We start from the raw sequence: 57,671 nt of genomic DNA, 5'->3' as shown, positions 1-57,671 counted from the left end.
CAAGCTCATGCGGGCCTTCGGCAAGTTGCTCGCGCGGGGACATTCGCTGATCGTCATCGAGCACAACCTCGATGTGATACGCGCGGCCGATTGGATCATCGATCTAGGCCCGGAGGGCGGCGACGAGGGTGGCCTCATCGTTGCCGTCGGCACGCCGGACGATATCAAGGCGTGCGAGGCCTCGCATACCGGCCATGCGTTGAAGCAATACGACGAGACGTTGGTCGAGGGCGATGCCGAGGCCTTCGCGGCCGGTGTGCCGTTGCAATCGGCGCTGGCGGCCGCGCGTGCGCGCCGGGCGGTCGAGGGCGACGATGTGGTGCGTATCGTCAATGCGCGCGAGCACAACTTGAAGAGCCTGAACGTCGATATCCCGCATGGCAAGTTCAACGTCGTGACGGGCGTGTCGGGCTCGGGCAAATCGACGCTCGCGTTCGATATCTTGTTCCACGAGGGCCAGCGCCGCTACCTCGAATCGCTCAATGCCTATGCGCGCTCGATCGTTCAGCCCGCGGGACGGCCCGAGGTCGACGCGGTCTACGGCATCCCGCCGACCGTTGCGATCGAGCAGCGTTTGTCGCGCGGGGGCCGTAAGAGTACCGTTGCGACGACGTCCGAAGTCTGGCATTTCTTGCGCTTGCTCTACGTGAAGCTCGGCATTCAGCATTGCGTGCACGACGGTACGCCCGTGAAGCCGCAAAGCGCCGAATCGATCGCCGCGCAATTGCTGCGTGACTACGCGGGCGAACACGTGGGTTTTTTCGCGCCGCTCGTCGTCAACCGCAAGGGTATCTACACCGATCTGGCGAAGTGGGCGAAGGCGCGCGGCCATACGCATCTGCGCGTCGACGGCGAGTTCTTGCCCGTCGATCCGTGGCCGAAGCTCGAACGCTTCCGCGAGCATACGATCGAGTTGCCCGTTGCCGATCTCGTGATCTCGGCCGACAACGAAGCCGAGTTGCGCCGCGCGCTCGATGCGGCGCTCGAGGTGGGCAAGGGCGTCGTGCACTTGCTCGCGCCGCTCGACGGCTTGGCCGACGCGCTGGCCGGGAAGCGCTCGACCGTCGGCATCGGCGAAATGGAAGTGCTGTCGGTCAAGCGCGCGTGCCCCGTGTGCGCGACCAGCTATCCCGAACTCGATCCGCGCATGTTCTCCTACAACAGCAAGCACGGCTGGTGCATGAGCTGCGTGGGGACGGGCCTTGCACTTACGCGCGAACAGCGCGCTGCATACGACGACACGGTACTTGGCGCCGACGACGGCCGTGGCCGCGAGCAGACGCTGCCTTCGGAGGAGCAGGAAATCGAAGGCGTGGTCGATACGCCTTGTCCCGATTGCGGCGGCACGCGGTTGAATGAAACGGCACGCGCGGTGCGCTTCGATGGCCGCTCGATCGTGGACGTGGGACGCTGGACCGTGTCGGACACGCGTGCGTGGATCGATGCGATCGCGCTGTCCGGGCGCGATGCGCAGATCGCGCGTGACGTCGTCAGTGAAATCGCGAGCCGCTTGCGCTTCCTCGAAGAAGTGGGGCTGGGCTACTTGAGCCTCGACCGTGCGGCGCCTAGCTTGTCGGGTGGCGAAGCGCAACGCATCCGGCTCGCGGCGCAACTCGGCAGCAACTTGCAAGGGGTGTGCTATGTCCTCGACGAACCGACGATCGGCTTGCACCCGCGCGACAACCGCATCTTGCTCGATGCGCTGCATCAGCTCGGCGAGAAGGGCAATACGCTCGTGGTCGTCGAGCACGACGAAGACACGATCCGGCGAGCCGACCACATCATCGACATCGGACCGGGCGCCGGCAAGCGCGGCGGCCGGCTCGTGGCCGAAGGCAGCGTGAAAGACTTGGCCGAGCACGCCGATTCGCTGACCGGCCAATTTCTCGCTCGGCCGATCGTGCATCCGCTGCAGCCGCGCCGCGAAGTGCGCGATGCGGCGAAGGCGGCCGTGCCCGACCAATGGCTGACCGTGCACGGGGCATCGCTGCACAACTTGCGCGACGTGACCGCGCGCATCCCGCTGGCGCGGTTGGTCGCCGTGACCGGCGTCTCGGGTTCGGGTAAATCGACGCTCGCGCGCGATGTGCTGATGACGAACCTGCTCGATGCCGTCGGCCGTTCCGTGCTGTCATCGCCGGCCACGCGCCGCGCCCGCAAGGCGGCGCAAGAAGGCGAACGCGCCGCGGCGAAGCCGCGTACCCAGCCTAGCCGCTACGCAAACGCGAGCGCGACGCGCGCGCCCTTGAACGTGACGCACAATTGGCAGGGATGCGCCTCGGTCACGGGATTCGAAGCGATAGACCGCGTGCTCGAAGTCGATCAGACGCCGATCGGCAAAACGCCGCGCTCGTGCCCGGCGACCTACATCGGCGTCTGGGACACGATCCGCAAACTGTTTGCCGATACGCTCGAGGCGAGAGCGCGCGGCTATGCCGCTTCGCGCTTCTCGTTCAATACCGGCGAGGGACGGTGCCCGGCATGCGAGGGACAAGGCGTGCGCACGATCGGCATGAGCTTCTTGCCCGACGTCAAAGTACCGTGCGACGTCTGTCATGGACAGCGCTTCAACCCCGAGACCCTCGCGGTAACCTGGCGCGGCAAGAACATCGGCGACGTGTTGACGATGGAGATCGACGAAGCGGTGGAGTTCTTCGCGTCGATGCCGAGCATCGCCCATCCGCTGCAGTTGATGAAAGACGTGGGTTTGGGCTACTTGACGCTGGGGCAGCCCTCGCCGACGTTATCGGGCGGCGAGGCGCAGCGGATCAAGCTCGTGACGGAACTCGCGAAGGTGAGAGACGACGTCACGCGCCGCGGGCAAAAGGCGCCGCATACGTTCTACGTGCTCGACGAACCCACCGTGGGCCTGCATATGGCCGACGTCGCGCGCCTGATCCGTGTCATGCACCGGCTCGTCGATGCGGGACATAGCGTCATCGTGATCGAACACGACCTCGATGTGATCGCCGAGGCCGATTGGATCATCGACCTCGGACCCGAGGGTGGAGCGGGCGGCGGGACGATCGTCGCCGCCGCCGATCCCGAAACGCTGTCGCGCGTGCGAGATAGCCATACGGGGCAAGCGCTCGCGCCCGTGTTGGCGCGTGGTGCTAAAGAGCGGGGCAAAGAGCCGTCCGGCGAGGGGCGGCGCAGCGCTTGAATATGGGCGGGGTCCGTCTCGCGGCGGGCCCCGCTTGTTCGATGCCGAGCGTTAGACTTCCCCGGCCAACTCCGGTACTGGGGAAGGTGCCTTGGGTCCAGCCGCGGGAGCGCTGGGCGTGGAGCCGCCTCGTATGTATCCTACCCAGACGAGTGCAAGCGCCGCGAGTACGACCGACACCCACCCGTTGATCCCATAACCGACCAGGTGCCCGGCCGTATCGGTCGAGAGCATGACTCCACCGAGCCACGCGCCGCAGCCGGTGCCGAGCGATTGCACGGCGCCGTTCGCGCTGAGGAACGCGCCGCGGTGCTGTGCGTCGGGCACCATCGTCAAAATCGCCTGCATCGGCACGATGCGTCCCGACGAGATGATCATAAACAACGCGAACCCCGGCACCATGATCGAGAATGGCAGATCGGGAAGATGCGTCATGGCGAGGACGAGCGGTAGTGCCAGCACGCCGAAGATCCTAAACACAGCGCGATGTCCGATCCGATCGGCGAGCCGGCCGATCGCGCGCGAGGTGAAGAACGTTGCCGCGCCGCCCGCCATGTAAAGCCACGAGATACGGCTGGGGGCTATACCGTGGTTCGCGACGAGCATCGGCGAGATGAACGGAATCACGAGCATGTGGCCAAGCATGACGACAAACGTCAGTGCGAAGGCCCTCAGATGGCGCGCGTCGGTTAGCAACCGCGTGAGTGCGGGGAGCGTTTGGGCGAGCGTTGGCTGTGCGTTTTTCAGGTGCTCGTCGAGCGAGGGCAGGATGCGCGAAGTGACGATCGCGATCGTGACCGTGAGGACGCCGAGCAGCCAGAACGGCGCCGACCAATGAAAGTATGCGCCCAGCATGACGCCGGCCGGGACGCCCGCGATCGCCGCCATCGAAAACCCGGTCATGATGATGCCGGTGGCGCTGCCGCGCCGCTCGAACGGGACGATATCGGCCACGATGGCCATCACACCCGCGCCAAGGACGCCGCCCGTGAGGCCGGCGAATGCGCGACTCGCGAGCAGCAGCGGATAGCTCGTCGCGCACGCGCAACCGACGTTCGACACCGCGAACAGCAAGTACGCGGCAAGGAGCAGCTTGCGCCGATCGAAGCGATCGATATAAGTGGCGGCGAGCAACGCGGAGAGTCCCGAGCACCACGAGTATGCCGAGACGGCCGCCGCGAACCTCGACGGCGAGATGTCGAAGGCCGGCATGATTTGCGGGCCGAGCGGCATCATCACCATGAAGTCCATGATGAGCGTGAATTGAACGAGCGCGAGGAGCCAGATGAGACTTCGCTCGCGCTTTTGAGGCAGGGCATACATTGTTATTGAAATCCTTGTCGAGGTGCCGGTGGCGGGACGGCGACTGAGATTAGCCGTCGTCACCTCATCTAGACGCGCGAGCGAGGCCCCGCGTTACAGGTTGCTGCCTTCGGGGGCCGGACCGGCGGCCGGCTGACCTTCGATTTGCGCCGCGGCGCGCAGCAAGATCTCCGCGACGCGCAGTTGTTCAGCCTCGTCGGCGTCCAGGCGCCGAAGCAACGCGAGTTTCAGCGCGTACTTCGCTTGGCGCAGCTTCGGGTGCCAACGCGCGTCGCGGCCGCCGTCGTCATCGTCTTCGGCTGCGTAGGCGCGCCGCATCGATTCCATCTTGTGCGCGACGAAGCTGAGCTTGGCGAGCAGCATATCGACCTGATCTTGATTCGCCGCCAAGTGAGCGCGCCCGGCATCCGCGATCTCGTAGCGCTTGCGGTTGCCTTCCTGCTGAACCGTGACGAATCCCAGTTCCTCGAGATACGTCAGCGCAGGGTAGACCATTCCGGGACTGGGCGTATAGAAACCGTTCGAACGCGTTTCCAGCGCCTTGATGAGTTCATAGCCGTGGCGCGGCGTCTCGGCGATCAACGCCAGCAGCATCAACTGCAGGTCCTCGCCGCTGAATTTGCGGCCGCGCGTGAAACTGTCGTCGTCGCCGAAGCCGCGCTCGCCGCGGCCACCCCAAAATCCACCGCCGCCGCCGTGGCCATGGCGATGCCGCCCGATCGCGTGCCATAGCTCGTGCATGAACGAACGCTCGCCGTGGCGCCCATGACGAGCGTGGCTCCGTTCGTGGCCGTGGTCCGAGCGACCATGATGGTGCTCCGGCCTCTCGCTGCGGCGGCCATACCAATGACCGAAGTCAGGGCCGGATTCGGCGGAATGCGAATGGCCATCGGTCCGGTCGCGTCGGCTGTGATGGGCGAGCGGCTCGAAGGCACGCTCGAAGTCGTGAAAGCGATGTCGCATGGGAGGGTCCCCCGTGTCGGTGAATGTGTATCTAAAGATATATATCTAAAGATAGAAAGTCAAGGCGATCGAATGCAGTCCGCGTGGCGGCTGGATGGAGTGGCGGGAATGGTCGTTGCGGACGAAAGCGAGCGGCATATCGTTCAACCACGATCACAAAGGGGGTCCCATGTTCGTGCACAACAAACGGTTGCAGTACACGGTTCGAGTCGGTAGGACCGACCCTGGGCTGGCGAATTTACTGCTGGAGCAATTCGGCGGACCGCAAGGGGAGTTGGCTGCGGCAATGCGCTACTTTACGCAAGCCATTACCGAAGAGGATCCGGGGCGCAAGGATATGCTCTTCGACATTGCAACCGAGGAATTGAGCCATTTGGAGATCATCGGCTCGATCGTGGCGATGCTCAATCGCGGCGCGAAGGGCGAGCTTGCGGAGGCCGTGGATGCGCAGGCCGAGCTTTACCGGAAGCTGAACGGCGCAGGCAACGACAGTCATGTGACGCAGGTGCTATACGGCGCGGGGAGCCCGCTGACGAATTCGGCCGGCGTGCCGTGGACCGCGGCCTATATCGACACGATCGGCGAGCCGACCGCCGATTTGCGTTCGAATATCGCCGCCGAGGCGCGTGCGAAGATTATTTACGAGCGCCTGATCAATGTTTCCGATGATCCGGGCGTGCGCGACGCGTTGGGCTTTTTGATGACGCGCGAGGTTTCGCATCAGAAGTCGTTCGAGAAGGCTTTGTATTCGATTACGGCCAACTTCCCGCCGGGCAAATTGGCACCGGTGCCCGAGTATGCGGATGCGTACTTCAAGATGTCGGTCGGTGCGCCGCCTGAGCGCGGACCGTGGAATGAGGGGCGTGGATTGGAGCTCGTGGAAGATCCGCCGATTCCGGTGGACGGCGGCGATGGTTCGGCAGCCGTTCAGTTGAGCGAGAAGGAGCGCATGACGCTCGACGAGATGAAGGCGCGGCTCAAGTCCGATCGGACGCATGATCCGGAGACGGGGGCCGAGTTAGGGGAAAGCGAACCTGGGGCGGATGGGCTCGTGGAGTGATTGACAGTTAAGCCGTATCCGGGAAGGGCGGTGGCGATGCTTTATGGCCGCCATCGCTTGGCGGGTTCGGTCCGCTTGCGGCGTTCGATGGCTAAGTAGGCTAGGACCGCGTGGGGACGGTGCTTTCCGAACGATGCTCTGGCTTAGTTAGCTACCGCTGCGGCTTTGCTTTTTGCCTTTTTCTGCTTCACGTGTCTGAGATTTCTTTATGAAGGTCTTGCCGGCCCGGAACTCAGCGACGGATCGGCGCAGTCGGTCCGCATTGGCCGGAGTGCCCAATAGGTACAGGGTCGCGTGAAGACCGTTGTAGTCCTCGAGCGAAATCATGACGACATGTTTTCCATGCTTACGGGTAATCACCGTCGGCTCGTGGTCTTCGCACACCGCATCAACAACCTGCTTAAGGTCTGTTCGTGCCTGACTGAAAGTCAGAATGTTCATATCTCGTTTTCTCACTTGTTGCCTAGTGTCCGGGTGGGGGCCGCCTGGGTTTATGCCCGAACCGAAATGACCAGAGCCCCTTTTCCCGCAATCTGCATATGATGGGGACGACAGCGTTTTGGGAACGACGGCAATTGTCCGGTACTTATCTCAGGTGGCCGATAGGCTAGCCTGCCCTATGTCGGCAGGCCACTGAAAGCATCAAGCGACGCGACGATGGCTGCGGGAACATGGTTCGCGACCGAGCGGTCTTTGAGCTGACGCAACGCATTCTTCCGGCTTCCTACGTACCCATGAATCTGGTGGGTAGTACTGGGATCGAACCGTTGATCCCTGCCATGTCAAGGCAACGAAAGACCGGGAGCCGCGCGATATTTGCGTGTGAGCCATAGGCACCGTATTCGGCATCGAATGATGCTATTATCCATGCATGCAAAGAGGAGATTCCTGTGCGTACTACCATTGCGCTTGACGATGACTTGATCGCCAAGGCCCAGGCCTATACAGGCGTGGAAGAAAAATCTGCCCTCGTACGCGAAGCACTGAAGGCCTTGATCCAGCGTGAGGCCGCGAAGCGCCTCGCCAATCTGGGAGGAAGCCAGCCGGGCATCAAGAGCGTACCGCGTCGCCGGCAAGACGTTAAATGATCCTCGTTGACACGTCGGTCTGGATCGACCACCTCAATGCGGCCGATCCCGTGCTGGTTGCGCTCCTTTCTGAGGAGCGCGTCCTGATTCATCCGTACGTCGTAGGGGAGATTTCCCTCGGAAGTTTGCGTGACCGTAAGTTCGTGCTTAGCGCACTGCTTGATTTGCCTGCAGTGCCAGTGGCGACTCCGGAGGAAACGTTCTATCTCATTGAGCGTGAAGGCTTGTTCAATCGGGGAATCGGATATGTGGACACATCGTTGTTGGCATCGGCGCGCTTGGAGCCCGGTGTCACCATCTGGACTCGGGACAAACGCTTGAAGAACGTCGCTAATGAACTTCACCTGGGTGCAGTGCTCGGACACTAGGCCAACGGAAACCATTAGGGCTTGTGCTCAGCATCGTGGACGACCGTAGCCACTTGCGAAAAGTTGTCGGGCACGGAGTAGCCATATGTCTCCTCGCCGGGGCGGCTGCATAAAAAGCCGCACCGAGGGCAAGCAAGCCGCAAAAGAAAAAGGCCCTCGGCTAACGCCAGAGGGCCTTTGTTCTTCGGGCTTCCTACGTACCCATGAATCTGGTGGGTAGTACTGGGATCGAACCAGTGACCCCTGCCGTGTGAAGGCAGTGCTCTACCGCTGAGCTAACCACCCGAAGAGAGTCGAATTATGTCAGATGCTTTTGCGCTCGTAAAGCGTTTTTTACGCAGCGTGTGCATCGGCGGCATCGGCCGCAGTCTCGGGCACCGGTTCACGCCGCCATACGCTCGTGCCTTTCATCGCCTTATCGAGGTCGTTGAGCACCGCCTCATGCGCTTGCAGTTCCGCCTCGTCGGCGGCCAGCACCGGCAATGCGAGCCCCGCGAGCGAGATCGTCTTGCCCGCGGCCGCCGATGAAGTTTGCTGCGTCGCCGCTTCGCCGAGCATGTCGATGACGAGGCTTTCCTGCCCGCGCGTCATCGCTAGATACACTTCGGCCAGCAATTCCGAGTCGAGCAACGCGCCGTGCAGCGTCCGATGCGCATTGCTGATCCCAAAGCGGTCGCATAGCGCGTCGAGCGAATTGCGCTTGCCGGGGAACATCGCCTTGGCCTGCACGAGCGTATCGATCACGCTCGAATAGTGTTCGCGAAACGGCGGCAATCCAAGCAGCGAGAACTCCGCTTCGAGAAACCCCAAGTCGAACGGCGCGTTATGAATGATGAGTTCCGCATCGCGCAGATAATCGCGCAGCGTATCGACGATCTCGGCGAACTTCGGCTTGTCGCTCAAGAACTCCGTCGTCAGCCCGTGGACCGCAAGCGCGCCCGGATCGCTGTCGCGCTCCGGGTTGATGTAAAAGTGCAGGTTGTTACCCGTCAGCCGGCGGTTGATGAGCTCTACGCCGCCGATTTCGATGATGCGGTCGCCCGTTCGTGCGTTAAGACCGGTGGTTTCCGTGTCGAGAACGATTTGACGCATGTTCGTATGTCTCGTCTATAAGCAGTGCAAAGCGGCGCGGCAGCCATCCCGCCACGCCTCGAAAACGTAGCGAAAGCTCAGCTTTCCGCAAGCGCGCTCACGCCGCGATTCGCGAGCGCATCGGCGCGTTCGTTTTCCGGGTGGCCCGCATGGCCCTTAACCCAGCGCCATTCGATCTGATGGAGCTGCGCGAGTTCATCGAGCCGCTTCCAAAGATCGGCGTTTTTCACAGGCGTCTTGGCCGCCGTCATCCAATTCTTCTTCTTCCAGCCGTGAATCCACTCGCTGATGCCTTTTTGCACGTATTGCGAGTCGGTATGGACGATCGCTTTGCACGGCCGCTTCAACGCCTCCAGCGCCGCGATGACCGCCATGATCTCCATGCGGTTGTTCGTCGTATTCGCCTCGCCGCCGAAGAGCTCTTTTTCCTGCGTGCCGTAACGCAGCAGGGCGCCCCAGCCGCCGGGGCCGGGATTGCCTTTGCAGGCACCGTCGGTAAAGATTTCGATGAACTCGGGCGTTGCTTCAGTCACGTCATATTCTCGGGTTAGGGGTTTTGTGCGTCGCGGCCGGCGCTAGACCCGGCGCCAACACAGGCTTTTTCGCCTTGATCGCGCCGACGAGCCGCATCCCGCGCACGCGCTTGACCGCCGTCACCATATAAGCCGCGCCGAAAATGGGCCACCATCGATCGCCGGCTTCTTCCATGAAGGCAAACCGCATGAGCCAGTTATCGCGATCGAGGGGCGGACGATAGCAGCCGAAGCGTCCGCGTTCAAGTTCGAAACCGAGCAACTTCAGCCAATCCTTGATCCGCGTAAAGGCGATCAGGTCTTGCGCGGCCGGTACGAACGGCCGCCCCGTCATTTTGCCGAACGCCTGGCGCGCGCCCCACAAGCTCAGCGAATTGAATCCCAGAATGACGAGCTGTCCCTCGGGCATCAGCACGCGTTCGGCCTCGCGCAGCAGCCGGTGCGGATCGCGTGTGAATTCGAGCGTGTGCGGCATGACGAGCAGATCGACGCTTTGCGCCTCGAACGGCAAGTCGAGCAAATCGCACCAAAGCGTCGTGCGAGCGGCCGGCCCATAGCGCTCGCCGAAGGTGCCCGATCCGCCCGATCCGCCCACACCGGCGGGCCCGGGCGCGCCATTCTCCCGTCGCCCAGGCGGGTAGGTGAACGGTGCGCTCGCACCGCTGGCCGCGTCCAGCACGAGCGCGCGCGAGGGCATGCGGTTTTCACGCAGGGCGTCCAGTTGCGGCAGGCCCAATTGCAGCGCGTGGTAGCCGAACACGTCCGACACGACGCTGTCGAGCTGCGCCTGTTCCCAGTCGAGCACGTAACGTCCGGGCGGCGATGCCGCCCAAGCAGGCCAGTCTATAATCGGTCGATCTGACATCGTGGTGGGTGCGTCGCCTATGAATACGCTCGAATACGTGCCGGTGCCGGCGTTTGCGGACAACTACATCTGGCTCGTATCGGACGGGCGCGATGCAGTCGCCGTCGACCCGGGCGAGGCAGCCCCCGTTAGGGCCTATCTCGCGAAGCGGGGCTGGCGACTCGCCGCTATTTTACTCACGCACCACCACGCCGACCATGTCGGCGGCGTCGCCGAACTCGTAGGCGATACCCCTATTCCCGTCTACGGCCCCGCCGCGGAAGCGATTCCCGTCGTCACGCACGCCGTGGCCGGCGGCGATCGGGTGCGCATCCCGGCGCCGCATCTCGAATTGAACGTCCTCGACGTACCCGGGCATACGCGCGGGCATATCGCTTACTTCCAAGCAGGGCAGGCGCCCGCCGTGCCGCACGTCTTTTGTGGCGATACGCTCTTCGCATGCGGCTGCGGGCGTTTGTTCGAGGGGACGCCGGCGCAGATGCTCGCATCGCTCGACGCATTGGCGGCCCTGCCGGGGGAGGCGCAAGTGCATTGCGCACACGAATACACGCTGTCGAATATCCGCTTCGCGCTTGCCTGCGATCCGGATAACGCGCGGTTACGCGCCTGGCATGACGAAGCCACGGCAATGCGGGCGCGCGGCGTACCGACCCTTCCTACGACGATTGAGCATGAACGCGAGGTCAATCCATTCCTCAGATCCGACGATCCGGCTGTGATGCGCACGCTCGCCGAGCAATTGCATGAAACGGTTCCGGATCGGCTCGCGTCCTTTACCTTGATGCGAGAGTGGAAAAATCGTTTTCGTTAGATGCGTTGCATGGGGCGCAAATTTCGTTCGATGCTTCGAAAAAATGCGGCAAGTTCCGGATTTGACTGGATTTTTTATCAGTTTTTGTTGACGCGGACGATCTGCTTTCGTACTATCGCTTGCAATTTCCAGCTTTGGAAGAGCAGACGTTCATGCGATTTTTATTCAGCGCCCTGTTGGTTTTGACGCTTGCCGCGTGCGCAAGCCAAGGACCGACGGCGCCCTCAGCCTCCGACCCAACCAGTCCGACGGCCGCCACCGACACCCTCCGCGTTACCGCAGCCAAACAAACTATCGACGTCGATAAAGCCTCCGTCGAGCAGTTGACGACGGCGGACTCGGATCTGTGGGCGCGCATCCGTCGCGGTTTTCAGATGCCCGACCTGCACAACGATCTGGTCGACATGCAGGCCAATTGGTATGCGCAGCGTCCCGATTACGTGCAGCGCATGACCGAGCGCTCGCAAAAGTATCTCTACTACATCGTCGAGGAGCTCGAGTCGCGGCACATGCCGACCGAACTGGCGCTGCTGCCGTTCATCGAGTCGGCCTACAACCCGCAGGCGCTCTCGGTGGCGAAGGCCGCCGGCATGTGGCAGTTCGTCCCCGGTACGGGCCGGACCTACAATCTGAAGCAGAACATGTGGCTGGACGAGCGCCGCGACGTGATGGCTTCCACCGGTGCCGCGCTCGACTATCTCTCGCGTCTGCACGATATGTTCGGCGATTGGTATCTGGCGCTGGCGGCGTATAACTGGGGCGAAGGCAACGTGCAGCGGGCCATCGCGCGCAACCAGGCGGCCGGCTTGCCGACGGACTACGAAAGCCTGCGCATGCCGAACGAAACGCGCAACTATGTGCCGAAGCTGCAGGCCGTCAAGAACATCGTGATCAATCCGCAGACCTATGGTCTGACGTTGCCCTCGATTCCGAACCACCCGTATTTCGTGACGGTAACGACCTCGCGCGATATGGATGTCGACGTGGCCGCGAAACTCGCGAATATGACGTCGGATGAATTCCGCGCACTGAATCCTTCGTTCAAAAAGCCCGTCATCGTGGGCGCGACACAGCCGCAGATCCTGCTGCCGTTCGATAACGCCAGTGCATTCGAGCACAACTTGAAGAGCTACGACGGCCAGCTTTCGTCCTGGACCACTTACACGGTGACCGAGCGCACGCGTCCGCAAGCGCTGGCCGAGAAGATCGGCGTCGATCCGCAAACGCTGATGGCGGTCAACAAGATTCCCGCGGGGATGCGGCTCAAGCCCGGTTCGACGCTCGTCGTGCCGCGCGGCGACGACGATGACGAGGACATCAGCGCCGATGTGGTCGAGAGCTCGGTCCTCGCGATGGAGCCCGATGTGCCGGACACGCGCAAGATGCTCATTCGCGTGCGCCGCAAGCAAACGATGGCTGCGATCGCCGAGCGCTATCACGTGTCGCTCGGCCAACTGAAGGCATGGAACAAGACGCATCGCTCGACGGCGATGCCGGGGCAAGTCATCGTGCTGCACGTGCCGGTGGGCGCCGCCGTGCCGGCCGAGCCCGGTCCGCAAAAGATCGCCACGGCGATTCCCGAAGGCGCGAAGGTCGAACGAGTCGATGCGCGCGCGGACGACGTGAAGCCCAAATCGCGGCACGAGAAGGCGGCCAAGGGCCGCGTCCGGGCCACGATCGGCAAGACGGCCGCACACAGCGCAAAACCGGCGCGACAGACTGCCGACTCGGCCAAGTCCGCGCAGAAGACGTCGAAAGTCGCCGACTCCCACGACAAGAGCGAACGCAAGAGCAAGCAAAAGTCATAAGCGCACGCTTCAATCGCACGTGTCGTTCGATCGCGCCGTCGCCCGCAAAGCGACGGCGTTTTCATTGCGGAACAGCGTAGCGCTTCGGTCGCAAACGGCCGCCGGCTCGAGCGGTCGCGCATGGGGGTTGCGGCGCGCATCGGCGGGTGTAGGATCGTCGCTGTGCCCATCGGCAACTTGCACGCGCGGTCTGTGCGGCGCCCTTTTTCATCGCGTGTAGGCGACTGCCAATTGTGGGGAAGGGGTATTTCCGACTATAATTCGAAAGTTTGCACTATCCAACCCGCACCCTAGCGCCTACCTCCTCCATACCGTTCATCCGCCGCGCGCCGTCATCGCGAGCACGTGCCGCCGAGCCCGTCCGGTCAACGGATCGAAGCCTCGAGCATCGTTCGCGTCGTCGCAGCAGCATGCGAACTCGCGCCACGCCGCCTGCTTTCGCCTAGCCGAAAGCGAGTGCGGCGATAGCCATCAGAGTTCGCGTGGTCGGATAAACAGGTCGGTACCAGGGTGTTCCTGAAGGAGCTTCCCCGTGTTGCCGTCTTTTCCTCCCGCTCTGCTTGCACTCGCCGACGGCACGATCTTTCGCGGCTATGCCATCGGCGCGGCTGGTCATACCATCGGCGAAGTCGTGTTCAATACCGCGATCACCGGTTACCAAGAGATCCTGACCGACCCGAGCTACGCGCGCCAGATCGTCACGCTGACCTATCCTCACATCGGCAACGTCGGCGTGAACGCCGAGGACGTCGAATCGACGAAGGTCCACGCAGCCGGCTTGATCGTGCGGGATTTGCCCGCGCGCGCATCGAACTTCCGCATGCAGCGCACGCTCGGCGAATATCTGCAGGCCGAAAACGTCGTGGCCATCGCCGGCATCGATACGCGCCGTCTCACGCGCATCTTGCGCGACAAGGGTGCACAAAACGGTTGTATCTTGGCCGGCAGCGTCGACGAAGCCAAGGCCGTCGAGTTGGCTCGTTCGTTCCCCGGCTTGGCCGGCATGGACCTCGCCAAGGTGGTCAGCACGGCCAAGCCGTACGAATGGACCCAGACCGAATGGCGCTTGGGCACGGGCTTCGGCTCGCAACGCACGCCGAAATACCGCGTCGTCGCATTCGATTACGGCGTCAAATACAACATCTTGCGCATGCTCGCCGAGCGCGGCTGCCACGTGACGGTGCTGCCCGCGCAAGCAAGCGCGGCCGAGGCCCTCGCGCTCAATCCCGATGGCGTCTTTCTGTCGAACGGTCCGGGCGACCCCGAGCCTTGCGATTACGCCATCGCGGCCACGAAGGAATTCATCGAGCGCGGTATCCCGACGTTCGGTATCTGTCTCGGCCATCAGATCATGGGTCTCGCCGTGGGCGGCAAGACGGTCAAGATGAAGACGGGCCACCATGGCGCGAATCACCCCGTCAAGGATTTGGCCGACGGCCGCGTCGTGATCACCTCGCAGAATCACGGGTTCGCCGTCGACGCGAACACGCTGCCCGCGAACGCGCGCGTCACGCACATCTCGCTATTCGACGGCACGCTGCAAGGCTTCGAACTGACGGACAAGCCGGCGTTTTGCTTCCAGGGTCACCCCGAGGCGTCGCCCGGGCCGCACGATATCGGCTACCTGTTCGACCGGTTCACGGCGCTGATGGACGCCAAGCGCGGCAACGCGGCTGCGTGATTATCAGGCGCCGGCGCCCATAGAAAGACATCAGAAAGACGAAAGACATTAGCGAGAGCGTTATGCCCAAGCGGACAGACATCAAAAGCATCCTCATCATCGGCGCGGGGCCGATCATCATCGGCCAGGCCTGCGAGTTCGACTACTCGGGGGCGCAAGCTTGCAAGGCGCTGCGTGAGGAAGGCTACAAGGTTATCCTCGTCAACAGCAATCCGGCGACGATCATGACCGACCCGAACACGGCCGACGTCACCTATATCGAGCCGATCACGTGGGAAGTCGTCGAACGCATCATCGACAAGGAGCGCCCCGACGCGATCTTGCCGACGATGGGCGGCCAAACGGCGCTCAACTGCGCGCTCGATCTGCATCACCACGGCGTGCTCGAGAAATACGGCGTCGAGCTCATCGGCGCATCGCCCGAGGCCATCGACAAGGCCGAGGATCGCCAAAAGTTCAAGGACGCGATGACCAAGATCGGGCTCGGTTCGGCCAAGTCGGGCACCGCGCACTCGATGGAAGAAGCACTGAAGGTGCACGCCGAGATCATGGCGCAAACGGGTGGCCCCGGTTATCCCGTCGTCATCCGTCCGTCGTTCACGCTCGGCGGCTCGGGCGGCGGTATCGCCTACAACCGCCAAGAATTCGAGGAAATCTGCCGCCGCGGGCTCGATCTGTCGCCCACGCGCGAGTTGCTCATCGAAGAGTCGTTGCTCGGTTGGAAAGAGTACGAGATGGAGGTCGTGCGCGATCGCGCCGATAACTGCATCATCGTCTGCTCGATCGAAAATCTCGACCCGATGGGGATCCATACGGGCGATTCCATCACGGTCGCGCCGGCGCAGACGCTGACGGACAAGGAATACCAGTTGTTGCGGAACGCTTCGCTGGCCGTGCTGCGCGAGATCGGCGTCGATACGGGCGGCTCGAACGTGCAGTTCGCGATCAACCCGCGCGACGGCCGCATCATCGTCATCGAAATGAATCCGCGCGTCTCGCGCTCGTCGGCATTGGCGTCGAAGGCGACGGGTTTCCCGATCGCGAAGGTCGCGGCCAAGCTTGCTTGCGGCTACACGCTCGACGAACTGAAGAACGAAATCACGGGCGGGCAAACGCCGGCTTCGTTCGAACCGACGATCGATTACGTGGTCACCAAGATTCCGCGCTTCGCCTTCGAGAAGTTCCGCGAAGCCGATCCGCGCCTGACGACGCAGATGAAGTCGGTGGGTGAGGTCATGGCGATCGGCCGCACGTTCAAGGAATCGTTCCAAAAGGCGCTGCGCGGTCTCGAAGTCGGCGTGGACGGCCTCGATGAAAAGACGACCGATCGCGACGAAGTCGTGCGCGAAATCGGCGAGGCCGGTCCCGAGCGTATCTGGTATGTCGGCGATGCGTTCCGCCTCGGCATGTCGCTCGAGGAAGTATTCGAGGAGACGGCCATCGATCCGTGGTTCCTCGCACAGATCGAAGAGATCGTGAACACGGAGAAGGAGTTGACGGGCCGCACGCTCGCCAGCTTGTCCACGGAAGAGCTCTTGTTCCTGAAGCGCGGCGGCTTCTCCGATCGCCGTCTTGCCAAGCTGCTCGGCGCGAGCGCGGCCGACGTTCGCCGCCGCCGCATCGAGTTGAACGTGCGCCCGGTCTACAAGCGCGTCGATACGTGCGCGGCCGAATTCGCGACGAAAACGGCGTACATGTACTCGACGTACGAGGAAGAGTGCGAGGCGCAGCCCACGTCGAACAAGAAAATCATGGTCCTCGGCGGCGGTCCGAACCGGATCGGCCAAGGCATTGAGTTCGATTACTGCTGCGTGCATGCGGCGCTCGCGATGCGCGAGGACGGCTATGAGACGATCATGGTCAACTGCAACCCGGAAACGGTCTCGACCGACTACGACACGTCCGATCGTCTCTATTTCGAGCCGTTGACGCTCGAAGACGTGCTCGAGATCGTGGACAAGGAAAAACCGCTCGGCGTGATCGTGCAGTACGGCGGCCAAACGCCGCTGAAGCTCGCGCTCGATTTGGAAGCCAACGGGGTGCCCATCATCGGGACGTCGCCCGACATGATCGATGCGGCCGAGGATCGCGAGCGCTTCCAGAAGCTCTTGCAAGACTTGGGGCTGCGTCAGCCGCCGAACCGGACGGCGCGCGCGGAAAGCGAAGCGCTCTCGCTGGCCGATGAAATCGGCTATCCGCTCGTCGTCCGTCCTTCGTACGTGCTGGGCGGCCGCGCGATGGAAATCGTGCACGAGCCGCGCGATCTCGAACGCTATATGCGTGAAGCCGTGAAGGTGTCGAACGATTCGCCCGTGCTGCTCGATCGCTTCTTGAACGATGCGATCGAATGCGACGTCGATTGCATCTCCGACGGCAAGGACGTGTTCATCGGCGGCGTGATGGAGCACATCGAGCAAGCGGGCGTCCACTCGGGCGATTCCGCCTGCTCGCTGCCGCCGTACTCGCTGTCTAAATCGACGGTGGCCGAACTCAAGCGTCAAACGGCGGCGATGGCCAAGGCCCTGAACGTGGTCGGTTTGATGAACGTCCAATTTGCGATTCAGCAAGTGCGCAGCGAGGGCGGCAAGGTCGACGACATCATCTACGTGCTCGAAGTGAATCCGCGCGCGTCGCGCACGGTGCCGTACGTCTCGAAGGCGACGGGCCTGCCGCTCGCGAAGATCGCGGCGCGCGCGATGGTCGGCCAATCGCTTGCCGAGCAGCAAGTGACGAAGGAAGTCGAGCCGCCGTACTTCAGCGTCAAGGAAGCCGTGTTCCCGTTCGTGAAGTTCCCGAGCGTCGATCCGGTGCTGGGACCCGAGATGCGCTCGACCGGCGAAGTCATGGGTGTCGGCAAGTCGTTCGGCGAGGCGCTGTTCAAGTCGCAACTCGCCGCCGGCTCGCGCTTGCCCGAAACGGGTACCGTGTTGTTGACGGTGATGGACGCCGACAAGCCCAAGGCTGTCGAAGTGGCCGCGATGCTGCACGAACTCGGTTATCCGATCGTCGCAACGAAGGGTACGGCGGCCGCGATCGCCGCGGCCGGCGTGCCCGTGAAGATCGTCAACAAGGTGAAGGACGGGCGTCCGCACATCGTCGACATGATCAAGAATGGCGAGATCGCGCTCGTGTTCACGACGGTCGACGAGACGCGCGCCGCGATCGCCGATTCGCGCTCGATCCGCATGAGCGCGCAGGCGAACAAGGTGACCTACTACACGACGATGTCGGGCGCGCGTGCGGCCGTCGAAGGTCTGCGCTACCTGAAGAACTTGGAAGTCTATGATTTACAAGGCCTTCATGCTCGCCTAAACTAATCGTTCGATTACACACATCCAAGCTGGGGTCGCATCATAACCCCACCATGCCGCGGTTAAGCGGCGTCCTGTCGAAGTCGTTCTTGAGGCGGGATGCACTTAACCGCGGTGCTTTTTTATTGCCGTTTTTTGTTTACTGATCTGTCTATGAGCACGATTCCCTTGACGAAGCGGGGCGCCGATCAACTGCGCGACGAACTCCAGCGCTTGAAGTCGGTCGAGCGTCCGTCCGTCATCAATTCGATCGCCGAGGCGCGGGCGCAGGGCGATTTGTCGGAAAACGCCGAATACGATGCCGCGAAGGAAAAACAGGGCTTTATCGAAGGGCGTATCGCCGAAATCGAATCGAAGCTGGCGGCCGCGCAAGTGATCGATCCGGCCGCGCTCGACGCGGAAGGCCGCGTGGTGTTCGCGGCAACGGTCGATCTCGAAGATCTCGACTCGGGCAAAAAGGTGACGTACCAAATCGTGGGCGATGACGAAGCGGATCTCGACCACGGCCTCATCTCGGTCAGCTCGCCGATCGCGCGCGCCTTGATCGGCAAATTCGAAGGCGATGTAGCCGCCGTGCAAGCACCCGGTGGCGTACGCGAGTACGAAATCATTTCGGTGCGTTACGTCTGACCGGCGAGATTGCCCCTCGTGTCCCCGGTTCCCCATCGCATATTCCGGCTGCTCGCTTTGGTTTGGGTGGGCAGCGCGCTGACGATCGGCTATCTCGTTGCGCCGACGCTCTTCGCCACGCTCGCGCGCTCGGTCGCCGGCGACGTCGCGGCGCGGCTGTTTCGAATCGAGGCTTTTATCGGCGTGGCATGCGGCGTATTGTCGCTCACGCTCGGCAATGTCTTGGTTCGGCGCGGTGCGCTCGAGTATCGCAGGCTGCGTTGGCTCGTCGCAGGCATGCTCGTATGCGTGCTGATCGGCTATTTCGGGCTGCAGCCGTTCATGGACGTATTGCGCAATCAAGCGCGCGCGGACGGGCTCGACCTTGCGCTTTCGCCTTACGCCGCGCGATTCGGGCTGCTGCACGGCATTTCGACGCTGTTTTACGTCGTCGAGACGTTGCTGGGCTTGGTGCTGGTATGGATGCTGCCGGCCGGTGCGGCGCCCCTACGAGGTGCTGGCCGACCGGCGTGAAGACCCACGAGGGCGGGTGAGCCGACGCGGTGCGCCGGCGATAAGCGGCGTTCCGCGGCTTATTTCACCGTTTGGTGCTGGCGCTTGGCGCCCGTTTGACGCTTCTTCGCGCGCTTGATCGAACCGCCCGCGGTCACGCGCTCGTTGCCGAGCACGCGAACCTTCTGCGGCTTCGGCCGCCGTACGGTGTCCGTGGGCGATTGCTTGACCACCTTGACGACGCGCGGCGCGGCGCCGCGCTTGCCTGTATCGGCCGCGGCTTCGCGCGCCGTCGGCATCGCGGTCCGGCCTTTCGTGCCGACGGTCTTGCGGGCGGGGGCGGGGGCTTCAGCGGCTTCCGGTTTCCAAATGACGAGCAGCTTGCCGATATGCTGGATCGGCGCGGCGTTCAACTGGTCGCAAATCGCTTCATAAATGGCAACGCGCTCCTCGCGCTCGTCACCGAAAACGCGGATCTTGATCAGTTCGTGCGCGGCGAGGTGGACCTTGATTTCGGCCAGCACGGCGTCTGTCAGCCCTTCGGCCCCGATCAGAACGACCGGTTTGAGCGCATGGGCTTGGGAGCGCAAGTCGGCGCGCTGGGCAGGGGAGACTTTGAGGGCAGGCATAGGACGGAGAAACGACTCGACTAAAATAGGGACGGCTGCGCCAACGATGCGTGGCCCAAATCCGGCCGAACCGCGACCGAGCCGAGCGGCCGGGTGGGTGGCCGGCGACACCGGACGGCGCGCCGGCAAAACGCGTATTATCCGCTAAAAGTGCGGCCCGACGTAGTAATAGATTCCTTTTCGATGGCAAAAAACCGCTTCAACCAATCGTGGTTGCACGATCACATCAACGATCCTTACGTCAAGCTTGCGCAGCGTGAGGGTTATCGCGCGCGCGCCGCGTACAAGCTCAAGGAAATCGACGAGCAAGACAAGCTCATTCGGCCGGGGCAAGTCATCGTCGACTTGGGCTCCGCGCCCGGTAGTTGGAGCCAGTACGCGCGCAACAAGCTCGCGCAAGGCGCGCGGCGCGGCGCCGAGCGCGAGGGCGGGATCGACGGCACGATTATCGCGCTCGACATTCTTCCGATGGAGCCGATCGCGGACGTCCATTTCATCCAGGGCGATTTCCGGGAAGAGAGCGTGCTTACGCAATTGGAGGAAGTCGTCGGCGACCGGCGCGTCGACCTTGTAATTTCCGATATGGCGCCCAATCTGTCGGGTGTGGCGGTGGCCGATGCGGCGCGGATCGAACATATTTGCGATCTCGCACTCGAATTTTCACAGGCGCATCTGAAGCCGGAAGGCGCCTTGCTAGTGAAATGTTTTCACGGCAGCGGCTACAGTCAGATCGTCGAGAAGTTCAAGCGTCAATTCAAAACGGTGGCCGCGCGCAAACCCAAGGCGTCGCGGGACAAATCGGCGGAAACGTTCATCTTGGGCAAATTTTTGAAGCGGCCCGCATAAGGGGCCCGATCGATTCGTCTCGACCCCGCCGTCGCGTCAAAAGCGCCGACGGCCGCCTCGGAACGCTATTTTGCCGGTAGCGAAACCTTATGGCAGGGGCTTGCCGACTGGATTAGAATGCTTTGGTGGTGCCGCAAGGTAAATGTAGGCACCCGTCTATGAGGAAGGAGTGGGCTTTGAACAACAATATGTTTTCGAAGGTAGCAGTGTGGCTGGTCATCGCACTGGTACTGTTTACGGTGTTCAAGCAGTTCGACAAGCCCCGAGTCCAGGAAGGCGTTTCGTACTCGCAATTCATGGACGACGCCAAGCTGGGCAAGATCAAGAGCGTCGTGGTGCAGGGGCGTAATCTGACGGTCACTCCCGCAGACGGTCAAAAATATCAGATCGTATCGCCGGGCGACATTTGGATGGTCGGCGATTTGATGAAGTACGGCGTTCAGGTGAGCGGCAAGGCGGATGAGGAACCGAGCGCGCTGATGTCGGCGCTCTACTACCTCGGGCCAACGGTGCTCATCATCGCGTTCTGGTTCTACATGATGAGGCAGATGCAAGGCGGCGGCAAAGGCGGCGCCTTCTCGTTCGGCAAATCGCGCGCGCGCCTCATCGACGAAAACAACAACGCCATCAATTTCACCGATGTCGCCGGGTGCGACGAAGCGAAGGAGGAAGTCTCCGAACTCGTCGATTTTCTGCGCGATCCTCAGAAATTCCAGAAACTCGGCGGGCGCATTCCGCGCGGCGTGCTGCTCGTCGGCCCTCCGGGTACCGGTAAGACGCTGCTTGCCCGCGCGATCGCCGGCGAGGCGAAGGTGCCGTTCTTCAGCATTTCCGGCTCCGACTTCGTGGAAATGTTCGTCGGCGTCGGTGCGGCGCGCGTGCGCGACATGTTCGAACAGGCGAAAAAGCATGCCCCGTGTATCGTCTTCATCGACGAAATCGATGCGGTCGGCCGTCACCGCGGCGCCGGGATGGGCGGCGGCAACGACGAACGCGAGCAGACGCTGAACCAAATGCTCGTCGAGATGGACGGTTTCGAGGCCAACTCGGGCGTCATCGTCATCGCGGCGACGAACCGTTCGGACGTGCTCGACAAAGCGCTCTTGCGTCCGGGCCGTTTCGACCGGCAGGTTTATGTCGGGCTGCCCGATATTCGCGGTCGCGAACAAATTCTGAAGGTGCACTTGCGCAAGGTGCCGATCGCGAACGACGTCGATGCGTCGGTGATCGCACGCGGCACGCCGGGCTTTTCGGGTGCCGATTTGGCGAACCTCGTGAACGAGGCGGCGTTGTTCGCGGCTCGCCGCGGCAAGCGTATCGTCGAGATGCTCGATTTCGAAGATGCGAAGGACAAGATCTTCATGGGTCCCGAGCGCAAGTCGGCCGTCATTCGCGAAGACGCGAAGCGTGCGACGGCTTATCACGAATCGGGTCACGCGGTCGTCGCGAAGCTGCTGCCGAAGGCCGATCCCGTGCACAAGGTCACGATCATTCCGCGCGGCCGCGCGCTCGGCGTCACGTGGCAGTTGCCCGAGCATGACAACGAGACGTATTCGAAGGAATACCTGCTCGATCGTCTGGCGATTCTGTTCGGCGGCCGCGTCGCCGAAGAGTTGTTCCTGAATCTCGTCAGCACGGGCGCGTCGGACGACTTCAACAAGGCGACGCAAACGGCGCGCGCCATGGTGGCACGCTTCGGCATGACCGACGCCTTGGGGCCGATGGTCTATGTCGACGATGAAAACGATTCGTCGCCGTTCGGCCGCGGGTTCACGCGCACGATCTCGGAGGCGACGCAGCAAAAGGTCGATGCCGAGATTCGCCGCCTGCTCGACGATCAGTACAACCTCGCGCGCCGTCTGCTCGAGGAAAACCGCGACAAGGTGGAGGCTATGACGGCCGCGTTGATGGAGTGGGAGACGATCGACGCCGACCAAATCAACGACATCATGGAAGGGCGCCCGCCGCGCTCGCCGAAGAGCGTGCCGGGCACCGACGTGTCGTCGGGCGGCAGCGGCAGTTCCGGCGCGGAAGTACGGCCGGGCAGCGCAACCGCTCCGGCGTGACGTTGCGCGAATAGAGATGACGGGCCGGTGCGTGCCCCGCACCGGCCCGTTTTTTTGGTTTACCGGTTTCGCGACTCGCGCGTTACCGTCTCGTTTTTCTTGGTCTCGTGTCCTCTACCGATCTCTCGCGTGATGCGCTGCCCGAACCGCTCATCTGCGGGCGCTTCACATTGCGGTTCGAGCGTCCGCTCGTGATGGGCATTCTCAACGTCACACCCGATTCCTTTTCCGACGGCGGGCGCTATATCGTTCGCGATGTTGCCATGCGGCAAGCGCAGAAGATGCTGGCCGACGGTGTGGACATCATCGATATCGGCGGCGAATCGACGCGGCCCGGTGCGCCTCCCGTCCCGCTCGAGGAGGAACTCGAGCGCGTGCTGCCCGTGGTCGAAGCGCTGGCGGGCGTCGGCGTCCCGCTCTCGATCGATACCTACAAGCCGGAGGTCATGCGCGCGGCGCTCGCCGCCGGGGCCGATCTCATCAACGACATCTGGGGTTTCCGTCGTCCCGGCGCGCTCGAGGCCGTGCGCGACAGCGATTGCGGCCTTTGCGTCATGCATATGCTCGGAGAGCCGCAGACGATGCAGCGGTCCGAGATCGATTATGCGGATGTGGTCGGTGACGTTCGCGCGTTTCTGCAAGAGCGCGTTCAAGCGTTGCAGCAGGCCGGGATCGCTCGGTCGCGTATCAGCGTCGATCCGGGATTCGGTTTCGGCAAGGCGGCGCGTGAGCACAACTATGCGCTGCTTGCGCGCCTGCGCGAGACGGCTCCGCGGCCGGCGGTGGGCCAGGCGCCTTATCCGATCCTGGCGGGCATGTCGCGCAAATCGATGCTCGGTGCGGTGACGGGACGCGCGCAGCCGGCCGAGCGCGTGGCCGCGAGCGTGGCGGCGGCTGTCTGCGCGGTCGAGCGCGGCGCCGCGATCGTGCGCGTGCACGATGTCGCGGAAACCGTCGATGCGCTCAAAATTTGGGCGGCCGTGCGCGACGCGGAAAACGCCGCGCGCCGATAAGCGGCCGAGAGGCGCGGCCGATCAATCAATACGTTTGAAAGCGGGGGAAGTAGACAATGGCACGTCGTTATTTCGGCACGGATGGCATTCGGGGCAAGGTGGGCGAGAGTCCGATCACGCCCGATTTCGTGCTCCGGCTCGGCTATGCGGCCGGGAAGGTGTTGGCTCAGGCGGATCGATGGGCTAAGGCCGGTTCGCGGCCGACGGTCTTGATCGGTAAAGACACGCGCGTCTCCGGCTATATGCTCGAAGCTGCGCTCGAATCGGGTTTTTCGGCCGCCGGCGTGGACGTGATGCTGGCCGGTCCGATGCCCACGCCCGGAGTCGCCTATCTGACGCGCGCGTTGCGGCTGGCGGCGGGCGTCGTGATCAGCGCATCGCACAATCCCTATTACGATAACGGCATCAAGTTTTTCAGCGCCGACGGCAACAAGCTGCCGGACGAAGTCGAATTGGAGATCGAGGCGCAACTCGAACAACCGCTGGCTTGCGCGGCTTCCGAGCAATTGGGCAAGGCGCGCCGGCTCGACGATGCGGCCGGCCGGTATATCGAATTTTGCAAAAGCACCTTTCCGGCGGCTTTCGATTTGCACGGACTCAAGCTCGTCGTCGATTGCGCGCATGGCGCCGCGTATGACATTGCGCCGCACGTATTTCACGAGTTGGGCGCCGACGTGGTGCCGATCGGCGTGGCGCCGAACGGTTTCAACATCAACGACGGAGTCGGTGCGACGGCGCCCGACGCTCTGATCCGCGCGGTTCGCGCCAATCGGGCGGACCTCGGCATTGCGCTCGACGGCGATGCCGATCGTTTGCAGGTCGTCGATTCGTCGGGCCGGTTGTTCAATGGCGACGAACTGCTTTACGTGCTCGTCAGAGACCGCATGGCGACCGACGGCAAGGTGCCGGGCGCCGTCGGGACGTTGATGACGAACATGGCCGTCGAAGTGGCGCTCGGCCGCGAAGGGGTGCCGTTCGTGCGCGCGGCCGTCGGCGATCGCTACGTCCTCGAACAACTGCGTGAGCGTGGTTGGCAACTGGGCGCCGAAGGCTCGGGCCATATTTTGTCGCTGGACCGCCATACGACGGGCGACGGCATCGTCTCGGCGCTCCTCGTGCTCGCGGCAATCAAGCGCAGTGGGCGCTCGCTCGCGCAACTGCTCGAAGGCGTGTCCCTGTTCCCGCAAAAGCTCATCAATGTGCGCATGCGCGCCGGCGCCGATTGGAAGGGCAGCGCCGCGATCAAGCAGGCGGTTGCCGACGCGGAGCGCGCGCTCGACGGCAGCGGCCGCGTTTTGATCCGCGCCTCGGGCACCGAGCCCGTCCTGCGCGTCATGGTCGAGGCGAGTCAACATGACGCAGCCGTGCGTCATGCGCAAGAGATTGCCCGGGTCGTCGAACAGGCTACCTCCTGACCGATCCGACCGAAAAGCGCTGCATCCGCGGCGCTTTTCTTCTACGCTAGTTTTTGGTGGCGCAAGGGGCGCCGTGCTCTTATCTTCCCCTAATTCCTCACATCTAATGCTATCTGCATGACGAATGCTTTCATCGAGTAAGGAAGCTGTCACGCTACGTTCATCGATCGTCATATTACTGTCACAGTTCGGACCTAATCTTCGCGGTGTCGAGTTTTCCACGACCACACCACTAGGGGTTAAATTCATGAAATTGATGCAAACCGCGTTCGCTGGCCTGGCCGGCGTGCTTTTCGCCGTTTCCGCGCAAGCCGCCGACATCACCGGCGCGGGCAGCACGTTCGCCGCTCCGCTCTACACGAAGTGGGCGGACTCGTATGCGAAGTCGGGCGGCGGCAAGGTCAACTATCAGGGCATCGGCTCTGCTGGCGGCATCAAGCAAATCGAAGCGAAGACGGTCGATTTCGCCGGCTCGGACATGCCGCTGAAGGACGACGAACTCGCCAAGCAAGGCCTCTTCCAGTTTCCGACGGTCGTCGGCGGCGTCGTGCCGGCGATCAATCTGCCGGGCGTGAAGGCCGGTGAGCTGACGCTCTCGGGCGAAGTGCTGGCCGACATCTATCTGAACAAGATCACGAAGTGGGACGATCCCGCGATCGCCAAGCTGAACCCGGGCGTGAAGCTGCCCGATACGCCGATCGCCGTGGTGCGCCGCGCCGACGGTTCGGGCACGACGTTCATTTGGTCGAACTACCTGTCCAAGGTCAGCTCGGACTGGAAGTCGAAGGTCGGCGAAGGCACGACGGTGAATTGGCCGACGGGTACGGGCGGCAAGGGTAACGACGGCGTTGCCGCGTTCATCCAACGTCTGCCGGGCGCGATCGGCTACCTCGAGTGGGCCTATGTGAAGCAAAACCACATGGTCTACACGAAGTTGACGAACCACGACGGCAAGGTCGTGACGCCGGATACGGCCACGTTCGCCGCCGCCGCGAAGGGCGCCGAGTGGAACAAGTCGTTCTACCAGATCCTGACGGACGAGCCGGGCGCCAACGCATGGCCGATCGTCGGCGCGACGTTCGTGCTCGTGCATAAGACGCAAGAGAAGCCGGCGGAAGGCGCGGAAACGCTGAAGTTCTTCGGCTGGGGCTTCAAGAACGGCTCGGACGCCGTGAATTCGCTCGACTACATCCCGCTGCCCTCGTCGGTGACGGCTGAAATCGAAAAGCAGTGGAAGGCGAATGTGAAGGATGCTTCGGGCAAGTCGGTCGCTGAATAAGCGCCGTAGGTAGGAACGGCCCGGCAAGGCGCGCGCTTTGCCGGGCATCGCCATCGCTTGCGCTCATCCCGGGCGCGGCAAAAGTATACGGGTTCACATGTCCGACACTCGACTCATGTCGACGGCCCCTGCCGAACACGCGCAACGCGCGCCGAGCCAACTCGGCGACTTGATCTTCGGCAATCTGGCACGTCTCGCAGCCATCGTCACACTGCTGCTGCTGGGCGGCATCATCGTGTCGCTGATCGTCGAATCGCTGCCGTCGATCCAGAAATTCGGTCTTCATTTCCTCTGGTCATCCGACTGGGATCCCCCCAACGATGTTTACGGCGCGCTGGTGCCTGTCTACGGCACACTCGCGACGTCCATCATCGCACTCGTCATCGCGGTGCCTGTGAGCTTCGGCATCGCGCTCTTTCTGACCGAGCTTTCGCCCGCTTGGCTGCGCCGGCCGCTTGGCATCGCCATCGAATTGCTGGCCGCCATCCCGTCGATCGTGTACGGCATGTGGGGCTTGCTGGTGTTCTCGCCGATTTTCGCGACCTACTTCGAACAGCCGATCGGCAAGGTGCTCGGTTCGATGCCGATCATCGGCGCGCTGTTCCAGGGGCCGCCGATCGGCATCGGTATTTTGTGCGCCGGCGTGATCCTCGCGATCATGATCATTCCGTACATTGCCTCGGTCATGCGCGACGTGTTCGAAGTCACGCCCGTGCTGCTCAAGGAATCGGCCTACGGGATCGGCTGCACCACGTGGGAAGTCATGTGGAAGATCGTGCTGCCGTTCACCAAGAGCGGTGTCATCGGCGGCGTCATGCTGGGCCTCGGCCGCGCGCTCGGCGAAACGATGGCGGTCACGTTCGTCATCGGCAACACCAACTTGCTCAGTAACGTGTCGTTGTTTTCGCCGGGCAACAGCATCACGTCCGCGCTTGCGAACGAATTCGCCGAAGCCGGCCCCGGCTTGCATACGGCCGCGCTGATGGAGCTCGGTTTGATTCTGTTCGTCATCACGTTCATCGTGCTCGCGATCTCGAAGATCATGCTGCTGCGCCTCGAAAAGGCGGAGGGAGCGAAATGAGCGGTCCTACGACGCAAATCCCGGGCTCCGCGAGCCCCGAAGTCTTCGCCGCGACGCGCGACCGCTTGCAAAGCCGCCGGCGTGTCGTCAATGCCATCGCGCTGACGATGTCGCTCGCCGCGATGGCCTTCGGGCTGCTGTGGCTCGTTTGGATTCTCTATACGACGCTCAGCCTCGGTGTCGGCGGTCTGTCGACGTCGCTGTTCACGCAATCGACGCCGCCCCCGAACACCGACGGCGGCGGTTTGGCGAACGCGATCGTCGGTACGTTGATGCTGGTCGGTGTGGCGACCGTCGTCGGCACGCCGATCGGCGTGCTCGCGGGCGTCTATCTGGCTGAGTACGGCCGCAAGGGCTGGCTCGCGAGCGTGACGCGCTTCATCAACGATATCTTGCTGTCGGCGCCGTCGATCGTCGTTGGCTTGTTCGTCTATGCGATCGTCGTCGAAAAGATGGGGCATTTCTCGGGCTGGGCCGGCGTCGTCTCGCTCGCCTTGCTGCAGATTCCGATCGTGATCCGAACGACCGAGAATATGCTCAACCTCGTGCCCAATGCGTTGCGCGAAGCGGCCTTCGCACTCGGCGTGCCGAAATGGAAGATGGTGTTGTCGATCACGCTGAAGGCGTCGATGGCCGGGGTAGTGACGGGCGTGTTGCTCGCCATCGCGCGGATCGCGGGCGAAACGGCGCCGCTGCTGTTCACGGCCCTGTCGAATCAGTTCTTCTCGCTCGACATGAACCAGCCTATGTCGAATCTGCCCGTCACGATCTACAAGTTCGCAATGAGTCCGTTCCCGCAGTGGCAATCGCTTGCGTGGGCCGGTGTGTTCCTGATTACCCTCGGCGTGCTCGGACTGAACATCCTCGCGCGTGCGATGTTCGGCAAGAAATAAGCCACGGAGCGTCTTATGAATATGGCTGAAAGTCACCTGTCCCAAGTCGAGCGTCCCGCCGCGCCCGCCGGTTTCGAACCGGCCCAGGGCGATCGTCCGCTGGCCCCCGTCACGCCGAAGATCGAAGTGAAGGACCTGAACTTCTTCTACGGCAAGTACCACGCGCTCAAGAACATCAACTTGAACATCCCGGAAGGCAAGGTGACCGCGTTCATCGGTCCGTCCGGTTGCGGCAAGTCGACGCTCTTGCGCACGTTCAACAAGATGTTCGCCCTCTATCCGGAGCAGCGTGCCGAAGGGGCGATCATGATGGACGGCGAAAACCTGCTGACGACGAAGCGCGACATTTCGCTGCTGCGCGCGCGCGTCGGCATGGTGTTCCAAAAGCCGACGCCATTCCCGATGTCGATCTACGACAACATCGCATTCGGCGTGAAGATGTTCGAGTCGCTGTCACGCTCGGAGATGGACGACCGCGTGGAATGGGCGCTCACGAAGGCGGCGCTCTGGACGGAAGTCAAGGATAAGCTCAACCAGAGCGGCTATGGCTTATCCGGCGGCCAGCAGCAGCGGCTTTGCATTGCGCGCGGCATCGCGATCCGCCCCGAAGTGCTGCTGCTCGACGAGCCGTGTTCGGCGCTCGACCCGATTTCGACGGGCCGGGTGGAGGAACTCATCGCGGAGCTCAAGAACGATTACACGGTCGTGATCGTCACTCACAATATGCAGCAGGCGGCGCGCTGCTCCGACTATACGGGCTATATGTACCTCGGCGAGTTGATTGAATTCGGCGATACCGAGAAAATCTTCATCAAGCCGGTCCGCAAGGAAACCGAGGATTACATCACTGGCCGCTTCGGCTGATGAATTAAGGAGGCAGCGATGTCGGACAAGCATTTGTCGAGCCAATTCGACGCGGATCTCAACCTCGTCTCGTCGAAGGTTTTGGAAATGGGGGGGCTGGTCGAGGCCCAGATCACGCGTGCGATGCAGGCGCTGAACGATTTCGACGTCGAGGTGGCCGATCAGGTCATCGCCGCCGAAGAGGTCGTCAACACGATGGAAGTCGAGATCGACGAGGAGTGCAGCAACGTGATCGCGCGCCGCCAGCCGGCCGCGCGCGACTTGCGCCTGCTGCTCGCGATCTCGAAGACGATCACGAATCTCGAGCGCGCCGGCGACGAGGCCGAGAAGATCGCCAAGCGCGTCAAACGGCTGATGGAAGACGGGACCTCGCGCACGGTCAACATCGCCGAGATCAAGCTCTCGGGCGAGATGGCCGTCTCGATCCTGCGCCGCGCGCTCGATGCGTTCGCGCGCCTCGATACGGTCGCTGCCGCGCAAATCGTGCGCGACGACAAGGCGATCGACGAGGAATTTCGCGCGTTCGTGCGCAAGCTCGTCACGTACATGATGGAAGACCCGCGCACGATTTCGGCGGGCCTCGAGTTCTTGTTCATCGCCAAGGCCATCGAGCGCATCGGCGACCACGCGAAGAACGTCGCCGAGTTCATCATCTACATCGTGAAAGGGACGGACGTACGCCACAAGTCGCGCGACGCCCTCGAACGCGAAGCCCTTAGTTAATCGTTTGAACGTATTAAGAGGTAGGTCACGATGCCGAGCAGCATTCTCATCATTGAAGATGAGCCCGCGATTTCCGAACTGATTTCCGTCAACCTGCAGCACGCGGGGCATTGCCCCATCCGCGCGTACAACGCGGAGCAGGCGCAGGCGCTGATCAGCGACGTGCTGCCCGATCTCGTGTTGTTGGACTGGATGTTGCCGGGCAAGTCGGGGATCGCGTTCGCGCGCGATCTGCGCAACAACGAGCGCACGAAGCATATCCCGATCATCATGCTGACCGCGCGCGGCGACGAGCAAGACAAGGTGCTCGGCCTCGAGATCGGCGCGGACGATTACGTCACCAAGCCGTTTTCGCCGAAAGAGTTGATGGCTCGCATCAAGGCCGTGCTGCGCCGGCGCGCGCCGCAGTTGACCGAGGACGTCGTCGCGATCAACGGTCTCAAGCTCGATCCGGCCACGCACCGGGTCGCCGCGCACGCTTCCGGCAATGAGATCAAGCTCGATCTGGGTCCGACCGAGTTCAGGCTGCTGCACTTTTTCATGACCCATCCCGAGCGCGTGCATAGCCGCACGCAATTGCTCGACCAGGTCTGGGGCGATCACGTCTTCGTCGAGGAGCGCACGGTCGACGTCCATATCAAGCGCCTGCGTGCCGCGCTCAAGCCGGCAGGGTGCGATGCTATGATCGAAACGGTGCGCGGTAGCGGCTACCGTCTCGCCAAGAGCGCTTAAACCGCGAGAGGCGCCGCGCTCCTCGGCGTCGCGGGCGGGGACGGCGAGATGACGCCCCGCGCGGCCGCCTTTTCGTTATTCGGCTGACCTTGACTTCATGAACATCATTTGGGCGCGCTCGATCGTATCGCTGCTGCTGCTCGCGCTCATCTGCGCGGCCATCGCCGCGTTGACGAGCGTGCGCGCCGCGCTGATCTTCGCGGTGGCGGCACTCGTGGCGCAGAGCCTGTTTTCGACGTATCACACGCAGCGATTGTGGCGCCTGCTCGATGCCCCCGTGTACGGCGAGGTGCCGAGCGCCCCGGGCATTTGGGGCGAAATCTATTACCGTCTGCATAAGCTCGCCAAGCGTTGGCATGCCCAGGTGCGCCAGGTCGAACAGCAGCACTCGCGCTTCATTCAGGCCATCCAAGCGTCGCCCAACGGCGTCGCGATGCTCGACGATCACGACCAGATCGAATGGTGCAATGCCATCGCCGAACAGCACTTCGGCCTCGATGCGAAGCGTGACTTGCGACAACACATTACGCATCTCGTGCGGCATCCCGATTTCGTCCGGTATCTGAACTCGCACCACTACGAGCAGATGCTGATCATGCGCGGAATGGGCGAGAAACGGCAAAACGTCCTGTCCGTCCAAGCGTTTCCGTACGGCGAGAATCGCAAGCTCGTGCTCACGGCGGACATCACGGAACTGGAGCGCACCGACGCGATGCGGCGCGACTTCGTCGCCAACGTCTCGCACGAACTGAAGACGCCCCTTACGGTGCTGTCCGGTTTTCTGGAGACGGTGCGCGAATTGCCGCTCGAGCGCGCCGACCAAGAGCGTTATCTGGAATTGATGGACCAGCAAGCGTCGCGCATGCGTAACATCGTCGACGATTTGCTCGTGCTTGCCAAGCTCGAAGGCAACGTGAAGCCGCCGAGCGATCAAGCCATCGACATGCGCGCGGTGCTCTCCCATATTCGCGACGACGCCGCGACGCTCTCCGGCGGGCGGCATAGCATCGAGTTCGAGACGGACGACGGCTTGACGGTGACCGGCGCCGAGACGGAAGTGCTCAGCGCGCTCGGCAACCTCGTGACGAATGCGATTCGCTATACGCCCGACGGCGGATCGATCAACGTCGTCTGGAGGCAGGTCGGCAAAGAGGCGGTATTCTCCGTGACCGACACGGGTTACGGCATTCCCGCGGCCGACATTCCCCGCTTGACGGAACGCTTTTACCGCGTCGATCGCAGCCGCTCGCGCGACACGGGTGGAACGGGGCTTGGTCTTGCGATCGTCAAGCACGTGCTGCAGCGGCACGATGCGACGCTCGACGTCAAGAGCGAGGAGGGCAAGGGCAGTACGTTCAGCGTGCGCTTTCCCGCTCAACGAACGACGCACCGTCAGTCAGCCCACGCTTAACGCGGGCGCTGACGCCGGTTGACGCCATGCCCGGCGCCTCGTCGGGCGCCGGCGTTTCCGTCTCTCAGCAGCCGAATTTGACGAGCAGACTCGCTTGCGCGTTGCGCGACGTTTTGCCGGGGCGGCTGCGTCGATAATGGCCGTCGCTTTGCATGACCCACGCGGATTGATTATCGCCGAGGAAAGCCGACAATCCTTCCGCCACGACGCGCCGCTTCAGGCGGCGATCCTTGATCGGGAAGGCGACTTCGACGCGCCGGAAGAAGTTGCGGTCCATCCAATCGGCGCTCGATAGGTAGACGCGCTCTTCGCCGTTCGAGAAGAAATAAAAGATGCGGTGGTGCTCGAGAAAGCGCCCGACGATGGAGCGAACCGAGATGTTTTCCGACAGGCCTTTCACGCCCGGCTGCAACGAGCACACGCCGCGCACGATCAAGTCGATCTTCACCCCGGCCTGCGACGCCTCGTAAAGCTCCGCGATGACGGTCGGTTCGAGCAGGGCGTTCATCTTCGCGACGATGCGCGCCTTCTTGCCGGCGCGCGCGTTCTCGGCTTCCTTGCGAATCGCTTCGACGAGCTTCGGGTGCAGCGTGAACGGCGATTGCCAGAGCTCGTGCAGTTTGAGCTCCCCGCCGATACCGGTCAGTTGCTGGAACACGTGATGTACGTCTTCGCAGATTCGCTGGTCCGCCGTCATCAACCCGAAGTCGGAGTACAAGCGAGCCGTGCGCGGATGGTAGTTGCCGGTGCCCAAATGCGCGTAGCGTTTGAGCGAGGATTTGCCGTTGTGCGTCGTGCGCCGCACGATCAGCATCATTTTGGCATGGCATTTATGACCGACGACGCCGTAGACGACATGCGCGCCCACCGCTTCGAGTTGCGACGCCCAGTTGATGTTCGTTTCCTCGTCGAAGCGGGCGAGCAGCTCCACGACAACCGTGACTTCCTTGCCGTTGCGCGCAGCTTGCATGAGCGCATCCATCAGCGGCGAGTCGGTGCCCGTGCGGTAGATGGTCTGCTTGATCGCGACGACGTTCGGATCCTGCGCCGCTTGCAGCAGAAGCTCCAGTACGGGTTGGAAGCTTTCGTACGGATGATGCAGCAGCACGTCGCCTTGATCGAGCGTGTCGAATAGACTCGTGGCGTTCGCGAGCACTGGGGGCGTCGCGGGAACGTGCGGCACGAACTTCAGATCGGGGCGATCGACGAGCTCGGGCAACTGCATGAGCCGCACCAGATTGACCGAGCCGCCCACCCGGTAGCAGTCTTTTTCGTTCAAGCCGCTTTCGTCGAGGAGACGCCGCACGAGATGCGCGGGCGTATCGGCCGACACCTCGAGACGCACCGCGTTGCCGAGGTGCCGCGCCGGCAACTCGCCTTGCAGGGCGACGCGCAGATTCGTGATTTCGTCCTCATCGACGAACAGTTCGCTGTTGCGCGTAATGCGGAATTGATTGCAACTGCGGATCACGAGGTTCGGAAACAGCTCTTGGACGAAGCGCTGCATGAAAGAGCTCAGCAGCACGAAGCCGTACGCGAAGCCCGATATCTCCTGCGGCATGTGCACGAGCCGCGGCAGCGCCCGCGGTGCTTGCACGATCCCCATGACCGCTTGGCGCCCGAAGGCGTCCTTGCCTTCGAGTTCGACGACGAAGTTCAAGCTCTTGTTGAGCACGCGCGGAAAGGGATGCGCGGGATCGAGGCCGATCGGCGTAAGCACGGGCAGCAACTCGTCCAGGAAGTACCGGCGAGCCCACTCGGTTTGGGCCTCGGTCCAGGTATCCCAGCTATGGAAATAGATGCCTTCTTGCTCGAGCGCGGGCAAGACCGTTTCGTGCAGCATCGCGTATTGCCGGTCGACCAGTTTATGTGCCCGCTCCACGACGAGGTCGTAGACGTGTTGCAGCGACATGCCGTCGGGAGCCAGCGTGCCCGGGTTGTCGCGCATCTGCTCTTGCAGCCCCGCCATGCGAATCTCGAAGAATTCGTCGAGATTGCTGCTCGTGATGCAGATGAAGCGCAGCCGCTCGAGCAGGGGCACGGAAGGATCCGCCGCCTGCGCGAGTACGCGCTCGTTGAAACCCAGGATACCTAGCTCGCGATTCAGAAGGGGGTAGCGCAGCGACATCGGCAACGAAAGATGAGAGGGGTCGGATGAGGGAATGAACGGGCGCTCGGACATTCTCATAATTCGATGTCATTTCGATGAAAAGTCATACTGTCACTCATTCTACGGATATTTGGTATGACTTTGACCGTCCCGATGCGTTCGATGGGCGTTCGCCGCGAAGCCGCGGACCGCTCGATAGCGGTATGTGCCGTATCGGTCGCCGCGCGGCGCGTGGACGAAGCCACATTCATCCACCGGTGGGAAATACTATGCGCTTAAAATGGCGTCTTTGAACAGTGACGCGCGTGCCGGGCGAGTCGCCCCCGGCTTGTGGTACGCGAAAACGGGAGCCTTCTTTCCTAATGCCCAATACCCCGCACCTTCTCGCATCGGTCGATCTCGGCTCGAACAGCTTTCGGCTGATCGTCGGCCGCGTCGAGGAAACGCCCGCCGGCGCGCAGATCTACCAGGTCGATGCGCTGCGCGAGGCCGTGCGCCTTGCCGCCGGGCTCTCCGCCGACAAGATGCTCGATCGCGCTTCGCAGGTGCGCGCGTGGGATGCGCTCAAGCGCTTCGGCGAGCGGCTGCGCGATTTTCATCCGGATCACGTGCGCGCCGTCGCGACCAACACATTGCGCGTGGCCAAAAACGCGCCTGAATTTCTGGTCGAAGCGCAAAGCGCACTCGGTTTTCCGATCGAAGTCATCGCGGGGCGCGAGGAGGCTCGGCTGATTTACGCGGGCGCGGCGCATTCGGTACCGGCTATTTCAGGCAAGCGGCTCGTCGTGGACATCGGCGGCGGCTCCACCGAGTTCATCATCGGCCAGCATTACACGCCGCTCGTCATGGAGAGTTTGTACATCGGCTGCGTGAGCCATAGCCGTGCGTTCTTTCCGGCCGGCAACGTCGACGATTACACGATGCGTCAGGCTGAACTCGCGGCCAAGCGCGAGATTCAAATCATCTCGCGTGAGTACAAGCAGGCGGGCTGGGATCAAGCGATCGGCTCCTCGGGAACCGCGCGCGCGCTCGCCGAACTCGTCGAGGCGAACGGTTTCAACGACCCGGGCGTTACGCACGGGATTTCGCGCGGCGGGCTGGAGCGACTCAAGCGCGCTCTGATCAAGGCCGAGAACGTCAATCGGCTCAAGCTCGTCGCGCTCAAGCCCGATCGCGTGCCCGTGCTGGCCGGGGGCTTGTCGATCATGCTGGCCGTGTTCGAAGAGCTCGGCATCGATTACGTCGATACGACCGACGGTGCGCTGCGCCTAGGCGTGCTATACGACCTGCTGGGCCGGACCCAGCATGAGGACATGCGCGCCGTGACGGTCGAGGGGTTCATGCGCCGGTACGGCGTGGACCGAGCCCAGGCGGAGCGCATCGCCGATTTGGCCGTGGGCTTTTACGACCAGCTCGGCGAGCCCGATGCGGAACGCGCGAGCGAGGGGCGCATGTTCTTGGGCTGGGCGGCCGCGTTGCACGAGATCGGCTTGTCGATCTCGCACAGCGCCTACCACAAGCACTCGGCGTATATCGCGAGCAACGCCGACATGCCGGGTTTTTCTCGCACCGATCAAGCTCGGCTCGCCGTGCTTGTGCTGGGCCACGCGGGCAAGCTCGGCAAACTCGCGCAAACGCGCGAAGTCGAATGGCCGTTGCTGTTCTGTTTGCGGCTCGCGGCGCTGCTCTGCCGCCGGCGTACCGATGCGGGGTTGCCCGGCATTCGCGTGGCGAAATCGAACGGCGGGTACGAAGTGCGTTTGCCCAACGAGTGGGTGGCCGGCAATCCGCTGACCGATTACAGCTTGATCCAGGAAGCGGCCGAGTGGGAAAAGGTCGGCATTCGCTATCGCGTCATCTACACCGACGAATGAGCAACCGTGCGGCGTTCGCTACCGGTTGGCCGTGAACGCCTCGGCCCGCGCGCTGCGAAGCGGGCGGGCCGATTGTTTAGGGGCGCTGTTTTTAACCGAGGAAGTGACGGGCGTAGCGGGCGTTGATGTCCGACAAACGGAACAGCGTCAAGAAATCGGCGCAGTTGAAATCGGGATCCCATGCCGGTGCGCCGCAGATCTTGGCGCCCAGGCGCAGATAGCCCTTGACGAGCGGCGGCGGCGCGACGCGGGCGCCCGTGCGCAATTCCTCGACGGGCAGCGGCGTATGGGGGAACGCGCGATACTCGGGGCTCGTCAGCGCGTTTTCGCGCAGCGATTCGTACAAGTTCGCCGCGAAATGGCCGCCGTCGGCCATCGGTACGCTGGCGCAGCCGAGCATCGTCTCGTAGCCGTTTTGCAGCATGTAGGTGCCGAGGCCGCCCCAGAGCGACATGATCACCGAACCGCTGCGGTAATCGACATGCACGCAAGAGCGGCCCACCTCGACCATCTTCGAGCGCAGGTGCGCGAGGCGCGACAAGTCGAATTCGCCTTCGGCGTACAGGCGCCCGATACGAGCGGCTTGATGCGGCGGCAGGATACGGTAGGTACCGACGACTTTTAGCGTTTCGAGGTCGCGTACCAGCAGATGGTCGCAATAGGCATCGAAGGCATCGACGTCGAGGCCGGCCGGCCCCGAGACGCTTGCACCCATTTCCTCGGCGAAGACTCGGTAGCGTAAGCGCTGCGCCTCGCGCAGCTCCTCGTCGGTACGCGCCCAAGCCACTTGAAGCCGATGCTCTTGCGTGATGGTTTCTTTCTCGCGCGGGAGGCGGCGGCGCGAATCGAGAGGAATCGAAGCGAGGGGCAGGGTGGGCGTCGGCAGATCTCGCATGGGGGTTCCTGGTTCCGAATGACTATGAAAGGAATACTGGGGTCCTTGCCAATGTAGTAATGGGGCATGACGGTTGCGTGGCAAACGCGTGTCGCTATGATGACATGTCGCGCGCTGGACACACGGCTTTCATCATCATTAATCGTCATTAGGTTAGATCGGGCGATAAGACGGCCCGTACGACCACGTGGCCGGGGCCGTGGTGCCGCGCATCCGGCCGTCCCCGGCCCGACAACCACCACAGTCCGCCTTTCTTGATCGTCCATTCGGCCGCTTCTCCCGCCACGAGTTGCGCGGCGACGAGCCCCAGCGTCGGCTGGTGTCCCACGATCACGACGGTGGATGCTATCCCGTCCGGCCATTGCGCGGCGGCCAGGACCGACTCGAGGCTCGCGCCGGGCCCGATACTGTCGATCGTGCGGTATTGATCGGTCAGCGATTCCACGGTTTGGACCGTGCGAGCGGCAGGGCTCGCGAGGATCACCGCATCGGGGGGAAGCCGCGCGCGCAGCCATTTCGCGACCGCCTGCGCTTGCTTGCGCCCGCGTGTCGTCAGTTGGCGGGCGGCGTCGCTTTGAGCGGTTTCCTCGGCTTCGGCGTGGCGCCAAAGAATCAAATCCATGCTGCTGTCTCCTAATGTTTGGGGCGCTAGAGCGCGCCTGGATCTGCCGTGATTGACTATGTGGTACCGGGGACGCTAGAATCCCTGATTCGTCGGAGCGTAGCGCAGCCTGGTAGCGCATCTGATTTGGGATCAGAGGGTCGAAGGTTCGAATCCTTTCGCTCCGACCAATCGTTTTAAGCATTGAGCCGCCGGTCTATCATGAACGAGCTCGATGAAGTGATCTGTTGGACCGAACAGCCCGATCAATTTACGTTGATCGGGCTGTTCGTTTCTTGCAAGCGCTTCATGCGTCGAACCGATCGGCGCAAGGATTGTGCGCATTCGCGTATGAAATTCGGCAGCTTGTCTCGACCTGCGTTCGATCTTATCGCCTACTTGCCGATCCCGGCGGCGGCAACCCGTTGCTCGACGTATTTTGCAAGCAGCCCATGCAGCTTAGCGCTTGGGTGTATGCCGTCCGCGAACATGTACGTTTGATCGGCTCCTGCCGTCGTGAACATTGCCGGCGAGCAGAACAAGGACGCGGCAATGGATGTGCCGAATTGGGTTGGCGTCATGCCGTTGAGCGTGTCCGGATGACCTTGACCGTACGCAGTGGCCGCCGCTTGCATGCGCGCGACGTCGCAGGCCGTTCCTCCGTTGGTAACCGTGAAGCCTGCCGCCGCCGCCGCATTATTCCCCACGAGTAAGTTGTCGATGAAAGAGTAGGCATCGACGTAAATCACTCGGTTCGATATGCCGGCTTGTGCCAGGGCTTGGGTCAGCGTCGAGTTGAACAAGTTGCTCAACTGGGTCAAAAAGGACGAGCAGCATCCTCCACCCAACGCCAGTCCTCCCGGGGTCATGCCGAGGTCAGGTACGTTCACGAGGACGACTTGTGTCGCGCCGTTTTGCACGACCGTCTCGACCGCGGCGGCAAGCGCATTGGCGGCGCCTTGCACAGCCACCCCGGCCTGGTTGATAAACGACGCATTGTTACCGTTCGCAATGTATGTATTTATTGCAACCCACAGGTCGCTGACGCCGCCCTCGATGAATACGAGCTGGTTCGAGTTGAAGCTCTTGTACCGGGCTAGATAATTGGCGATCTGGGCAGCGATGGGCGTCGCGCTTAGCGCTGGGCTGCCTAGTCCGGGTTGAAGCGTGACTCGCGCACCGCCTTGCGCGAACCCCAGCCCGCCGATAGCGATTTCCTGCCTTTCGGTAAAACCGCCGTTGCTCGCGGGCGTCAGTGAGCTGCCGTAGTAGGCGGCCACATCGGCCACCCATACCGGTCCCGGATTCGTCGTAAATTCGCCACCGCCGAAATTCGGTTGGGCATACCACGCGTAGGTACCTACGTCCGAGAGGCTGTCGCCGAAAGAGACGACTTGGAAGGCGACGCCGCCGGGAGGGGCAACGCTCCCCGACGAGGAATGGTTGCCGCCGCCACAAGCCGTCAGTACCGCCAGCACGATGGCTACGAGCCAGGTTCGCGTCGCGCGCGGGGGCACTCCGTGTCTCCGGCCGAGGTGCCGTCGAATGAAACGTTGGATCGATCGGGCAGCTCGCGCTTCATGGCTGGTGCGCCACTCGCTAGTCCCACACTTTCCAGGGTGCATGGCCCGCGGCCCAAAGCTCGTCAAGATAGGTCTTATCGCGCAGCGTATCCATCGGCTGCCAGAAGTCGCGATGGAACCAAGTCTGCAGTTCGCCTTCGGCAGCGAGCTTTTCGAGCGGCTCTCCTTCCCAAAGTGTTTCGTCGCCGTCGATATAGTCGATCACCTTCGGATTGAGCACGAAAAAACCGCCATTGATCCATGAGCCGTCTCCGCGCGGCTTCTCGCGAAAGCTACGCACGACATGTCCTTCTAGATCGAGGGCTCCGAATCGCCCCGGCTGCTGAGTGGCCGTCAACGTAGCGAGCTTGCGGCTGGATCGATGAAACTCGATTGTTGCTGTGATATCCACGTTGCCGACGCCGTCTCCATAGGTGAAGCAGAAATCTCCGTCACCAAGATAGGCGCGCACGCGCTTGAGCCGGCCTCCGGTCATGGTTTTTTCACCGGTGTCGATCAGCGTGACGCGCCACGATTCCGCGCCGTTTTGAAGCACTTCCATCTTATTGTTGCGCATGTCGAACGTGATATCCGACATATGTAGGAAGTAGTTTGCAAAATACTCCTTGATTACGTATCCCTTGTGGCCGCAGCAGATGATGAAATCATTTATTCCGTGTTTGGAATAAATCTTCATGATGTGCCAGAGAATCGGCTTGCCGCCGATTTCGATCATCGGCTTAGGCTTCAAATGCGTTTCCTCGGATATCCTGGTACCCAAACCGCCGGCAAGCAAGACTGCTTTCATGTCTTTAAGTATCCGCGGAAGTTGCTAGCCTGATACCATAGCTCAGAATGCGGCGATGGGCTAGGATAATTCGATGCTGCTATTTACTGAGATTAGATCGTGAAAAGAGAGGGTCGTGTAATCAGTAATTTTGATCTGGCCGTTTGTTTGTTTCACCCATTGGGAATGCGAAGGCTAGAATTTTTGCCGAACAAGCGCTTGAAACGGTTCTGATCTAATCCCGCGAATACCTTGGCGATGCCGCGCTTGTGCCACGGGATTCTTGGCGCCCCGTGGTTTCCCGCTTTTCTCCTACTTGGTCGCCTCCCATAATATAAATTCATACCTATCAGCGGACGGCGAACGCGCGAGCCGGGGGGACAGTTGAGCGAGTCGGCGGGCGAGACACGAATTTTTCTTTCGACGTTGCGGCCGGGGCGCCGAGAGCGGCAACTGGCGCTCGGCGCCGTCGCGGTATCTGTCGTGGCTTTCGCAGTGCTTGCGCCATTCGCCAAGACGCCCCTCGCGGCGGTTTGGGCGTTCGTGCCGATCTATCAATCCGCCCTTACCGTATGCGATTTGCTGACGGCAGCCCTGTTTATCGGCCAATACAACATTCTATTTTCCCGGCCGCTCCTGACCCTTGCCGGCGGCTATCTCGTGAGCGCGTGCATGGCGATCGCCCACACGCTGTCTTTTCCCGGCTTATTTGCGCCGACGGGACTGCTCGGCTCGGGCCCGCAAACGACAGCATGGCTCTATATGATGTGGCACGCGGCGTTTCCGCTGGCGGTCATGGCCTATGCGCGGGGGAGGCCGATCGCCGAATCAGTTCGCCCCGCCGCGCCTTGGCGCGATACCGCGCTGTGCATCATCGCGGCGGTGGCGGCGGCTTGCCTGATGACGGCCGTCGCGACCATCGGTCACCCATGGCTGCCGCCGCTCATGCGCGGCTCGCGCGAAGCGGGCGTCACCGGCATCGTCGTTTCGATCGTCTGGCTGCTGAACTTCGGCGCACTGGCGATTCTGGTCGCGCGGCGCGCGCGGACCATCCTCGATTTATGGCTCATCGTCGTGCTTTTCGCGTGGGTCCTCGATGTCGCGCTGGCCGCCGTGCTCAACCACGCACGCTTCGACTTGGGTTTTTACGCCGGACGCATCTACGGCCTTATCGCATCGAGTTTCGTGCTCGTGGCCCTGACGTTCGACAACATTCAGCTCTACGCGCGCGTGGTGCAAGCACTCGGGCGCGAGCGTGCCGAGCGTCAACTCGTGCAGCATCGAACGATGCAACTGAACGAGGCAAAGGCGCTGTTGGAGCAGCGCGTGCAGGCACGCACGGCCGCGTTGGCGGCCTCCAATCGCGATCTGTTGCGCGAGGTGACCGAGCGCCAACGTGCTCAAGCCGCGCTTGTCCATTCGCAGAAGGAATTGCGCGAGCTTGCCGCCATCAGCAGCTCCGCGCGAGAGCAGGAGATGCGCCGGATCTCGCGCGAGTTGCACGATGAGCTTGCGCAGATCTTGGCCACCTTGAGGATCGAGACGGATCGATTGCGGGAAGCCGCAGCCGACACGCCTGCGGGCGCGGCCAGCGAATCGAGGCTCATGGCTATGCGCTCGTTGCTCGACGAGGCGGTTACATCCACCCGGCGCATCGCCTCCGATTTACGGCCGCTCGTGCTCGACGACCTCGGCCTCGTCGCCGCCGTGCAGTGGCTCGTTCAAAACTTTACGCAGCGCACGGGTGTGGCGTGCGAATTGACGCTCGATCCGCCCGATATCGAACTCGACGAGCCTTACGCGACCGCCACGTTTCGGATGTTGCAGGAGTCGCTGACGAATATCTCTCGTCATGCGCATGCCTCGCATGTCGAAGTCAGCCTCGCGCGCGAGCACGATTGGGTCGTTCTAACGGTACGCGACGACGGCGTCGGCTTCGACCCGGCGCGACCGCGCAAGCCCGGCTCGTTCGGGTTGGCGGGCTTGCGCGAACGGGCCTATCTCGTCGACGGCGAGCTGCGCATCGACTCGTCGCCCGGGCGAGGCGCGACCATCGAGGTTCGCATCCCGTTGCAAGCCGCGCACGAGCGCGAGTTGTCGTAGTCGCGGGGCCCGCGTGGCGTCTGCGCGGCGTGCCGCTCAAAGATCGACGACCTTGTCCCAAGCGAACAGCGGATTTTCGAGCCGGTTGCGGCGCCGGTCCACATAGCCGCGCGGATTGCAAACGACGCGCGTGCCGTTTGCGAGGTAGTCGAACGGCGTGTGCGTATGGCCATGAATCCATAAGGCGGCCGGCGGCCCCACGAGCTCTGTCATGTGGCTGACGAACCCGGCCGAGGCGAGGTCGTCGGCATAGCGTTCGGCAAGGCTCGATCGATGCGGCGCATGGTGCGTGACGACGATCGTCTTGCCGCCGAACGGCTGGGCCAACTCGCGCGCGAGCCACGCACGGGCATGGCGATGCAGCGCCAGCGTATCGGCCGGCTCGAACAGGCGCGGGCCGCTCGCTTGTCGCGTTTCCGACGGCCAAGTCACTTGAATCGGCCCGCGAAAGTCGAGCATCACCTTTTGCGCGGCGGCGATCGATGCGGCAATCTCGTCCTCGCTTGCACCGAACAATTCGAAGTCGGTCCACAGCGTCGTGCCCAGCACGCGCCAGCGGCCCGCCGGGTCGACCAGTACATCATTGTTCAAGTAGTGAACGTGATCGACGGTCGCGGCGGCATCGCGCATCGCCACTTCGAGCGCGCCGAACTCGCCGTCGTAGTACTCGTGATTGCCGGGCACATAGACGACCGGCGTGTCGCTGCCGAATGTTTCGGCGGCCCAGCGAATTCCTTCCGCGTGATTGTGGATATCGCCGGCCAAGACGATCAAGTCGGCCTCGGCGTGGGGAATGACGTCGGGCTCGTCGCATTCGAGGTGCAGGTCGGACAACACGCGGATTTTCACGATAGACCCGTTGGCGCGATGGGCTCGATCAAGAGGCAGGCCACGGCGCCGTGCGCGGCCCTGCCGTCATCCTTAGCGTAGCACTTTGCCGGGGTTCATCAGGCCGAGCGGGTCGAGCGCGGCCTTGAGCGTCCGCATGAGCCGCATTTCTACCGGTGACTTGTAATGGAGCGCATCGTCGACTTTCAATTGACCGAGACCGTGCTCGGCGCTGATCGTGCCGCGATGGCGATGGACGCTGTCGTAGACGATGCGATTCAGTTGCGCTTGGTAGCGTGCCAGGAAAGCCGGCGCATCGACCCCTTCGGGGGCCTGCACGTTGTAATGGAGATTGCCGTCCCCGAGGTGGCCGAACGTGACCATGCGGGCACCGGGTACCGCTTGCGCGATGGCCGCGTCGGTCTCATCGATGAAGTGGCCGATGCTCGAAATCGGTACGGCGATATCGTGTTTGACGTTCAGCCCTTCCTCGGCCTGAGCGAGCGGAATATGCTCGCGCAGGTCCCAAAACGCGCGCGACTGCGCGAGGTTTTCCGCCACGACGGCATCTTCGACGATGCCGGTTTCGAGCGCTTCTTGCATCAGTTGTTCGAACAGGGCCCGCGCGTGCGTTTCGCTTTCGTTGTCGGATAGTTCGAGCAGCACGACTTGCGCGTGCCGTTCGGCGAACGGATAGCGCATCTGCGGGAAATGCTTGCCGACTAGGGCGAGGCAGAAATCGGACATCAACTCGAAGCCGGTCAGCAGCGGACCCGCGCAGCGATGCGCCAGTGCCAGAAAATCCAAGGCGGCGTGCGGCGAGGCGAGCGCGGCAAGCGCGGTCACGCTTGCCGCCGGCAACGGATAGAGCTTCATGACGGCCGCGGTGATGATCCCGAGCGTGCCCTCGGCGCCGATATACAGGTCGCGCAAGTCGTACCCGGTATTGTCCTTGCGCAGCGCGCGCAGGCCGTCCCAAATCTCGCCTTGCGGCGTCACGACCTCCAGGCCTAGACAGAGCTCGCGCGTGTTGCCGTATCGCAGTACGGCCGTGCCGCCGGCGTTGGTCGCGAGGTTGCCCCCGATCGTGCAACTGCCCTCGGCGGCGAGGCTCAAGGGGAACAGACGCCCCGCGGCGCGCGCCTGATTTTGTACTTCGGCGAGGACGACGCCCGCCTCGACGGTGATCGTATTGTTGTGCGCGTCAAGCGCGCGCACGCGGTTCAGCCGTGCAAGGCTGACGACGGCTTGGCTGCCGCTCGTGTCCGGCGTCGCGCCGCCCGCGAGGCCCGTGTTGCCGCCTTGCGGCACGAGCGCGACACGGTGCGCGTTGGCGAGCGCGACGATCGCCGCGACTTCTTGCGTCGTGCCCGGCCGTAAGACGGCGCAGGCGGCGCCGGTGTAGCGGCGCCGCCAGTCGGTCAGGAACGGGGCCGTGTCGTGCGATTGCGTGAGGACGTGCGCCGCGCCGATCGCTTCGCGGCAAGCCGCGACGAACGCGCTGGGGGTAAGCGATTGAGTGTCGGTCATGATGGAGGCTTCTTAGCTACTCGCTGACGGTTTGTGCTTTGCGGCGCGCCGCGCGCGAGGCGCGTTTGAAGGGAGCGACGTACGCGAGCGCGCAAACGAGAAAGGCCGCGGCGAGCGCGAGCTCGATCCAGGCGAGCCGCGCCGAGGGGCCGCCGTCGGTCATGCCGCGCACGATGCCTTCGGCCATGTAAAGCAGCACGAGCATCGACGCCCACTGCAACGTATAGAGCTTGCGCCGCCAGACGCCGGGCAGCGCGCAAACGAGCGGGACCGCCTTGAGCACGAAGGCAGACCCGCCCGGGCGCAGCGGCGCGAGCCAGCACTCCCATGCCACGGAAAGCACGATCAGGGCCACGAGCGCAAACGCGGCCCCTCGCGCCCAGTGCGTGCGCGCGACGACGGCCGGGGCCGCCGCCGAAGCGCGATCTGCCCGAGCGGCGGTCACGGGCGGCCCGCCAGCAGGGAGGCCGTACGCGCAAGCCGCACGCCCAGCGCGACGGCGAGCATCTTTTCATCGACGGACAGGGCCGATTCGCGCGCCCCGGCTCCCGCGACGTGCGACGCACCATACGGGGTGCCGCCGGTCTGCGTCGTCGACAGGGCGCTTTCCGTGTACGGGATGCCGAGCATCAGCATGCCGTGATGCAGCAGCGGCAGCATCATCGAAAGCAGCGTCGATTCCTGGCCGCCGTGCAAACTGCCGGTCGAGGTGAACACGCAGGCGGGCTTGCCGGCCAAGGCGCCGCTCATCCACTGCGGCGCCGTGCCGTCGAGAAAATATTTCAGCGACGCGGCCATGTTGCCGAAGCGCGTGGGCGAGCCCAGCGCCAAGCCGACGCACTCCTCGAGGTCGCGCGCTTCGGCGTAGGGCGGTCCGTCGAGCGGAATGGCCGGCTCGGCGGCTTCGCTGACGGCGGAAACGGCCGGTACGGTTCGCACGCGCGCCTGCATGCCGGGCACGCTGTCCACACCTTGGGCCACGGCCAGTGCCAAATCGCGCGTCGCGCCGTGCCGGCTGTAATAGAGTACGAGAATGTCTTTCATAGGGGTGTGGTGATGAGCGGCTTATTATAGGGGCTGGCCGCACACTCACCGTCATGCGCCGCCGCCGTCGCAATACGAGGAGAACGATACTTGCGCAAGCTCAGCTCCGAACTGGATACGCTCAAACGTTTGGCCAGCTTCGCCGCGAAACGCAGCCGCGAGGACCGCATCGCGCAGGTCGCGGGAAGCCTGACGTTTACGACGATGCTCGCGATCGTGCCGCTCGCGACGGTTGCGTTCGCGCTGTTCACGGCTTTTCCGATCTTTGCCCAATTCCAGGCGTCGCTGCAGACGTTCCTGGCGCAGCACTTGATGCCCGATCAGATCAATAGCCAAATCTTCAAGTATCTGAATCAGTTCGCCTCGAAGGCGAAAGGGCTGACGACGGCCGGCATGATCGTACTGTTCGTCACTTCCGTCATGACGATGATGACGGTGGAATCCGCCTTCAACGTCATCTGGCGGGTGGCCAAGCCACGTCCGCTCGCGCAACGCGTCCTCGTTTATTGGGCAATCGTCACGCTCGGTCCGCTGCTCATCGGCGTGAGCTTATCGATCTCGTCCTACGTCTTCGCGCGCTCGAGCGTGCTCTCGGGCGGGTACGTACCGTCGTTGTTGGAATGGGCGCTGACGGGGGCCGCGTTGCCGCTGACGGCGCTCGCGTTCACGCTGCTGTACGTCTATCTGCCCAACTGCGCGGTGCAGTGGCGTGACGCCGCGTTAGGTGGCTTGCTGGCCGCGGTCGCGTTCGAATTCGCCAAGCGCGGCTTCGGTTTCTACGTCCGGCGCATGCCGACTTACACGGCCGTGTACGGCGCCTTCGCACTCGTGCCGATGTTTCTCATATGGGTCTATCTGTGCTGGTTCATCGCGCTGGCCGGTGCGACGCTCGTTTCCGCCATGCCCGCGATCCGGGCGGGGCAGTTTCATCGGCGCCGCTATGCGGGCAGCGACTTGCTCGATGCGCTGGAATTGCTCGTTCGCCTGGACGAGGCGCGCGAGGCGGGGCAGCCGGGCCGCACGCCGATGGAGCTCGCCCGCATGCTTCGCTGCGATATCGATACGGTTACGCGGCTCTTGGGGAAGCTCGCGCGGCGCGAGTGGGTGACGCGGCTCGCCGACGACGCTCAGTTGCGCTTCGTCCTCATCGCGAATCCGACGCAAATCACGGTGGGCCGTTTATTCGATATGTTCGTGATCGACCGGGCCGAACTCGAATACCAGCTACGGCTCGATTCGACGCGCGTGGACACGGCGCTGCTGCTCGATGCACTGCACAATCCGAAGCTCGACTTGACGATCGCGACACTCGTCGCCGCGCGCGGGGCGCGCGAGTCGCTGGGCCGCGACGGCCACGCCGTGCGCACGCCTTGGCCGCATCAGCCCGCGTAGCCGCGTTTCCCTTATAGGGGAATCTTGCCGACGCAGATGTCCTTGAACATCACCCAGTCGCCCATCAGGCTGTAAAGCGGGTGCCGGAACGTGGCGGGACGGTTTTTTTCGAAGACGAAGTGGCCGATCCAAGCGAAGCCGTAGCCGCACACGAGCGCGCCCGGCAGCCATAGCCAGCCGCCTGTGGCCACGGCCATCGCCACACAGCCGATGACGCCGAGCGAGCCGACGAAGTGCAGCCGGCGGCAGGTCTTGTTCCGATGCTCGCCGAGGTAAAAGGGGTAGAACTCGCTGAAGCTCGCGAACTGGGCCGTATGAGCGCCTTGAGTCATCGCTTCCTCCGTTTGCGCTGACGGGGGCGCCCCAGCCTATTGCCAATTGCCTGTTGCGCCAGGGCGCGCCCGCCGACGAAATCATTGTGGGGCGATTGCGGCGGCGGCGCAACCGGGCCGGCGTCAAGCGTCTTGCTTCGCCGTAGCCCTCCGGGCGAACGTGTACAACGCGTCGAGCGTGGCGTCCGGTTGTTCGCTCATCAGCGCGTGCCCGGCGTCGAGGGTAACGACATCGACCGGTGCGCCGGCGGTCTCCAACGTATCGACGAGCGCGCGCGTGGCGCGCGCGGGCGTCATCATGTCCTTTGCGCCCAGCACGAGCCGCACGGGGCAGCGCACTTGCGCGGCCCGCTCGAGGCCCGCGGCGTAGCGGTTGCAGGCCGTGAAATCGGTATGGAACAACCGCGGTTCGCCGCGCGCCGACACGCGTTCCATGAGGCGCTGGTTCATGCCATGCAACCAAAAGCCCGGACCGGGGCAGGACGGTTTGGCGGCGATGCTCGAATGCGACCAGCGATTGACGAGTTCGATCGCCTCGGGCTCGCGATTGAGCGCCGCATCGAGCAGGGCGTCGGAAACGGCCATCGGCACGGCGCTCGCGACGAGCGCGGCCCCGAGCGTGCGCGCCGCATACCGGCCGGCAAAGTCGAGCGCGACCAAGGAGCCCATGCTGTGCCCGATCACGAGCGCACGGTCGGCCCCGGCTGCGTCGAGCAGTTGCGCTAGCCAATCGGCGAGCGCCTCGATCGTCGTTTTAGCCGGCCCTTCGCTGCGGCAATGGCCGGGCAGGTCGAGCGCCAGCACGTTGAAGCCGTGATGGGCGAAATATCGGCTTTGCAGCGCCCAGACGCTGTGGTCGTGCTGAGCGCCGTGGACGAAGACGGCGGTGGGCAGGCTCGCGTCGAAACGCTTGCCGCCGGTATAGGCATAGGCGTTTTTACCCTCGACGGTCAGATTCATGCCGGCTCCTTCGGCGACGGTGCGCTCGGGCTCTGTTTCGTGGCGGGCTTGCCGGCGGCCTTCAGCGCGCGCTTCAGGTCGTCGATCAGATCGTCCGGGTCTTCCAGCCCGATCGATAGCCGGATCGTGCCCTCGGCGATGCCGGCCGCGGCGAGCGCGGCGGCGTCCATGCGGAAATGCGTGGTTGAAGCGGGATGAATGACGAGCGAGCGCGCATCGCCCACGTTGGCGAGATGCGAGAAGAGCGTGAGCGCTTCGATGAAACGGCGGCCCGCCGCGCGATCGCCGCGCAGGTTGAAGCTGACCACGGCGCCCGCGCCGCGCGGCAGCAGGCGTTTGGCCAGCGCATGGCCGGGGTGGGACTCCAGCTCCGGATAGGCGACCGACTCGACGCCCGCGTGCGCAACGAGGAATTCGACGACTTTGCGCGTGTTCGCGACGTGCCGCTCCATCCGCAGCGGCAACGTCTCGATCCCTTGCAGCAGTTGCCACGCGGCTTGCGGGTGCAGACACGCGCCGAAATCGCGCAGCCCCTCGCGGCGGGCTCGCAACAGGAACGGCGCGACGGTGCTTTCCTCGGCGAAGACCATGCCGTGAAAGCCGTCGTACGGCTCGGTGAATTCGGGAAATCGGCCCGACGCGGCGAAATCGAAGGTGCCGCCGTCCACCAGTACGCCGCCGATGGTCGTGCCGTGGCCGCCGAGGAATTTAGTCGCCGAGTGATAGACGAAATCGGCGCCGTGCTCGAACGGCTTGATGAGATAAGGCGTCGTAAAGGTCGAATCGACGAGCAGCGGGATGGACTGCGCGTGGGCAATCTGCGCGATCGCCTCGATATCGAGCACATCCAAATTCGGGTTGCCGAGGGTTTCCCCGAGGAAAAGACGCGTGTTCGGGCGTATGGCGGCGCGCCATGCGTCGAGATCGCGCGGCGCCACGAACGTCGTTTCGATCCCGAAACGGCGCAGCGTGTAATGCAGCAAATTGTGCGACCCGCCGTACAAAGCGCTGGAGGCGACGATGTGCGAGCCGGCGCCCATCAGGGTGACGATGGCCAGATGCAGCGCGGCCTGGCCGCTGGCGGTACCGATCGCGCCGGCGCCGTTTTCGAGGGCGGCGACGCGCTCTTCGAAGACGGCCACCGTCGGGTTCGAGATGCGCGAATAGACGTGGCCCGCGCGCTCCATGTTGAACAGGGCGGCGGCGTGGTCGGCATCGCGAAAGACGAAGGCCGTACTTTGATAGATGGGAGTGGCGCGCGCGCCCGTGGCGGGATCGGGGGCTGCGCCGGCATGCAGCGCGAGCGTGTCGAATCGATTGGCGGACATGACATCGGCGGGGCAAACCCCGGCAAAGGTGGCGGTGGCGGCCATCGTAACACCGGCCGGCGCCCGATCGGTCTCGAGCGCGCCTCGCTGACCGTCCGGCCAATGGGTGCCTCGCTTTCCTTTTAGAGACCTTTCCGCTAGGATCGACCGATCCGCGCAAGCATTACCGGGAGATAGACATGAGAGTCAGCGACATCCTGAAGGTCAAGGGCAATACTTTGTTTACGGTCACGCCCGATACGGCGTTGCACGATGCCGTCAACACGATGGCCGAGCACGACATCGGTTCGCTCGTCGTCATGGAGTTCGGCGATCTCGTCGGTATGCTCACGTTCCGCGAAATCATTCTGACGCTGAAGAAGAACGGCGGCAGCGTCGGCACGGCCACGATCCGCAAGGTAATGGACGACCATCCGATCACCTGCACGCCCGAAACGGACGTCAACGAGGTGCGCCGCATCATGCTGGAGCACCACGTGCGCTATTTGCCCGTGATGGAAAACCGCACGCTGATGGGCGTCATTTCGTTCTACGACGTGGCCAAGGCCGTGGTCGAGGAGCAAAGTTTCGAGAACCGCATGCTCAAGGCGTATATCCGCGATTGGCCGGAGGAAGGCCAGCCGAGGGAGACGCGCTGAGCGCATGAGCGATCAACCGTTGCCGGCGGCTTCGTTGCCGCGCCGCGCGCCGCGCGAGCATCATTCCCAGTTCTCGCTCTTTCGCGAGCGGCGCTTTGCCCCGTTCTTTTGGACGCAATTTCTCGGCGCGCTGAACGATAACGTTTTCAAGGTCGGATTCAGTTCGCTCGTCACTTATCAGGCCGCCCGGTTTTCGGGCGTCGATCCCAAGACGGCCGCTTTCCTGATCTCGGCCATATTTATCCTACCGTTCGTCCTGCTGTCGGCCACATCGGGACAGATCGCCGACAAGTTCGACAAGGCCATGCTCACGCGCTTCGTCAAAACGTTCGAGATCGTCGTGATGCTGATCGGCGGGGCGGGGTTCGTCACGCACCACGCACCGTTGCTGTTCCTCTGCACTTTTCTCATGGGTGTACATTCGACGTTGTTCGGGCCGGTCAAATACGCGTACCTGCCGCAACATCTAGAGGACCGCGAACTCGTCGGCGGCAATGGGCTCGTCGAAATGGGTACGTTCGTGGCGATCCTGTTCGGCACGATCATCGGCGGCGCCGCCGCGGGTTCGCCCGAGCATGGCGCTTGGATGCTCGCCGGCACCTGTTTTTGCGTGGCGCTGGCGGGACGCTTCATCTCCGGCAGAGTGCCCGTTTCGCCGCCCTCGCAGCCGGAGCTTCGGATCAACTGGAACCCCTTCACCGAAACTTGGCGCAATTTGGCGCTCGCGCGCACGAACCGTACGGTTTTTTTGAGCTTGCTCGGCATTTCCTGGCTTTGGTTCGTCGGCGCGACGTTTCTGACCTCGTTCTTCAACTACGCCAAAGATGTCCTCTCGGCGAACCCCGATGTGGTCACGGTGCTGCTCGCCACGTTTTCGCTCGGGATTGGGACCGGCTCGCTGCTGTGCGAGCGGCTTTCGAAGCGGCGCGTCGAAATCGGGCTCGTGCCGCTCGGCTCGATCGGCATCAGCGTGTTCGCGCTCGATCTCTACTGGGCGAGCCGCGGTTTCGCGTCCACGGGGCGGTTGATCGGCGTTGCCGAGTTCCTGGTGCACGCGCGCGATTGGCGCATCCTGGCCGATCTGTTCTTGCTTGCGATGTTCGGCGGGTTTTACAGCGTGCCGCTTTACGCGTTGATTCAAAGCCGCTGCCAGAGCACGCACCGGGCGCGCATCATCGCCGCGAACAACATTCTCAACGCCTTTTTCATGATCGTCTCGGCATTGATGGCGATCGGGCTGACCTCGCTCGGCGTGAGCATTCCCGGGATTTTCGCGGTCACGGCGCTGCTCAACGTGCTCGTCGCCGCCTACATCTATTCCCTCGTGCCGGAGTTCTTGCTGCGTTTCGTCGCATGGGTGCTCGTGCATACGTTTTATCGAATTCGCCTCGTGCATGCGGAGCGCATTCCAGAGCAAGGCGCGGCGGTGCTCGTCTGCAATCATGTGAGTTATGTCGATGCGGTCGTGATCATGGCCGAAAGCCCGAGGCCGATCCGTTTCGTCATGGACCACAGGATTTTCCGAACGCGCTTCGCGGGCTGGCTCTTCCGTCATGCGAAAGCGATTCCGATCGCGCCCGCGCACGAAGACCCCGTTATGCTTACAAAGGCCTATGAGACTTGCGCCGCGGCGTTGGCCGAGGGCGAACTGGTCTGCATTTTTCCCGAAGGCAAGCTTACGCGCGACGGCCAATTGAATACGTTCCGCCACGGCATCACGGAAATCCTGGCGCGCAGTCCCGTTCCCGTCATACCGATGGCGCTGCGCGGGCTATGGGGCAGCGTGTTCTCGCGTCATGGCGATGCGCATTGGCCGCGCCCGTTGCAAAAGGGTGTCATGAGCCGGCTCACGCTGGCGGTTGCCGAGCCGCTCGAACCGAGCATCGCTACCCCGGAGGCCCTGCAAGAAATCGTGGGCGAGTTGCGCGGCGCGAGGCGCTAGCGCGCGTCTCGCGGTTCCGTGTGTCCGGCGCCGCCGCCGCGCGACCGCGGGGCGAGGCATAATATCGCCTCGCGCTTTGTTGCTCATTACTACTCTCGAGGCCAAGTCCATGTCCGGCAATACTCTCGGCACGCTTTTCACCGTCACGACGTTCGGCGAGTCGCACGGGCCGGCGATCGGCTGCGTGATCGACGGGTGCCCCCCGGGAATGGCGCTGTCGGAAGCCGATATTCAGGCCGAACTCGATCGCCGCAAACCCGGCACCTCGCGCCACGTGACCCAACGCCAGGAAGAAGACAAGGTCGAGATCCTATCGGGCGTGTTCGAAGGCATTACCACGGGCGCGCCGATCGCGCTCTTGATCCGCAATACGGATCAGCGCAGCAAGGATTACGGCAATATCGCCGAGACGTTTCGCCCTGGGCATGCCGACTACACCTACTGGCAGAAATACGGTATTCGCGACTATCGCGGCGGCGGCCGCTCGTCGGCCCGGCTCACGGCGCCTACCGTGGCGGCCGGCGCCGTCGCCAAGAAATGGCTGCGCGAGAAGTTCGGCGTCGAAGTGCGCGGGTATATGAGCGCGCTCGGCGAAATCGAGATTCCATTCGTCGATTGGGCGCATGTCCGCGAGAATCCGTTTTTCGCGCCGAACGCCGACATCGTGCCCCGGCTAGAGGAATATATGGATGCGCTGCGTAAGGACGGCGATTCGATCGGCGCACGCATCAGTACCGTTGCGACGGGGGTCCCGGTCGGTTGGGGCGAGCCGTTGTTCGATCGGCTCGATGCCGATATCGCACACGCCATGATGGGCATCAACGCCGTCAAAGGCGTGGAGATCGGCGCGGGGTTCGCGAGCGTCGCGCAACGCGGTTCGGTCCACGGCGACGAACTGACGCCCCAGGGCTTCGTCGGCAATCACGCGGGCGGCATACTCGGGGGCATCTCGACAGGGCAGGACATCACGGTGTCGATCGCCATCAAACCCACGTCGAGCATTCGCACGCCGCGTCGTTCCGTCGACAAGCAAGGGCAGCCGGCGGTCGTCGAGACCTTCGGCCGCCACGACCCGTGCGTCGGCATTCGCGCGACGCCGATCACCGAGGCCATGTTGGCGTTGGTCTTGATCGATCACGCATTGCGTCATCGCGCGCAGTGCGGCGACGTGAGCGTGGCGACGCCGAGGATTGCTGCCAGCGCCCCTTGATCGTTTGTGCGCTCTTGGCGCCCGTGAACGTGTGTACGGGTAAACCGTATCGGGCCGTACCGGGCCGCAACCTACGCGGCCCGTTTTCTTTCGTCCCTGCCTACATATTCGCGTAGTTCGGCCCGCCGCCGCCCTCGGGCGTGACCCAGACGATGTTCTGCGTCGGGTCCTTGATGTCGCAGGTCTTGCAATGCACGCAGTTCTGCGCATTGATCACGAGCCGGTCGCTGCCGTCGTCGTTCTTGACGAACTCGTACACGGCGGCGGGGCAGTAGCGCCCCTCGGGGCCCGCATAGGTGTGCAGGTTGACGTTCACGGGCACCGAGGGGTCCTTCAGCGTCAAATGCGCGGGCTGGTTTTCCTCGTGATTGGTATTCGAGAGGAACACCGAGGAGAGCCGGTCGAACGTCAGCTTGCCGTCGGGTTTCGGATAAACGATCGGCGCGCACTCGGAGGCCGGCTTGAGCATCTCGTGATCGCGATGCTGATGATGCAAGGTCCAGGGCACGTTGCCGCCGAGCAGCTTCTGTTCGATCCCGACCATCAGCGTGCCGAGGTACAGCCCCTTGCTCATCCATTGCTTGAAGTTGCGCGCGCGATGGAGTTCGCCGTGCAGCCACGATTGCTTGAACGATTCGGGGTAGGCCGCGAGTTCGTCGCCTTGACGGCCAGCCTGCACCGCGTCGAAGGCGGCGTCGGCCGCGAGCATGCCGCTCTTGATGGCCGCATGGCTACCTTTGATGCGCGAGGCATTCAAGAATCCGGCATCGTCGCCGACGAGCGCGCCGCCCGGAAATACGAGCTTGGGCAGCGAGAGCAGCCCGCCCGCCGTGATCGCGCGAGCGCCGTACGATAGACGCTTGCCGCCTTCGAGGAACGTGCGGATCGCCGGATGCGTCTTATAGCGCTGGAATTCCTCGAACGGCGACAGGTAAGGGTTGGTATAGCCCAGGCCGACGACGAAACCCACCATCACTTGATTGTTGTCGATGTGATAGAGGAACGAGCCGCCGTAGGTTTGGGTATCCAATGGCCAGCCGGCCGTATGGATGACGAGCCCCGGTTGATGCTTGGCCGCATCGATCTCCCAGAGTTCCTTGATGCCGATGCCGTAGACCTGCGGGTCGGCACCTTGGTCGAGCTTGAATTTCGCGTTCAACTGGCGGCCGAGATGCCCGCGTGCGCCCTCGCAGAACAGCGTGTATTTGGCATGCAACTCCATGCCCAATTGAAAGTTTTCGGTCGGCTCGCCGTCCTTGCCGATGCCCATGTTGCCCGTGGCTACGCCTTTGACCGAGCCGTCTTCGTTATAGAGGACTTCCGCGGCGGCGAATCCAGGGAAAATCTCGACGCCGAGCGCTTCCGCTTGCTGACCGAGCCAGCGCGTGACGTTGGCGAGACTAATGACATAGTTGCCGTGATTCTTGAAGTTCTCCGGCAGCGCCCAGTTCGGCGTCTTGACGGCGCCTTTTTCCGTCAGAAAGAGAAACCGGTCTTCGGTTACTTCCACGGTCAAAGGCGCGCCTTTCTCCTTCCAGTCGGGGATCAGCTCGCTGATGGCGCGCGGGTCCATGACGGCGCCCGACAGAATATGGGCGCCGATTTCGGAACCCTTTTCGAGCACGCATACGCCGACATCGACGCCCTTGTCCCGTGCGAGCTGCTTGAGGCGGATGGCCGCGGACAGACCGGCGGGGCCGCCGCCCACGATGACGACGTCGTATTCCATCGACTCGCGCGGGCCGTACTGCTCGATCAGACTTTCGGGGGTCATGGGGGCTCCTTAGCCATTAGAATGCTTTTTTTCGGGTTCGTATTGTCAGCGAACGGTAGGGACGCTGCAACCGCATGGAACAAGATTAGCACGATCGTTCTATTCTCGTGGTAGAGTGGCGGTACCGCTCGCGGCGGGTTCCGCGTTCGATCGCGCATCGCATAACTTCATCGATTAAAGGAACGAGAATGGGCCGTTCGATCAATCTGGAAGGCAAGGTTGCGCTGATTACCGGCGCGTCAAGCGGGCTCGGCAAGCGCTTCGCGCTCGTGCTGTCGCAAGCGGGGGCCAAGGTCGTGCTCGCGAGCCGTCGGGTGGACCGTTTGAAGGAGTTGCGCGCCGAAATCGAGGCATCGGGCGGCGCTGCGCACGTCGTCTCGCTCGACGTAACCGACTACCAGAGCATCAAGGCCGCGGTGGCGCACGCCGAGACCGAGGCGGGCACGATCGACATTCTCGTCAACAATTCCGGCGTTTCGACGACGCAAAAGCTGTCCGAAGTCACGCCGGCCGACTACGAATACGTGTTCGATACGAACACGCGCGGCGCGTTTTTCGTTGCCCAGGAAGTGGCCAAGCGCATGATCATGCGCTCGGCCGGCACCGCTCAGAAGCCCGCTTACCGGATCATCAACATCGCGTCCGTGGCGGGTCTGCGCGTGCTGCCGCAGATCGGTCTATATTCGATGAGCAAGGCGGCGGTCGTGCATATGACGCGGGCGATGGCGCTCGAGTGGGGGCGGCACGGCATCAACGTGAACGCGATCGCGCCGGGCTACATCGATACCGAAATCAACCATCACCATTGGTCGACCGATCAGGGGCAGAAACTGCTTTCGATGCTGCCCCGGCGGCGCGTGGGCCGCCCCGAGGATCTCGACGGCTTGCTGCTGCTGCTCGCGGCCGACGAATCGCAATTCATCAACGGCGCGGTGATCGCCGCCGACGACGGGTTCGGCCTTGCTTGACCGGCCGCGTCGCGTCGAACCGGATTTTTTTGTCTTAGGTATAAAGAAGTGGAACAAGCAGAAGCGACGAGCAACGATTACCAGCGCGTGTTCGACATGTCGATGCCCATTCGTTGGGGCGACATGGACGCGTTCGGACACGTCAACAACACCGTGTACTTTCGCTACATGGAGCAGGTGCGCATTAGCTGGTTCGAGTCGATCGGCATTATCGGCGGCGCCGACGAGGGCCAGGGGCCTGTCATCGTCAACGCTTCGATGGAATTTTTGCGGCAATTGCATTACCCGGGCGACGTGATCGGCGTGATGTCGGTGGGCAAGCCGGGCCGCAGCAGCCTCGACACGGGGTTCGAACTGCGCCGCGCCGACGACCCGGGCACGATCTATGCGCGCGGGGCGGCGCGCTGCGTGTGGATCGATTACGCGGCCGGCCGCTCGGTGCCGTTGCCGGAGCGCTTGCGCGAAGTGCTCGACCGAGCGCATCTCATCGCCGCTCAGTGACCCAGTAACCGCTGCATGAGTTCGGTCGCGTTGCCCGTGCCGTATTTGCGCATGAGGCGCGCGCGGTAGATGTCGACCGTGCGCGAGCTAATGTCGAGCGCGCGCCCGATTTGCTTGCTCGTCTTGCCCGTGGCCAATTGCGCGGCCACCTCGCGTTCGCGCGGCGTCAACTCGATGGCCACGCGGCGCGTGGCGCTCAAATCTTCGAATGTCCACACGCCCGCGGCGAGCGGCGCTTGGCGCTCCAGCGCGCGCCCCGTCACGTGGCACCAAAATAGTTCGCCGTCGGCGCGCTTCATGATCCGGTCGTCCGCATAGCTGCCTTGCGCCGTCATGATCGGCCCGATCCGCTCGCCGATCCGCATGAACTCGTCCGACGACGGATAGAGCACCTCGAACGAACGGCCGATCAGGGCCGAACGTTCGCAGCGGAAGATCGCGGCCACGGCATCGTTGCAGTCTTCGATAATCCGGTCGCGCGATATGACGAGTCCGATCGGCGCGAGATGGAAAGCGGTTTGATAATCGATTTTTGGCATGGTTCGCGGCAAGCGGGCGCGGATGTCGCGGGCTTTCGCTTATGTATTTTTGCGTATTGTGCCGTAAGCGCGCACCATCGTACCCTTTGGGCCATTAAATCGAGTGTGGCGGCGCGTATCGCCGATGAACGGATGCGCGCACGACGACTAAAATGGGCATCGATTGCGTTCGATGTCGACCATTGCACTCGTGCCGATCCGATTGTCGGATTTCCATCATGGAAGGGACACACAGATGAATAAAGTCTATCCAAGCGCGGCCGCCGCGCTCGAAGGCGTCGTTGCGGACGGTCAGACGTTCGCCGTCGGCGGCTTCGGGCTGTGCGGCATCCCCGAAGCGTTGATCGCGGCTTTGCGCGAGACGGGCGTCAAGGGCATCACGTGTATCAGCAACAACGCGGGCGTCGACGGTTTCGGCCTCGGGCTGTTGCTCGAAACGCGCCAAATCAAGAAGATGATCTCGTCGTACGTCGGCGAGAACAAGGAGTTCGAGCGCCAGTACCTGTCGGGCGAACTCGAGCTCGAATTCACGCCGCAAGGCACGCTTGCGGAAAAGCTGCGCGCGGGCGGCGCCGGCATTCCGGCTTTCTTCACGCGCACCGGTTACGGCACG

General features: G+C 63.0%; 51 protein-coding genes and 2 tRNA genes (1 of these 53 running past the window's edge). 31 read left to right on the top strand and 22 right to left on the bottom strand.

The annotated features are described in order from the left end of the window. On the top strand, positions 1 to 3,163 hold the 3' portion of the coding sequence (gene uvrA, locus DXT59_RS03910; protein WP_116135623.1) for an excinuclease ABC subunit UvrA. It extends 2,726 nt beyond the left edge of the window; only the last 3,163 of its 5,889 coding nucleotides appear in the window; its start codon lies beyond the left edge, outside the window; it ends in the stop codon at positions 3,161 to 3,163. A 51-nt stretch (positions 3,164 to 3,214) separates the two neighbouring features. Here uvrA and DXT59_RS03905 read toward each other — a convergent pair whose 3' ends face one another. Then, complete coding sequence (locus tag DXT59_RS03905; RefSeq protein ID WP_116135622.1) at positions 3,215 to 4,486, bottom strand: MFS transporter; 1,272 nt, start codon at positions 4,484 to 4,486, stop codon at positions 3,215 to 3,217. A 93-nt stretch (positions 4,487 to 4,579) separates the two neighbouring features. Further along, complete coding sequence (locus DXT59_RS03900; protein ID WP_116135621.1) at positions 4,580 to 5,449, bottom strand: PadR family transcriptional regulator; 870 nt, start codon at positions 5,447 to 5,449, stop codon at positions 4,580 to 4,582. A gap of 169 nt (positions 5,450 to 5,618) precedes the next feature. Between DXT59_RS03900 and DXT59_RS03895 the strand changes: the two genes are divergently transcribed. Beyond that, positions 5,619 to 6,509, top strand: coding sequence for a manganese catalase family protein (locus DXT59_RS03895; protein WP_116135718.1), 891 nt, complete (start codon positions 5,619 to 5,621; stop codon positions 6,507 to 6,509). Between the two features lie 147 nt (positions 6,510 to 6,656). Here DXT59_RS03895 and DXT59_RS03890 read toward each other — a convergent pair whose 3' ends face one another. Beyond that, a complete protein-coding gene (locus DXT59_RS03890; RefSeq protein ID WP_116135620.1) occupies positions 6,657 to 6,950 on the bottom strand; it encodes a type II toxin-antitoxin system Phd/YefM family antitoxin in 294 nt (97 codons plus the stop codon). A 449-nt stretch (positions 6,951 to 7,399) separates the two neighbouring features. Here DXT59_RS03890 and DXT59_RS03885 point away from each other — a divergent pair, with 449 nt between their 5' ends. Both DXT59_RS03885 and DXT59_RS03880 read left to right on the top strand, forming a co-directional pair. After that, on the top strand, positions 7,400 to 7,597 hold the full coding sequence (locus DXT59_RS03885) for a type II toxin-antitoxin system VapB family antitoxin (RefSeq protein WP_116135619.1): 198 nt from the start codon (positions 7,400 to 7,402) through the stop codon (positions 7,595 to 7,597). Beyond that, a complete protein-coding gene (locus DXT59_RS03880) occupies positions 7,594 to 7,965 on the top strand; it encodes a type II toxin-antitoxin system VapC family toxin (protein ID WP_116135618.1) in 372 nt (123 codons plus the stop codon). Before DXT59_RS03885 ends, DXT59_RS03880 begins: the two co-directional genes overlap by 4 nt. A 210-nt stretch (positions 7,966 to 8,175) precedes the next feature. Here DXT59_RS03880 and DXT59_RS03875 read toward each other — a convergent pair. The 4 genes from DXT59_RS03875 to DXT59_RS03860 form a co-directional block, all read right to left on the bottom strand. Next, positions 8,176 to 8,250: transfer RNA gene (locus tag DXT59_RS03875), tRNA-Val, on the bottom strand. Positions 8,251 to 8,298: 48 nt separating this feature from the next. Beyond that, positions 8,299 to 9,057, bottom strand: a complete 759-nt coding sequence (gene dnaQ / locus DXT59_RS03870; RefSeq protein WP_116135617.1) for a DNA polymerase III subunit epsilon — start codon at positions 9,055 to 9,057, stop codon at positions 8,299 to 8,301. Between the two features lie 77 nt (positions 9,058 to 9,134). Then, the gene (gene rnhA / locus DXT59_RS03865) at positions 9,135 to 9,590 is read right to left on the bottom strand and encodes a ribonuclease HI (RefSeq protein WP_116135616.1); all 456 of its coding nucleotides are present in this window, start codon (positions 9,588 to 9,590) and stop codon (positions 9,135 to 9,137) included. Position 9,591: 1 nt separating this feature from the next. Continuing rightward, positions 9,592 to 10,455: a methyltransferase domain-containing protein gene (locus DXT59_RS03860; RefSeq protein ID WP_116135615.1), complete on the bottom strand. Its 864-nt coding sequence runs from the start codon at positions 10,453 to 10,455 to the stop codon at positions 9,592 to 9,594. 19 nt (positions 10,456 to 10,474) lie between these two features. Between DXT59_RS03860 and gloB the strand changes: the two genes are divergently transcribed. From gloB to DXT59_RS03830, 6 genes are all read left to right on the top strand, one after another. Beyond that, positions 10,475 to 11,266, top strand: coding sequence for a hydroxyacylglutathione hydrolase (gloB, locus tag DXT59_RS03855; protein ID WP_116135614.1), 792 nt, complete (start codon positions 10,475 to 10,477; stop codon positions 11,264 to 11,266). A 152-nt stretch (positions 11,267 to 11,418) separates the two neighbouring features. Continuing rightward, positions 11,419 to 13,074, top strand: coding sequence for a transglycosylase SLT domain-containing protein (locus DXT59_RS03850; RefSeq protein ID WP_116135717.1), 1,656 nt, complete (start codon positions 11,419 to 11,421; stop codon positions 13,072 to 13,074). A gap of 532 nt (positions 13,075 to 13,606) precedes the next feature. Then, positions 13,607 to 14,755: a glutamine-hydrolyzing carbamoyl-phosphate synthase small subunit gene (carA, locus tag DXT59_RS03845; protein ID WP_116135613.1), complete on the top strand. Its 1,149-nt coding sequence runs from the start codon at positions 13,607 to 13,609 to the stop codon at positions 14,753 to 14,755. 62 nt (positions 14,756 to 14,817) lie between these two features. Further along, positions 14,818 to 18,072 carry a carbamoyl-phosphate synthase large subunit gene (gene carB / locus DXT59_RS03840; RefSeq protein ID WP_116135612.1) on the top strand — a complete coding sequence of 1,085 codons (3,255 nt, stop codon included), beginning with the start codon at positions 14,818 to 14,820 and terminating at the stop codon, positions 18,070 to 18,072. Positions 18,073 to 18,219: 147 nt separating this feature from the next. After that, positions 18,220 to 18,696 (top strand): transcription elongation factor GreA, encoded by a 477-nt coding sequence (gene greA, locus DXT59_RS03835; RefSeq protein ID WP_116135611.1) that lies wholly within the window; start codon positions 18,220 to 18,222, stop codon positions 18,694 to 18,696. 18 nt (positions 18,697 to 18,714) lie between these two features. After that, positions 18,715 to 19,209, top strand: a complete 495-nt coding sequence (locus tag DXT59_RS03830) for a DUF4149 domain-containing protein (protein WP_116135716.1) — start codon at positions 18,715 to 18,717, stop codon at positions 19,207 to 19,209. A gap of 59 nt (positions 19,210 to 19,268) precedes the next feature. Here DXT59_RS03830 and DXT59_RS03825 read toward each other — a convergent pair whose 3' ends face one another. Then, complete coding sequence (locus DXT59_RS03825) at positions 19,269 to 19,817, bottom strand: YhbY family RNA-binding protein (RefSeq protein WP_116135610.1); 549 nt, start codon at positions 19,815 to 19,817, stop codon at positions 19,269 to 19,271. 183 nt (positions 19,818 to 20,000) lie between these two features. Between DXT59_RS03825 and DXT59_RS03820 the strand changes: the two genes are divergently transcribed. The 11 genes from DXT59_RS03820 to phoR all read left to right on the top strand — a co-directional run bounded on the left by DXT59_RS03820 (position 20,001) and on the right by phoR (position 32,140). Further along, entirely contained in the window at positions 20,001 to 20,663 is a 663-nt protein-coding gene (locus DXT59_RS03820; RefSeq protein ID WP_116135609.1) for an RlmE family RNA methyltransferase, read from the top strand. Between the two features lie 176 nt (positions 20,664 to 20,839). After that, the gene (gene ftsH, locus DXT59_RS03815) at positions 20,840 to 22,729 is read left to right on the top strand and encodes an ATP-dependent zinc metalloprotease FtsH (RefSeq protein ID WP_116135715.1); all 1,890 of its coding nucleotides are present in this window, start codon (positions 20,840 to 20,842) and stop codon (positions 22,727 to 22,729) included. Between the two features lie 107 nt (positions 22,730 to 22,836). Next, positions 22,837 to 23,742, top strand: coding sequence for a dihydropteroate synthase (folP, locus tag DXT59_RS03810; protein WP_205417366.1), 906 nt, complete (start codon positions 22,837 to 22,839; stop codon positions 23,740 to 23,742). 56 nt (positions 23,743 to 23,798) lie between these two features. After that, the gene (gene glmM, locus DXT59_RS03805) at positions 23,799 to 25,157 is read left to right on the top strand and encodes a phosphoglucosamine mutase (protein WP_116135608.1); all 1,359 of its coding nucleotides are present in this window, start codon (positions 23,799 to 23,801) and stop codon (positions 25,155 to 25,157) included. A gap of 247 nt (positions 25,158 to 25,404) precedes the next feature. Next, positions 25,405 to 26,436: a phosphate ABC transporter substrate-binding protein PstS gene (pstS, locus tag DXT59_RS03795; protein ID WP_116135607.1), complete on the top strand. Its 1,032-nt coding sequence runs from the start codon at positions 25,405 to 25,407 to the stop codon at positions 26,434 to 26,436. A gap of 97 nt (positions 26,437 to 26,533) precedes the next feature. After that, complete coding sequence (pstC, locus tag DXT59_RS03790; protein WP_116135606.1) at positions 26,534 to 27,517, top strand: phosphate ABC transporter permease PstC; 984 nt, start codon at positions 26,534 to 26,536, stop codon at positions 27,515 to 27,517. After that, a complete protein-coding gene (gene pstA / locus DXT59_RS03785; RefSeq protein WP_116135605.1) occupies positions 27,514 to 28,410 on the top strand; it encodes a phosphate ABC transporter permease PstA in 897 nt (298 codons plus the stop codon). The genes pstC and pstA overlap by 4 nt, the downstream gene beginning before the upstream one ends. Before the next feature lie 15 nt (positions 28,411 to 28,425). Next, on the top strand, positions 28,426 to 29,274 hold the full coding sequence (gene pstB / locus DXT59_RS03780) for a phosphate ABC transporter ATP-binding protein PstB (RefSeq protein WP_116135604.1): 849 nt from the start codon (positions 28,426 to 28,428) through the stop codon (positions 29,272 to 29,274). A gap of 18 nt (positions 29,275 to 29,292) precedes the next feature. Continuing rightward, positions 29,293 to 29,997 (top strand): phosphate signaling complex protein PhoU, encoded by a 705-nt coding sequence (gene phoU / locus DXT59_RS03775; protein WP_116135603.1) that lies wholly within the window; start codon positions 29,293 to 29,295, stop codon positions 29,995 to 29,997. Positions 29,998 to 30,027: 30 nt separating this feature from the next. After that, complete coding sequence (gene phoB, locus DXT59_RS03770; RefSeq protein ID WP_102611634.1) at positions 30,028 to 30,729, top strand: phosphate regulon transcriptional regulator PhoB; 702 nt, start codon at positions 30,028 to 30,030, stop codon at positions 30,727 to 30,729. Positions 30,730 to 30,826: 97 nt separating this feature from the next. Continuing rightward, on the top strand, positions 30,827 to 32,140 hold the full coding sequence (phoR, locus tag DXT59_RS03765; protein WP_116135602.1) for a phosphate regulon sensor histidine kinase PhoR: 1,314 nt from the start codon (positions 30,827 to 30,829) through the stop codon (positions 32,138 to 32,140). A 64-nt stretch (positions 32,141 to 32,204) separates the two neighbouring features. Here phoR and ppk1 read toward each other — a convergent pair whose 3' ends face one another. Then, entirely contained in the window at positions 32,205 to 34,268 is a 2,064-nt protein-coding gene (ppk1, locus tag DXT59_RS03760) for a polyphosphate kinase 1 (RefSeq protein WP_116135713.1), read from the bottom strand. A 344-nt stretch (positions 34,269 to 34,612) separates the two neighbouring features. On the opposite strand from ppk1, the gene ppx reads away from it, so the two are divergent. Next, positions 34,613 to 36,124: an exopolyphosphatase gene (gene ppx, locus DXT59_RS03755; protein ID WP_116135601.1), complete on the top strand. Its 1,512-nt coding sequence runs from the start codon at positions 34,613 to 34,615 to the stop codon at positions 36,122 to 36,124. A gap of 91 nt (positions 36,125 to 36,215) precedes the next feature. Here the strand turns inward: ppx and DXT59_RS03750 are convergent, their stop codons facing one another. Next, positions 36,216 to 37,019: a GNAT family N-acetyltransferase gene (locus DXT59_RS03750; RefSeq protein WP_116135600.1), complete on the bottom strand. Its 804-nt coding sequence runs from the start codon at positions 37,017 to 37,019 to the stop codon at positions 36,216 to 36,218. Between the two features lie 148 nt (positions 37,020 to 37,167). Then, on the bottom strand, positions 37,168 to 37,641 hold the full coding sequence (gene sixA / locus DXT59_RS03745; RefSeq protein WP_116135599.1) for a phosphohistidine phosphatase SixA: 474 nt from the start codon (positions 37,639 to 37,641) through the stop codon (positions 37,168 to 37,170). A 93-nt stretch (positions 37,642 to 37,734) separates the two neighbouring features. On the opposite strand from sixA, the gene DXT59_RS03740 reads away from it, so the two are divergent. Continuing rightward, a tRNA-Pro gene (locus DXT59_RS03740) sits at positions 37,735 to 37,811 on the top strand. Between the two features lie 204 nt (positions 37,812 to 38,015). Here the strand turns inward: DXT59_RS03740 and DXT59_RS03735 are convergent. Beyond that, positions 38,016 to 39,137, bottom strand: coding sequence for an SGNH/GDSL hydrolase family protein (locus DXT59_RS03735; RefSeq protein WP_240324388.1), 1,122 nt, complete (start codon positions 39,135 to 39,137; stop codon positions 38,016 to 38,018). 82 nt (positions 39,138 to 39,219) lie between these two features. Then, a complete protein-coding gene (gene rfbF / locus DXT59_RS03730; protein WP_116135597.1) occupies positions 39,220 to 39,990 on the bottom strand; it encodes a glucose-1-phosphate cytidylyltransferase in 771 nt (256 codons plus the stop codon). 363 nt (positions 39,991 to 40,353) lie between these two features. Here rfbF and DXT59_RS03725 point away from each other — a divergent pair, with 363 nt between their 5' ends. Beyond that, on the top strand, positions 40,354 to 42,072 hold the full coding sequence (locus DXT59_RS03725) for a sensor histidine kinase (RefSeq protein WP_116135596.1): 1,719 nt from the start codon (positions 40,354 to 40,356) through the stop codon (positions 42,070 to 42,072). A gap of 36 nt (positions 42,073 to 42,108) precedes the next feature. Here the strand turns inward: DXT59_RS03725 and DXT59_RS03720 are convergent, their stop codons facing one another. From DXT59_RS03720 to wrbA, 4 genes are all read right to left on the bottom strand, one after another. After that, positions 42,109 to 42,921, bottom strand: a complete 813-nt coding sequence (locus DXT59_RS03720; protein WP_116135595.1) for a metallophosphoesterase family protein — start codon at positions 42,919 to 42,921, stop codon at positions 42,109 to 42,111. Between the two features lie 72 nt (positions 42,922 to 42,993). Further along, positions 42,994 to 44,430, bottom strand: a complete 1,437-nt coding sequence (locus DXT59_RS03715) for an FAD-binding oxidoreductase (protein ID WP_116135594.1) — start codon at positions 44,428 to 44,430, stop codon at positions 42,994 to 42,996. Positions 44,431 to 44,446: 16 nt separating this feature from the next. Next, a complete protein-coding gene (locus tag DXT59_RS03710) occupies positions 44,447 to 44,875 on the bottom strand; it encodes a DUF2069 domain-containing protein (RefSeq protein WP_116135593.1) in 429 nt (142 codons plus the stop codon). Next, positions 44,872 to 45,474 carry an NAD(P)H:quinone oxidoreductase gene (gene wrbA / locus DXT59_RS03705; RefSeq protein WP_116135592.1) on the bottom strand — a complete coding sequence of 201 codons (603 nt, stop codon included), beginning with the start codon at positions 45,472 to 45,474 and terminating at the stop codon, positions 44,872 to 44,874. The genes DXT59_RS03710 and wrbA overlap by 4 nt, the downstream gene beginning before the upstream one ends. A 90-nt stretch (positions 45,475 to 45,564) precedes the next feature. On the opposite strand from wrbA, the gene DXT59_RS03700 reads away from it, so the two are divergent. Next, positions 45,565 to 46,866 carry a YihY family inner membrane protein gene (locus tag DXT59_RS03700; protein ID WP_116135591.1) on the top strand — a complete coding sequence of 434 codons (1,302 nt, stop codon included), beginning with the start codon at positions 45,565 to 45,567 and terminating at the stop codon, positions 46,864 to 46,866. Positions 46,867 to 46,877: 11 nt separating this feature from the next. Here DXT59_RS03700 and DXT59_RS03695 read toward each other — a convergent pair whose 3' ends face one another. From DXT59_RS03695 to DXT59_RS03685, 3 genes are all read right to left on the bottom strand, one after another. Continuing rightward, entirely contained in the window at positions 46,878 to 47,198 is a 321-nt protein-coding gene (locus tag DXT59_RS03695) for an Mpo1-like protein (RefSeq protein WP_116135590.1), read from the bottom strand. A gap of 123 nt (positions 47,199 to 47,321) precedes the next feature. Further along, positions 47,322 to 48,158, bottom strand: coding sequence for an alpha/beta fold hydrolase (locus DXT59_RS03690; RefSeq protein ID WP_116135589.1), 837 nt, complete (start codon positions 48,156 to 48,158; stop codon positions 47,322 to 47,324). Then, positions 48,155 to 49,486, bottom strand: a complete 1,332-nt coding sequence (locus DXT59_RS03685) for an O-acetylhomoserine aminocarboxypropyltransferase (RefSeq protein WP_116135712.1) — start codon at positions 49,484 to 49,486, stop codon at positions 48,155 to 48,157. The genes DXT59_RS03690 and DXT59_RS03685 overlap by 4 nt, the downstream gene beginning before the upstream one ends. Positions 49,487 to 49,665: 179 nt before the next feature. Between DXT59_RS03685 and DXT59_RS03680 the strand changes: the two genes are divergently transcribed. The 3 genes from DXT59_RS03680 (at position 49,666) to aroC (ending at position 53,276) form a co-directional block, all read left to right on the top strand. Continuing rightward, complete coding sequence (locus tag DXT59_RS03680; protein WP_116135588.1) at positions 49,666 to 50,124, top strand: CBS domain-containing protein; 459 nt, start codon at positions 49,666 to 49,668, stop codon at positions 50,122 to 50,124. A 4-nt stretch (positions 50,125 to 50,128) separates the two neighbouring features. After that, on the top strand, positions 50,129 to 52,066 hold the full coding sequence (locus DXT59_RS03675; protein ID WP_116135587.1) for an MFS transporter: 1,938 nt from the start codon (positions 50,129 to 50,131) through the stop codon (positions 52,064 to 52,066). A 109-nt stretch (positions 52,067 to 52,175) separates the two neighbouring features. Then, the gene (aroC, locus tag DXT59_RS03670) at positions 52,176 to 53,276 is read left to right on the top strand and encodes a chorismate synthase (protein WP_116135586.1); all 1,101 of its coding nucleotides are present in this window, start codon (positions 52,176 to 52,178) and stop codon (positions 53,274 to 53,276) included. Between the two features lie 100 nt (positions 53,277 to 53,376). Here the strand turns inward: aroC and DXT59_RS03665 are convergent, their stop codons facing one another. Further along, positions 53,377 to 55,050, bottom strand: a complete 1,674-nt coding sequence (locus DXT59_RS03665) for an electron transfer flavoprotein-ubiquinone oxidoreductase (RefSeq protein WP_116135585.1) — start codon at positions 55,048 to 55,050, stop codon at positions 53,377 to 53,379. A gap of 188 nt (positions 55,051 to 55,238) precedes the next feature. Here DXT59_RS03665 and DXT59_RS03660 point away from each other — a divergent pair, with 188 nt between their 5' ends. Together DXT59_RS03660 and DXT59_RS03655 are read left to right on the top strand one after the other, a co-directional pair. Continuing rightward, entirely contained in the window at positions 55,239 to 56,018 is a 780-nt protein-coding gene (locus DXT59_RS03660; protein ID WP_116135584.1) for an SDR family oxidoreductase, read from the top strand. A 96-nt stretch (positions 56,019 to 56,114) separates the two neighbouring features. Further along, positions 56,115 to 56,519: a thioesterase family protein gene (locus DXT59_RS03655; RefSeq protein ID WP_116135711.1), complete on the top strand. Its 405-nt coding sequence runs from the start codon at positions 56,115 to 56,117 to the stop codon at positions 56,517 to 56,519. On the opposite strand, the gene DXT59_RS03650 is transcribed toward DXT59_RS03655, so the two are convergent. Further along, entirely contained in the window at positions 56,513 to 57,058 is a 546-nt protein-coding gene (locus DXT59_RS03650; RefSeq protein WP_116135583.1) for a PAS and helix-turn-helix domain-containing protein, read from the bottom strand. The two genes, DXT59_RS03655 and DXT59_RS03650, sit on opposite strands and share 7 nt — an antisense overlap. Before the next feature lie 235 nt (positions 57,059 to 57,293). Between DXT59_RS03650 and DXT59_RS03645 the strand changes: the two genes are divergently transcribed. Next, positions 57,294 to 57,671, top strand: a 378-nt coding sequence (locus DXT59_RS03645; protein ID WP_162877938.1) for a CoA transferase subunit A, incomplete at its 3' end; no start/stop codon positions are given.

This window comes from Trinickia diaoshuihuensis, assembly GCF_003390925.1.
GTDB classification, from domain to species: domain Bacteria; phylum Pseudomonadota; class Gammaproteobacteria; order Burkholderiales; family Burkholderiaceae; genus Trinickia; species Trinickia diaoshuihuensis.
This window is presented reverse-complemented; position numbering and strand designations above follow the sequence as displayed.

Coding starts and splice junctions, on each gene's coding strand:
- DXT59_RS03820 (WP_116135609.1), top strand. CDS start 20,001: ATGGCAAAAAACCGCTTCAACCAATCGTGGTTGCACGATCACATCAAC.
- DXT59_RS03695 (WP_116135590.1), bottom strand. CDS start 47,198: ATGACTCAAGGCGCTCATACGGCCCAGTTCGCGAGCTTCAGCGAGTTC.
- DXT59_RS03690 (WP_116135589.1), bottom strand. CDS start 48,158: ATGAATCTGACCGTCGAGGGTAAAAACGCCTATGCCTATACCGGCGGC.
- pstS (WP_116135607.1), top strand. CDS start 25,405: ATGAAATTGATGCAAACCGCGTTCGCTGGCCTGGCCGGCGTGCTTTTC.
- pstA (WP_116135605.1), top strand. CDS start 27,514: ATGAGCGGTCCTACGACGCAAATCCCGGGCTCCGCGAGCCCCGAAGTC.
- DXT59_RS03665 (WP_116135585.1), bottom strand. CDS start 55,050: ATGACCCCCGAAAGTCTGATCGAGCAGTACGGCCCGCGCGAGTCGATG.
- phoR (WP_116135602.1), top strand. CDS start 30,827: ATGAACATCATTTGGGCGCGCTCGATCGTATCGCTGCTGCTGCTCGCG.
- DXT59_RS03890 (WP_116135620.1), bottom strand. CDS start 6,950: ATGAACATTCTGACTTTCAGTCAGGCACGAACAGACCTTAAGCAGGTT.
- DXT59_RS03860 (WP_116135615.1), bottom strand. CDS start 10,455: ATGTCAGATCGACCGATTATAGACTGGCCTGCTTGGGCGGCATCGCCG.
- phoU (WP_116135603.1), top strand. CDS start 29,293: ATGTCGGACAAGCATTTGTCGAGCCAATTCGACGCGGATCTCAACCTC.
- phoB (WP_102611634.1), top strand. CDS start 30,028: ATGCCGAGCAGCATTCTCATCATTGAAGATGAGCCCGCGATTTCCGAA.
- DXT59_RS03895 (WP_116135718.1), top strand. CDS start 5,619: ATGTTCGTGCACAACAAACGGTTGCAGTACACGGTTCGAGTCGGTAGG.
- DXT59_RS03750 (WP_116135600.1), bottom strand. CDS start 37,019: ATGCGAGATCTGCCGACGCCCACCCTGCCCCTCGCTTCGATTCCTCTC.
- ppx (WP_116135601.1), top strand. CDS start 34,613: ATGCCCAATACCCCGCACCTTCTCGCATCGGTCGATCTCGGCTCGAAC.
- carB (WP_116135612.1), top strand. CDS start 14,818: ATGCCCAAGCGGACAGACATCAAAAGCATCCTCATCATCGGCGCGGGG.
- DXT59_RS03905 (WP_116135622.1), bottom strand. CDS start 4,486: ATGTATGCCCTGCCTCAAAAGCGCGAGCGAAGTCTCATCTGGCTCCTC.
- rfbF (WP_116135597.1), bottom strand. CDS start 39,990: ATGAAAGCAGTCTTGCTTGCCGGCGGTTTGGGTACCAGGATATCCGAG.
- greA (WP_116135611.1), top strand. CDS start 18,220: ATGAGCACGATTCCCTTGACGAAGCGGGGCGCCGATCAACTGCGCGAC.
- DXT59_RS03715 (WP_116135594.1), bottom strand. CDS start 44,430: ATGACCGACACTCAATCGCTTACCCCCAGCGCGTTCGTCGCGGCTTGC.
- wrbA (WP_116135592.1), bottom strand. CDS start 45,474: ATGAAAGACATTCTCGTACTCTATTACAGCCGGCACGGCGCGACGCGC.
- DXT59_RS03680 (WP_116135588.1), top strand. CDS start 49,666: ATGAGAGTCAGCGACATCCTGAAGGTCAAGGGCAATACTTTGTTTACG.
- gloB (WP_116135614.1), top strand. CDS start 10,475: ATGAATACGCTCGAATACGTGCCGGTGCCGGCGTTTGCGGACAACTAC.
- DXT59_RS03850 (WP_116135717.1), top strand. CDS start 11,419: ATGCGATTTTTATTCAGCGCCCTGTTGGTTTTGACGCTTGCCGCGTGC.
- DXT59_RS03685 (WP_116135712.1), bottom strand. CDS start 49,486: ATGTCCGCCAATCGATTCGACACGCTCGCGCTGCATGCCGGCGCAGCC.
- DXT59_RS03650 (WP_116135583.1), bottom strand. CDS start 57,058: ATGCCAAAAATCGATTATCAAACCGCTTTCCATCTCGCGCCGATCGGA.
- pstB (WP_116135604.1), top strand. CDS start 28,426: ATGAATATGGCTGAAAGTCACCTGTCCCAAGTCGAGCGTCCCGCCGCG.
- DXT59_RS03880 (WP_116135618.1), top strand. CDS start 7,594: ATGATCCTCGTTGACACGTCGGTCTGGATCGACCACCTCAATGCGGCC.
- pstC (WP_116135606.1), top strand. CDS start 26,534: ATGTCCGACACTCGACTCATGTCGACGGCCCCTGCCGAACACGCGCAA.
- DXT59_RS03825 (WP_116135610.1), bottom strand. CDS start 19,817: ATGCCTGCCCTCAAAGTCTCCCCTGCCCAGCGCGCCGACTTGCGCTCC.
- sixA (WP_116135599.1), bottom strand. CDS start 37,641: ATGGATTTGATTCTTTGGCGCCACGCCGAAGCCGAGGAAACCGCTCAA.
- DXT59_RS03900 (WP_116135621.1), bottom strand. CDS start 5,449: ATGCGACATCGCTTTCACGACTTCGAGCGTGCCTTCGAGCCGCTCGCC.
- ppk1 (WP_116135713.1), bottom strand. CDS start 34,268: ATGTCGCTGCGCTACCCCCTTCTGAATCGCGAGCTAGGTATCCTGGGT.
- aroC (WP_116135586.1), top strand. CDS start 52,176: ATGTCCGGCAATACTCTCGGCACGCTTTTCACCGTCACGACGTTCGGC.
- DXT59_RS03675 (WP_116135587.1), top strand. CDS start 50,129: ATGAGCGATCAACCGTTGCCGGCGGCTTCGTTGCCGCGCCGCGCGCCG.
- DXT59_RS03660 (WP_116135584.1), top strand. CDS start 55,239: ATGGGCCGTTCGATCAATCTGGAAGGCAAGGTTGCGCTGATTACCGGC.
- DXT59_RS03655 (WP_116135711.1), top strand. CDS start 56,115: ATGTCGATGCCCATTCGTTGGGGCGACATGGACGCGTTCGGACACGTC.
- dnaQ (WP_116135617.1), bottom strand. CDS start 9,057: ATGCGTCAAATCGTTCTCGACACGGAAACCACCGGTCTTAACGCACGA.
- glmM (WP_116135608.1), top strand. CDS start 23,799: ATGGCACGTCGTTATTTCGGCACGGATGGCATTCGGGGCAAGGTGGGC.